Genomic DNA, 56,428 nt, shown 5'->3' on the forward strand with positions numbered 1-56,428 from the left:
CCCCCCCCCCCCCCCCCCCCCCCCCCCCCCCCCCCCCCCCCGACTCTACCACCCCTCGTTTCGCATCATGGCGACGCCCGAGAGGTCATCGCACCCCGTTTCCCATCGTCGCAACGGCCGAAAGGTCACGGCCCTCGTTTCGCATCATCGCGACGCCCGAAAGGTCATCGCACCCCAATTTCCAATCATCGCGACACCCAAACGGTCACCGCGCTGCATCCTCCACCACCACCAGCTCCGCATCCCCCACCTCATACGATGCGCTGGCAATATCCGCATCGAACCGCTGCACCCGCAGCGTGCCGGTCAACCGATACGCATCCCACAAGGCGCCCGGCGCCATCGGCTGCGCCAGGCGCACATGAATCACCTGGTTCGGCGGTGGCGGCGGAACATGGATGCACGCGCCGTAGAACGGTACCAACAATCCCTCGCTCACCCGCCCGGCATCGTCGCCGCCCAGCGGCACCAGATAGCCCTGTAGGCGCACCGGCCGACCGTCCACCGCTTCCACCACCGCCGACGAACCAAACTGCTTGGCGCGCACCGGGCTGGAATGGTCGATCACCGTTCCCGGCGCACTGCCGGCACCGCTGTCATCGATCAGCCCGCCAATACCCTGCATCCCGTTGCCGCGGGCAACACCGATCTGCGGCGGGGGTCGCTGGAAGACATCCTGGTCCGGCATCAAGCTGTCCCATTGCGCGATCACCGCAGCCTCGGGCGGACTGCTCGACACCGCGACGGCACTGGGCGTCACCGCCGGTTCACGCCCGCAGGCTCCAAGCAGACCCAGCACCACGATCAGCAAGCCGCTACGGTTCATACGGCCTCAGCGTCGGCTCGCGCATGCTGTACGCCGAGCCACCGAGGTCGTCGTCCGCCCGCTCGGCCTGCAGATGCCCGGCCAGGAAGTACGGCGCATACATGTCCGGCATCGCGATCGGTTCCGGCAGCCGCACATGAACGATCTGGTTCGGCGGCGGTGGTGGCACATGGATGCACGCGCCGTAGTACGGCACGAACAGGAATTCACTCAAGCGCCCGTCGGCCGCGGTGCCCAGCGGCACCACATAACCGGGCAACCGCACCGGTCGCTGCAGCACCGCGTCCACCGTGCGGAATGTACCGAACTGCGCCATGCGCCGGTTACCGCTGTGCTGCACCTCCGGCCCGTCGCCACGCTCCAGCGCTGCCAGCTCGTCGGGCGGCAGCATCTGCAGCCAATCCAGTTCCTGTTCGACCGCCGCCGCAGCGACAGGCGCATCCTGCGGTAGCGCCGTCACGCCGGCATCCACCGGACGCTGGCAGGCCGCCAGCAGCAGCAACGACAACGCAAACACGTGGCGCATGTTCATACCTCCGGCGCCAGGCCATCGGCCAGCGTGCGCCGGTAGGCCAGCAGCGCCGGTACCAGGCCGGCCACTGCACTCAGCGCCACCAGCGCCGCCACCCAGGCCAGTTCGCGCAGATCCGGCCACACATGCGTGATCGAAAGCCCGTAGTGGGCCAATGCCCACTCGCGTCCAGCCAGGCTGACGGCCGCCAAGACGCCCAGCGCCAGCACGACGGCCACCGTGCTGCTGGCCACCGCTTCCAGCACCAGCAGTCCGGCCACTGCAGCCGGGCGCGCACCGCAGGCGCGCAGCACCGCCATCTCTCGACGGCGCTCCTGCAGCGTGCTGACCAGCATCGCCACCAGCGACACCAGCCCCAGCAGCACCACCATCGCGCTGATCAGCCGCAGCGCCTGTTCGGCACCGCCCAGGCTCTGCCACAGCTGCTGCAGCGTCACACCCGGAAGAATCGCCATCAATGCCTCATCGGGGTAATCGTTGATGCGCCGCTGCACCGCAAATGTTGCCACCCGCGAGTGCAGGCCCAGCATGAACGCGGTGATGCTGGTCGGGGTCAGATCACTGTGGCGCGCTGCATCGGCACTGATCTGCTGGCTGCGCATCGGCACGCCCGAGCGCCAATCCAGATGGATCGCTTCGATCGCCGGCAGTGACACCAGCACCGACGAATCAACCGGCGTACCGGTACGCTGCAGCACGCCACTGATCCGGAACGGCTTGTCGGCGTGCGAGGCCAGAGTCACTGCACCGGTACCGTGGGCCAGTACCAGCGTATCGCCTACCCCCACCCGCTGTGCGCGCGCCACATCGGCGCCCAGCACGGCGTCGTACAGATCATCGAAGACCCGGCCGTCGGCAAGCTGCAGGGCATGCCCGGCGCCGTAGCGGTAGTGGTCGAAGTAGCCGGCCGTGGTGCCGATCACCCGGTAACCACGCCACGAATCGCCCAGCGACAGCGGCACCGCCCACTTCACCTGCGGCAGCGCGGCCAGTTCCTGGTAGGACTGCCAGGACACGTTGTTGGTCGCATCCCCCATGTGGAATACCGAATACAGCAGCAGGTTCACCGGCCCCGAGCGTGCGCCCACGATCAGGTCGGTGCCCGACACCGTGCTGGCGAAACCTTCATGCGCCTGCGTGCGTACCCGCTCCACGCCCAGCAGCAGGGTCACGCTCAGGGCAATGACCAGCATCGTCAGGCCCGCGCCCAGCGCACGACTGCGCAGGCTGGCCCAGGCCAGTTCAAGCATGGGCCACCTCCACGTCGTTGATCGCCTGCAGATCCAGCACCTGGTCGAACAGCGCCAGCAGACTGTCATCGTGGCTGACCACTACCGCCGTGGTCCCGGCCGCCTGGCATTGCGCGGTCATCAGCTGCAGGAAGGCATTCGCGGCCTCGCGGTCCAGCGCCGAGGTCGGCTCATCGGCCAGCAGCACGGCGGGCCGACCGATCAGCGCACGTGCCGCCGCCACGCGTTGCTGCTGGCCCACGCTGAGTGTTCCGGCGCGCCGCTGCATCACTGCCGGGTCCAGCTGCAGCGCCTGCAACAGCCGCGCGATCTCAGCGGTCGCGCCGCCCTGCACGCGGGCGCTGCGTGCCCTCGAAAAGCGCACGCCCAGCGCCACGTTGTCGTGCACGCTCAGGAACGGCAACAGGTTGAACTGCTGGAACACCACGCCCAGCTGGTCGGCACGGAAACGATCACGCGCCGCACCGCCCAGCGCGTGCAGCGCATGCCCGGCCACCTGCACGCTGCCCTGCTGCACTTTCAGCACCCCGGCCAACAGACCCAGCAGCGTGCTCTTGCCCGAGCCGCTGGCCCCGCGCAGCAACACGCTGCTGCCGGCGGCAATGTGCAGCTGGGGTATATCCAGCACAGCGTGCGCGCCGTAACCGAAGCGCACCGCGTACAGAGCGATGATGGGCGCGCCGGTCATGGCACCAGCACCACACGCAGATTGTCCGGCGTCACGATACTGCGCCCCTGGCCGGCGGCTGTGGCGGTGTTGACGATGACCTCGGCCAGGCCCGGAAACACGGCGGGCAGGGTGACCAGCACCACCCGCAGCGCCGCCGGGTTGGCGCAGCGGTAGGCCAGCGATGCCGTGAACCCCGCATGGGCATGCGTGTTGCTGCCGGTGCTGGCGGAGCGCGGCTGGAAGCCCTCAGCCCGGGCATCGGCGCGGATGCGCGTGCACTGCGCGGCGCTGGGCAGGGTCAGCCAACGGCCCTCTCGCAGCACCGTCAGGGCACGCTGCAGGGCCGCGCGCTCGGCTTCGTTCGCGGGCGGACGTTCGTAATCCAGCACGCCCATGCCCGGCGCGGCCAAGGTCAGCTCCAGGGCGCCGTTGTCCACGGCCAGATCAACGTCGGCCTGGCCGTGTACGTGCGCGCCGAGCTGCCGGTGATCATGTGCGTGCGCCGCTGGCAAGGCGCTCAGCAGCAGGAATGCAAAGGTGTACTTCATGGCGGATCCTATTTGTTACTATGTAACATTATGGACCACATCACCACGCTTACCGCAAGCCACGTCACCCAACCGCCAGCATCGGCACGCTGGCATGCCCGCTTCGATTTCGGTGCTGCGTGGCTGGCCATGGCCTGCGCCGCACACTGCATCACCTTGCCGCTGCTGCTGGCCTTCGTGCCGGCGGCGCTGATGGCGTTGCGTTCGTTCCAGCACCCGGCGCACGGCCTGATGACCGCCCTGCTGGTCATGTCTCGCTGGGAATGGGTGTTCGCGCTGCTGGCCACGGTGTTGGCGGTGGCCAGCACTACGTTGGGGCGGCGCCGGCATCATCGATCCCTGCCGCTGGGCCTGGCGTTGGCGGGCGCGTTGGCTCTGTTGCCATCGGCACTATATGCGCCGCTGAAGGAATCGCTGCTGTGGCATGGCCTGCTGACCGCATGCGGCGGCGTGCTGCTGGCCGCCGCGCATATTGCAAACCGCCGCGCGTCGCGTCGCGTTCGCCCGACCGCCCACGCCCGCGCCCGCGCACGGCCGTAGAGTCGAGCTTGCCCGACTGTCGTTCGCGCAATGCCGCACAGAGCAGTCGAGCAAGCTCGACTCTACCGTTCATGCGCACTGCCCTTATGGCTGCCATGAAAAATACGCGAAACGGCCCGCGCGGCCCGCGTGATAGCGTCGCCACTGCCATCACACAGCCCATCGCCATGCGCACACTCGCCCTGACTCTGCTCACCGCCCTGCCCTTCGCCGCCGCCAGCGCCGAGCCCGTGCCGCTGCCGCAACTGAAGGCCTACACCGTCGACAGCGACTGGCTGCAGCCGATCGCACCGCTGCAGATTGCCGACCACACCTGGCAGATCGGCACTGCCGAACTCACCGCGCTGCTGGTGCAGACGCCGGAAGGGGCGGTGTTGCTCGATGGCGGCATGCCGCAGATGGCCGATCATCTGCTGGCCAACATGAAACTGCGCGGCGTGGCACCGCACGATCTGCGCCTGATCCTGCTCAGCCATGCCCATGCCGACCACGCCGGCCCGGTGGCCGAACTGAAGCGCCGCTCTGGTGCGCAGGTGCTGGCCAACGCCGAAACCGCCGTGCTGCTGGCACGCGGTGGCAGCAACGACCTGCACTTCGGCGATGCCATCACCTTCCCGCCGGTGCAGGCCGACCGCATCGTCATGGACGGCGAAGTCGTCGAATTCGGCGGCATCCGCTTCACCGCGCATTTCGTTCCCGGGCATACCCCCGGCAGCACCGCCTGGACCTGGACCGACACCCGCAACGGCGCACCACTGCGCATCGCCTATGTGGACAGCCTGAGCGCACCGGGCTACACGGTGAAGGACAACCCGCGCTACCCGCATCTGCCGCAGGATTTCCAGCGCAGCTTCACCACGGTGCGCAGCCTGCCCTGCGATCTGCTGCTGACCCCGCACCCCGCCGCCAGCGGCTGGAACTACCGCGCCGGCAACGAAGCAGCCGCCAAGGCGTTGACCTGCAGCGCGTATGCCGATGCCGCCGAGCGCAATCTGCGCCAGCGCTGATCCGGCTCCGACAGCAGGGGCTGGCTACGGAACCGCGCGCAGCACGTCCGGCGCCAGCCCCGCGGCATCGCGTTCGCGCTGCAGATCGGTAAACGCCTTCAGTGCCGGCGGTACGTGCCGGTGCCCGGGGAAGTACAGGTACAGGCCCGGGAACGGCGGGCACCACGCGTCCAGCACCGGCACCAGCGCGCCACTGTCCAGGTCGTCACGGATGTGCCATTCGGACAGGAATGCCAGGCCTACGCCGGCCAGCGCCGCCGCACGCGCGGCCTGCAGTTCGGCCACCACCAGCCGCGCCGGCGGATCCACCTGCAGCACCTGGCCACGGTGCTCCAGTTCCCAGCGGTACAGCCCGCCATGCGACAGGCGCGTGCGGATCGCCGCGTGCGTGGCCAGTGCGTCCGGGGTGTCCGGCGTGCCGTGCGCGGCCAGGTAGCCCGGCGCCGCCACCACCCGCATGCGCTGCTGGCGGTACAGCGGCACCGCCAGCATGTCCTGCGGCACCTGCTCGTGCAGGCGCACGCCGGCATCGAAACCATCGGCCACGATATCCACCAGCCGGGCTTCGGCTGCCATTTCCAACCGCACGCGCGGGTAGCGCTGCACGAACTCGGCCACCAGCCCAGACAGCATGCGCGTGCTTTCCGGCGGCACGTTGATGCGCAAGGTGCCGCCGGGGTCACGCTCATTCTCGTGCAGCGCTTCGCCTGCGCCGCGGATCGCCTCCACCGCCGGCCCCACCTGCGCCACGTAACGCGCGCCGGCCTCGGTCAGCGCCACGCTGCGCGTGGTGCGATGGAACAGACGCGCCTGCAGCCGCGCTTCCAGGCCGGCCACCGCATGGCTGAGCGCCGAGGTGGACATGCCCAGCTCGCGCGCCGCCGCGCGGAAGCTGCCTCGCCGGGCCACGGCCAGTACGGCCTCCAGCTCCACCAGTCCGGATCGATGCACGGCCGCACTCACATAGTCCCGGAAATCGGGACTCCCCATCCACCATAAACCGGATTCCCAGCACGGTCGAGCAGGGACAGACTGGCCGCACCTTCCCAACGGATCCCACGCCATGCAGCGCATCGAGCAGCACTACATCAACGGCGCCTTCGTCGCCTCGCACGGCCAGCAGCTGGCCGACCTGCACAACCCAGCCACCGAAGCGGTGATCGGCCAGGTGCGGCTGGGAGATGCGGTGGACGCCGAACGCGCCATCGCCGCCGCCCACGCCGCGCTGCCGGCCCAGGCCGCGCGCAGCGTGGAAGAACGGCTGGCCCTGCTGGGTCGTTTCCGCGATGCCATGGCCGCCCGCCGCGATGACCTGCATGCCGCCGTGCTGGCCGAGTACGGCGCACCTTCGGCGCGCTCGCGCTGGATGGTGGAACACCCGGTGCAGGTGATCGAAGACGCCATGAAGGTCCTGGCCGACTTCCCGTTCCAGCGCAGCGTCGGCCAGGCCCAGGTGCATTACTTGCCGGTGGGCGTGGCCGGCATCATCACGCCTTGGAACAGCAACGCCGCCTTCATCTGCGCCAAGCTGGCCACCGCGCTGGCCGCCGGCTGCACGGCCGTGGTCAAGCCCAGCGAACTGTCGGCCCTGCAGACCCAGGTGGTGATGCAGGCGCTGCACGCCGCGCAGTTGCCGCCGGGCGTGGCCAACATCGTCAACGGCGCCGGGCACGACGTCGGTGCCGCGCTCAGTGCCTCGCCGCAGGTGGCCAAGATCTCCTTCACCGGCTCCACCGGCACCGGCCGCGCGATCCTGCGTGCGGCCGCGGACAGCTTCAAGCGCGTCACCCTGGAACTGGGCGGCAAATCGCCCACGATCATCCTCGACGATGCCGACGCGGACAGCGCCGCCGCCTTGGCGGTGCAGGCGGGCTTAATCAACAGCGGCCAGGCCTGCGTGGCCGGCACCCGCATCCTGGCGCCGGAAGCGCGCCGCGCCGAACTAGAAGACGCGCTGGCGCGTGCGGTGCAGGCCGTACGCAGCGGTGACCCACAGGATCCCGCCACCCAGGTCGGGCCGATGGTCAGCCAACGCCAATGGGAGCGCGTGCAGGGCTATATCCGCACCGGTCTGAGCGAAGGCGCGCGGCTCCTGGCCGGTGGCGAAGGCCGCCCCGACGGTCTGCAGCGTGGCTGGTTCGTGCGCCCCACGCTGTTCACCGATGTGCGGAATGACATGACCGTGGCCCGCGAGGAGATCTTCGGGCCGGTGCTGTGCATCATCGGCTACCGCGACGAGGCCGATGCCGTAGCGATTGCCAACGACAGCCCCTATGGCCTGAGTGCCCTGGTGATCGGCGCCGACACCCCGCGCGCCACCGCCGTGGGCCGGCAGATCCAGTCCGGCCGCGTACTGGTGAACACCCTGCAGCACGAATCGCTGGCCCCGTTTGGCGGCATGAAGCAATCGGGCATTGGCCGCGAAAGCGGCCAGTGGGGCCTGGAAGCGTTCCTGGAGCCGCAGACCGTAATGGCCGCGCAGTAACCCGACCGGCGAATGGTAGGTGCCCACCTTGGTGGGCACGCGTTTGCCTGGTAGGTGCCGACCTTAGTGGGCACGCCTCTGCCTGGTAGGTGCCGACCTTGGTCGGCACGCTCGTGCCCACCAAGGTGGGCACCTACCAAAGCCGATTGCTTGTGCCCACCAAGGTGGGCACCTACCAGAGCGGATTGCTGGTGCTACCGAAGCAGTATCCGCCCTTTCGCCGCGGTTACCGGCTCATCGAATACGGCGCCTGCGCCGCCTGCCCCGGCCAGTCCTTGTTCGGCTCGGCCTGCATGGTGAAGCGCAGTTCGCCACCGGCCAGGATCTCGTCATGGCGCAGGAACGTGCGCTGCAGCGGCTTGCCGTTCAACATCACACCGCCCACATAGGTGTGCTTGTCATCCAGCCCGTCGGCCACGATGGTGAACGTCTTGCCATTGGGCAGGCGCATCGCGGTCTTCGGCAGGAACGGACGGCCCAGAATGTACTCGCCCGAACCCGGTGCCACCGGATAGAAGCCCAGCGCGGTGAACACGTACCACGCCGACATCTGGCCGACGTCGTCGTTGCCAGCCAGGCCATCGGGGCGGTCGGCGTACTGCGTGTCCATGATCTGCTTCAGGCGGGCTTGGCTGCGCCACGGCTGGCCGGCATAAGAGTACAGGTAGGCCACGTGGTGGCTGGGTTCGTTACCGTGCGCGTACCAGCCGATCAGGCCGGTGATGTCTTCCATGTGTTCAAAGATGGACGGATCGACCTTGGCGTTGAAGACCTCGTCCAGCCGCGCCAGCAGCTTGTCGCTGCCGCCGTGCGCTGCGGCCAGTCCGGCCACGTCCTGCGGCACATACCAGGAATACTGCCAGGCATTGCCTTCGGTGTAGTCGGTGCCGTAACCGCTGGCACTCGGGTCGAACGGCGTGCGGAAGCTGCCATCACGCTTGCGCGCGCGCATGAAGCCGGAGTCCTTGTCGAACGCATTGCGCCAGTTGCCGGCACGCTTGTCGAAGGTGGTGGCCACGTCGGTCTTGCCCATCGCCTGCGCCATGCGCGCGATGGTCCAGTCATCGAAGGCATATTCCAGCGTCTTGCTGGCGGCCTCACCTTCCTCATCGATCGGCACATAGCCCAGCTCGCGATATTGCGCGATACCGTCGTAGGGACCGTAGTTGGCCGTCTCGACCATGGCCTTCAGCGCCTTGTCGGCGTCGAAACCACGGATGCCCTTGACGTAGGCATCGGCGATCACCGGCACCGCGTGGTAGCCGATCATGCACCAGTCTTCCAGGCCATGGAACGACCATACCGGCAGCATGCCGTAGGGGCTGTGGTCGTGGTGGGCCAGCATCGAATTGATGAAGTCGCTGTTGCGCTTTTCCGGCTGCACCAGGGTCAGCAGGGGATGCAGGGCGCGGTAGGTATCCCACAGCGAGAACGTCGAGTAGTTGGTGTAGCCCTCGGCCTTGTGCACCGCATTGTCGGCGCCGCGGTACTGGCCGTCGGCATCCATGAACAGCGTCGGCCCCAGCAGGGTGTGGTACAGCGCGGTGTAGGCGCTGCGCCGTGCATGCTCGGGCGCATCGATATCCAGCACCGACAGTGCCTTCGTCCACTCCTGCTTCGCCTGCGCACGCACACGGTCGAAATCGAAATCGGCAACTTCCGCGTCGAGATTGGCGATGGCACCGGCCTCGCTGACCGGCGAGATCGCGACCTTCACGATCAACGGCGCGTCCAGCTTGCCGAAATCGAAGGTACCGACCAGCTGCCGGCCCTCGATCTGTGCACGCTGCTTCGGGTCCTTCTCACCCGGGGGCGCAAAGCCCTTGTAGACGATGTCCTTCTCGGTGCTGTGCAGCTCGTGGCTGGTCAGCGGCCGCGAGAAGCGCATCGCGAAATACAGCTGGCGGCCCGCCGCCCAGCCGCGCGTTTCACGGAAGCCGGTGACCGTGCCGTCGTCGCGGACGCGCACCCGCGACCACAGGATCTTGCCCGGGTAGTCGTACATGCTGGTGCGCATGTCCAGCAGCATCTTCGCGTCGGCACCCTTGGGGAAGGTGTAGCGATGCACGCCGACGCGGGCGCTGGTGGTCAGCTCGGCGCGCACCTTGTAGTCGTCGAGGGTGACCGCGTAGTAACCCGGCTCGGCCTTCTCGTCGTCATGGCGGAAGCGCGAGGCATAGCCGCTGCGCGGCTTTTCCGGATCACCACGTTCCAGGCCGGGCTCGCCGGTGAACGGCATCACCAGGATGTCGCCCAGATCCGAATGGCCAGTGCCGGAGAAATGCGTGTGCGAGAAGCCGACGATGCTGCTGTCGTCGTAGCGGTAGCCGGCTGCCCAGCCATAGGCCTTTTCGCGCGGCTGGATGCGCGTGTCCGGGCTGAGCTGGACCATGCCGAACGGCACGGTGGCACCCGGGTAGGTATGCCCTTCCCCACCGGTGCCGATGAAGGGATCGACCGAGGCATAGGCCTTCTCTGCGGCGGACCGCGCGGGGGCAGCACCGGCCAGACCGGAAACGAACATCGCCGAGGCAGCGACAGCGAGCAGGAAACGACGTTGCGACAGGGGCATCGGCATTTGGATCGATTCAGGTGATGGTCAGGAGCCTAGCATCACGTGCTCCGCTCTGCATGTTGCGACGCAGCTGAACCGTTCCATACACGACAACATGAGTCCATTTTCATCTGCAACTTTTTGTATTTCCGCCAGCGTGACCGGTCATGACACTGTGCCGGCATCTCAACGGCCCGGCGGAGCGGCCCGCGATCGGGACAGTTGCTTGCCAACACAGGATGCGAGCTCCGCCGCGCCACATCGTCAGGAAAACCCCCGGGTCACACCCGCTTCACGACGTCTTAGCGTCTGATACAAATTAGCTCAGTCCGTACGGGTGTCTTCCGAAAGTTCTCTCACAACAGGAGTCTCCTTATGAAGGACGCTGTCCGTCGTTCCCTCGCATTGGCTGTGGCCAGCTCTCTTGCCTTCGCTGCCGCACCGGTACATGCGCGGACGCTTACCCCGGGCCAGTCGGCTACCGTGCAACCTGGAGACACCGCCGAGACGTGGAGCCTGTCTGGAGCGACGCTTACCGTCAATCCTGGTGGACAAACGCTGCGCATAGCCGCAGGATCTTCTTCGAACCTGCTTCTATTGGGGGCGGGGGTGTCGGCAGATGTAGCGAGTGGCGCCGTCGCTCTCAATAACAGCACGAGTGAGATCAACGACACCAATATCCGCAACACCGGCGGGCGAGCACTTACCTTGGCTGATGTAGGTGGTGGTGGGCTGCCAGGCTCAGTAGCCACGGTCAGGCGAAGTGATCTTCTCGGCCTCGGTGTGGGCGCCAGCGTGGCTACCGCCGTTTCCAGCCAGCGCGCGATTCTGATCGTTGACGCTACCCGCATTGAGGCGCTTGCGAACAATGGCGCCTCGGCAACGTTAGCCGGGAACGGTCTGCTGGTGATCGGAACTGCTGATGTATCGGTTCAGAATGGCAGCAGCGTAATTGGCGCTCAGAACGGGATCTATGCAATCGATACAGACGTTGGTGGCGCCTCCAATATCAGCATTGACGGCTCCCTCATCGAAGGACAAACGGGTGCCGCTGTACGGGTTGCTCCCTCGCGTTCCCTGACGTCCCCGCGATCAAACGTGGTCTTCAATGTCCGCAACAACGGCCAGCTCGTCGGCGGTGACGGCAATCTGCTCTTTGTCGAGGCACCGGACGCGACTGTTGGCTTCAACGTCGACGACTCGCGCCTCACCGGCAACATCATCAACACGGTCGGCAGCACCGTCGACGTCAGCCTTACCAACAACGCCACCCTGCTCGGCGTCATCCAGGGCATCACATCGATGTCGCTGGACAACGCCCGCTGGCAGATGAGCGGTGACAGCAGCACCGGCAGCCTGTCACTGGGCAGCGGCGGTGAAATCGCGCTGGGCGATGGCGCCGCCTTCCACACCCTCAACGTGTCCGGCAACTTCACCGGGGCCGATGGCACTCTCATCTTCAACACCGTGCTGGCCGGCGACGATGCGGCCAGCGACAAGCTGGTCATCGGCGGTGACACCAGCGGTACGGCCAACGTGCGGGTCGACAACGTCGGCGGCGCAGGCGCGCAGACGGTCAACGGTATCGAGCTGATCAGCGTGGCTGGCGCGTCCAACGGCCAGTTCAACCTGGCTGGCCGCGCGGTCGGCGGCCAATACGAGTACTTCCTGCACAAGGGCACGGGCACCGATGGCAACTGGTACCTGCGTTCGGTGCTGCCGACCGCACCGGACCCGTGCGAGGTCGATCCGAGCCTGCCCGAGTGCAACCCGTCACTGCCGGGTCCGGATCCCGACCCGGTGCTACGCCCCGAGCCCGGCGCCTACCTGGCCAACCTGCAGGCCGCGCAGACCATGTTCCGCCTTGGCTACCACGATCGCCATGCCGGCCAGAATGCCGGCCGCGCGTGGGCCCGCGTGGATGGTTCGCGCAACGGCTTCGATGCGGTCAGCCAGCAGCTGGACATCCGCGGCAACAGCCAGGCCCTGACCGTCGGCGCCGATCTGTGGCGCGCCGACACTGGCAGCAGCGTGGGCGTGATGCTGTCCACCGGCAACGCCAGCAGCACCTCCACCAACGAGCTGACCGGCTACTACGCCCGCAGCAAGGTGAAGGGCGAGGCGCTGGGCCTGTATGGCACGTGGCGCGGTGGCAATGGCGCCGACCCGTATGCGGGCTTCTATCTGGATGGCTCGGTGCGGCGTGCGCAGTTCCGCAACCGTGTGGAAGGCATCGGCCTGGCCGGCGAGCGTTACGACAGCCGGGCCTGGCAGGGCGCGGTGGAAGGCGGTTATGCCTTCCGCGTGGGCGGCGCCAGCAACGGCGGCATTTACCTGGAACCGCAGCTGCAGGTGGGTTACAGCCGTTGGGATGATTATCGCCATACCGAAACCAACGGCACGGTGGTCGTTACCGAGAACGCCGATGGCCTGTTCGGCCGCGCCGGCCTGCGCCTGTCCGGCGTGACCCGCTGGGGCAATGGTGCGGCCGAAGTGCAGCCCTACCTGGCCGCCAATTGGCTGCATACCCGCGCCGAGTCGCAGATCAGCATGGACGACGAGGTGGTGGATGCACGCATCCCGCGCAGCCGTGGCGAGTTCAGTGCCGGTGCCTCGGTGAAGTTTGGTAGCGGTGTGGGCATCTGGGGCGGGCTGTCGCTGCAGCGCGCCAGTGGCTACCACCAGAATGCCGCGCAGGGGGGCGTGAGTTACAGCTGGTAATCGAGCCGGCAAACCCTGCTTTCGGGGTGTCATGCGCGTTAGAGGCGCATGACACCCTGCAACCCCATTGGAAGGGCGCCGTCCTTACGGGCATTCACCTCGCAGAGGCGATACAACAGCGCAGCGACGTAAACGCGGCCCTTTCCTGAAGTTGGATTTCAAAAGGAGCTTTCTCATGAAGATCGCCGTTCGTCGTTACCTCGCACTCGCTGTAGCTAGTTCTCTTGCCCTGGCTTTCGCACCGGTACATGCGCGTTCGCTAACCCCGGGGCAAAGTGCCACGGTGCAGCCGGGAGACGTGTCGGAGACGTGGACGCTTGACGGTGCCCAGCTTTTCGTCAATCCCGGCGCCCGCACGTTGGACATCGACACGCGGCCAGGGTCACAAATCACCATCGTCGGCGGCGAGGTTGCCACTACTAGAAACATAGCCGGAATCACCTTACAGGCCAGCGACCTGACGCTCTCCAACTCGACAGTGTCAAGCACGTCCTGGCGTGCTATTGCGCTTGCAAGTGGGGCCACACCCAACGGTTCCACCGCCAGCATCACCAACAGCCAGATCACCGGACTGGGCGTGGGCATCAGTGTCTTCTCCCAGTCGGCGCTGCGCTCCACGTTGATTGTCGACAGCACACAGGTGACCGGGAAGATGAACACCTCGTCCAACCCGGCCTTGAATGGCAGCGGCATCCTGGCGCTTGAGAACGCAGATATCCTAATCGGCAACGGCAGCGTCGTCACTGGCGAGCAGATCGGCATTTACGCCACTGGCAGCCAGTCAACGTCCGGCGCTACCAATGTTGTAATCGACGCGTCCCGTGTCGAAGGCAAGGCAGGCTCCGCACTTTTGGTTGGCCCGGGAGCGGTAGGCGCCGCAGATAGTGACGTTCAGTTCACCGTTCAAAATCACGCCGAACTCGTCGGCAGCAACGGGAATCTGCTTGAAGTCACCTCTGCGGCAGCAACCGTCGGCTTCACCGTCGACGACTCCAACCTCACCGGCAACATCATCAACACCGGCGGCAGCACAGTGGACGTTGCGTTGACCAACAACGCCACCCTCCTCGGCACCACCCAGAACATCACCTCGATGGCACTGGACAACGCCCGCTGGCAGCTGACCAGCAACAGCAGCACCGGCAGCCTGTCTCTGGGCAGTGGCAGTGAAATCGCACTGGGCGACGGCTCGGCCTTCCATACCCTCAACGTCTCTGGCAACTTCACCGGGGCCGACGGCACCCTCCTGTTCAACACCGTGCTTGCCGGCGACGATGCGGCCAGCGACAAGCTGGTCATCGGCGGTAACACCAGCGGTACGGCCAACGTGCGCGTCAACAACGTCGGCGGCGCAGGCGCGCAGACGGTCAACGGTATCGAGCTGATCAGCGTGGCTGGCGCGTCCAACGGTCAGTTCAACCTGGCTGGCCGCGCGGTCGGCGGCCAATACGAGTACTTCTTGCACAAGGGCACGGGCACCGATGGCAACTGGTACCTGCGTTCGGTGCTGCCGACCGCACCGGACCCGTGCGAGGTCGATCCGAGTCTGCCCGAGTGCAACCCGGAACTTCCGGGTCCGGGTCCGGATCCCGACCCGGTGCTGCGCCCCGAGCCCGGCGCCTACCTGGCCAACCTGCAGGCCGCGCAGACGATGTTCCGCCTGGGCTACCACGATCGCCATGCCGGCCCGAATGCCGGCCGCGCGTGGGCTCGCGTGGATGGTTCTCGCAACGGCTTCGATGCGGTCAGCCAGCAGCTGGACATCCGCGGCAACAGCCAGGCGCTGAGCGTAGGTGCCGATCTCTGGCGCCACGATTCCGGCAGTAGCGTGGGCGTGATGCTGTCCACCGGCAATGCCAGCAGTACCTCCACCAACGAGCTGACCGGCTACTACGCCCGCGGCAAGGTGAAGGGCGAGGCGGTGGGCCTGTATGGCACGTGGCGCGGTGGCAATGGCGCCGACCCGTATGCGGGCTTCTATCTGGATGGCTCGGTGCAGCGTGCGCAGTTCCGCAACCGTGTGGAAGGCATCGGCCTGGCCAGCGAGCGCTACGACAGCCGGGCCTGGCAGGGCGCAGTGGAAACCGGTTATGCCTTCCGCCTGGGGGGCGCCAGCAACGGCGGCATCTTCCTGGAACCGCAGCTGCAGGTCGGCTACAGCCGCTGGGATGATGATCGCCACACCGAAACCAACGGCACCGTGGTCGGTACCGAGAACGCCGATGGCCTGTTCGGTCGTGCCGGCGTGCGTCTGTCCGGCGTCACCCGCTGGGGCAATGGTGCGGCCGAAGTGCAGCCCTACCTGGCCGCCAATTGGCTGCATACCCGCGCCGAATCGCAGATCAGCATGGACGACGAGGTGGTGGATGCACGCATCCCGCGCAGCCGTGGCGAGTTCAGTGCCGGTGCCTCGGTGAAGTTCGGCAGCGGTGTGGGCGTCTGGGGCGGGCTGTCGCTGCAGCGCGCCAGTGGTTATCACCAGAACGCCGCGCAGGGGGGCGTGAGCTACAGCTGGTAATCGAGCCGGCAAATGGAGCCGGGCGAATCCCAGCTCCACATGGTCTCACCCCACGTGCGGCCTCGTTCGACAACATTGGGCCCGCCGCGTGGGCCCCGCTTCGGCAACCGTTGGCCCGTAGAGTCGAGCTTGCTCGACTGGCTTTTCGCGGGGAAACTGGCTCTTCTGTAGAGCCGAGCCATGCTCGGCTGGTTTTGAAGCAGTCGAGCATGGCTCGACTCTACAAAAGAGCAGTCGAGCAAGCTCGACTCTACAAAAGCGCGGTCGGCGGCGTCGCTTCTGGCGTGGGAATGACCGTTTGGGGGGATGGGGCCTGCTTCATCTTGCACGCAATACTCAGCAAAGGCCGGCCCCGATGCGACTACCTATGCCGCTTTCACCCTGCTGCGTCTCAAGCCCGCTTAACCGCCTGCGCTTCATCCAAGCGCCACCACGCAAACCCATGGCAATGCCCCACAGAACCTGCGCACGATGCCTCCGCAGCGGATACACCGCTGCCGGGTGTGGAACCCCGAAATGAGTAACGGGAACTGCCTGCCGTAACTACGGCGGGCGGTGCGCGGCGGCCGCATGGCCCTCGGCTTTTTCCCGCTACTCAGCCGAAGTTCCAACCCCGCATCGCCCGCCACCTTACCGGTGGCCTGTCCTGCCAGGAGCCATCACATGTCACCGCAACCGCCTGTCCTGACCCCGGAAGTGGAATCCCTGCTGTCCCGTATCGACCATGCCCTCAGTTCGGCCGAGGGCATGGCCTTGATGATCAGCGACAACGAACCGGCCGACCCCACCGCGCACGCGCGGCCGGGCTACAACGTGCAGAAGATCAGCGTGGCGATGATGGCGCTCAGCCAGCATGGCCGCCGGCTGCTGAACGAGCTGCGCCAGCAGTACCTGAAGGTCACCCTGCATTGAACCGCCGGGCGACCGGGCCCGCCTTCAGCCGCCCACCGCCGCGATCCAGTGCGGCAGGTTGTAGTAGTTGGTGATGCGCGCCACCTTGCCATCACGAATCTCGAAGAAGGCGCCGGCCGGCAGCACGTAGGCCTGGCCGGTGGCTTCGGGCAGGCCTTCGTCGGTCGCCAGGTACTGGCCATTCACGGTGAACTCGGCCGCACCGCGCGTGCCGTCGGCATTGCCGAACACCACGATATCGGTCAGCTGCTCGCGGTAGGAACGGGCCATCTTCTGGCAGAACGCACGAAACGCGTCCTTGCCCACTTCACGGCCACCCTGGTTGATGTCGTGCACCACATCGTCGGTCACCTGGGCCACGAAGGCCTCGATGTCCCCGCTGTTGAAGGCGGCGTAGTAAGCGTGGATGACGTCGGTGGCGCTCATGGGAATGTCCTGAGGGTGGGCGGGCTGCGGAGCATAGCCTATACTCACCCCCAGTATCCATGGGCTTGAGCGATCGTGCGCATCACCACGCTGCAGGGGGCCGCCGCCGCCCCGTATCTGGACGACCTGGCGCGCCTGCGCATCGGCGTCTTCCGCGACTTCCCCTACCTGTACGAAGGCGACCTGGGCTACGAGCGCGACTACGTGGCCACCTACGCCGCCGCCCCCGGCAGCATCATCGTGCTGGCACAGGACGGCGACACCGTGGTGGGCGCGTCGACCGCCCTGCCCCTGTGCGAAGAAACCGACGAGTTCCAGGCGCCGTTCCTTAACGGCCCATGGAACCCGCAGCGCATCTTCTACTTCGGCGAATCGGTGCTGCTGCCGGCCTACCGCGGCCAGGGGCTGGGCGTGCGCTTCTTCGAGGCACGCGAAGCGCATGCGCGCCGGGCCGGTGGTTTCGACATCTGCTGCTTCAGCGCCGTGCAGCGCACACTGGACCACCCAGCCCGCCCGCACGACTACGTTCCATTGGACACGTTCTGGCACAAGCGCGGCTATGTGCACCACCCCGAACTGCAAGCCACCTTCCGTTGGCGCGACGTGGGCGAAGACCACGCGAGCGCCAAGCCGATGTCGTTCTGGCTGAAGGACCTGCGCGCATGATCCGCTTCGCCGCCAGCCAGTACGCCATTGAACTGATTGAACAGTGGGACGACTATGCCGCCCATCTGGATGCGCACGTAGCCGAAGCTGCCGCCGCCGGCGCGCAGCTGGTGCTGCTGCCCGAGTACGCGGCCATGACCCTGACCGGCCAGTTGCCTGCCGCGCAGCGCAGCGATCTGGCCGCATCGATCGTCGGCATGCAGGCACTGCTGCCGCGCTGGCAGGCAATGTGCGAACAGATCGCGCGGCGCCACCAGATCTGGTTCTGCCCGGGGTCGGCACCGGTGCTGGACGACGATGGGTGCTACCGAAACCGCGCCTTCCTGTTCGGCCCGCACGGCCTGCTGGGCCACCAGGACAAGCAGATCATGACCCGTTTCGAGCGCGAGGAATGGAATATTGCCGGTGGCCGCGACGGCCTGCGTGTGTTCGATACACCGCTGGGCACCTTGGCCATCCTGATCTGCTACGACACCGAATTCCCGATGCTGGCACGGCGGTTGGTCGAGGCCGGTGTGGACCTGCTGCTGGCGCCCAGTTGCACCGATACCGAGGCGGGCTATCACCGCGTGCGTATCGGTTCGCAGGCGCGGGCGCTGGAAAACCAGATGCCGGTACTGGTGTCGGCCACTGCCGGTCTGGCGCCGTGGAGCCCCTCGGTAGACGTGAACTTCGGTCGCGCGGCGCTATACGTGCCGGCGGATCGCGGCATGCCGGCCAACGGCGTTCTGTGCGAAAGCGAAGCGGTGTTCACCGAACAGAGCCGCTGGCTGATCGGGGAGATTGATGCGAAAGCCGTGGCCGCCGTGCGCCGCCAAGGCCAGGTGGCCCTGTACCGCGACTGGCCGGAGCAGCTCAACATACACGTGCACCCCGCCCGGTAGAGTCGAGCTTGCTCGACTGCTCTTGTAGAGTCGAGCTTGCTCGACTGCTCTTCCAGCCGAGCATGGCTCGGCTCTACAAAAGCAAAAGCAGTCGAGCAAGCTCGACTCTACGCAAAGGCAAGAACAGTCGAGCAAGCTCGACTCTACAGAACCCCGTCGCCTACGCGCTCCAGTGCCTGTCGGTAGCGTCGGCTGCCAAACAGGCCGCGCTGCAGGGTAGCCCGTAGCGCCAGCACGTCATCCTCTTCCGGCTGCTGCGCGCACGCGCGCTCGACCCACAACACTGCGCGATCAAATTCGCTATCGCTACGTGAGGCGTAGTACTGCGCCAGCATCCAGGCCGCCCGTGTCCAATCGTGGGCTGCCCAGAAACCCAGCGTCTCCAGCAGACGCGGCAGGCGGCCTTCGGCAGGCACCTGCGTGCGCAGGTAATAGCCCACCCCGGCCACGCAGCTGCGCACGCGGCGCTGCATGCGCTCACCCCACTCCGCCTCCGTCGCCGCCAGTTCCAGGCAGCGCAGCTCGCAGGCGTTGGACAGGTGCACCAGCGCGCCAACGTCGATGCCGGCAATGCCGCCCTCCTCCGGACCCCGGTCGTAGATCAGGCTGAGGTTGTAAAGTGCGCGCCCACTGTCCTGCGCGGCAGCACGGCTGTACCACTGAATGGCCAGCGCCGGGTCGTACGCCGGCGCATGTTCAAAGTAGTGGTAGCCCAGCGCCGCCTGCATCTCCGGGAAGCCCAGCTCCGCACCCACGTGGGCCATATGCAGCAGCGCGCCGTGCTGCTCGGCATCGTCGAAGGTGTAATACACGTCGTTGAACGGGCAGTCCGCGCCCGGCTCAGGCACAGCCATCAGCACGCCCGCCTGCCGGTACGCCGCCTCGGCCTGCGCCGTATCACGCAGAGCTCCGCACCAGCCGGTGTCCAGCAGCACGCCGTGCATCACCGCCGCCCACGCGGACGTGCGCCACTGACGGGCCACCACCGGCGCCAGCCAGTCACCCATGCCGGTCGCGGCGGCAGCGTGCAGCATGCGCATCAACTGATGGTCGTCGAACCCGCGCGGAACACTGGGGTCGGCTGCCGCAGCGTAGTGCGCTGCCGCCACCTCGGTGTTGTCCACCCGCGCGGCCAGTTCGGCCAACTGCAGATGGATGCCGGTACGCTCCAGCGCCGACTGCGGCTGCGCCAACAGCGCCATGCCGCGGGCAAAGGCCTGCTGCACGGCGCCGCGATCGTCGGTGTCGATGCTGTCCACGTCAATCGCATCCAGCCAGGCGATCATCCGCAGCTGGTTGCGTTGCGATGCATCCAGACTCTCAGCCAATGGACCGTCGGCCAAGGCAAGGATCTCCTCATGGCTGCCGCCCCATCGAGGTGTGCGCAGACGCGCATAGGTATCCAGCAGCGGCAGGCCATGCCCTGCGGCCTGAAGTCCCATCTGCAACCAGGCCAGTGCCACCTCGCCCGATGCGTCCTCTCCATCGTCGATAACCTCGCCGTTCGCATCAAACTCCGGCGGCTGAGGAATGGCGGCGGCCCAAGCAGCAGGTATCTGCTGCGGCAAGTCCGGCAGGCGGGGGGCGTCGGCCATCCACGCATCCAGCAGCGCCTGCATGTCGCGCCATGGGCCAGCGCCGTCGGCCGGGTGAAAACCATCGTGCATCCAGTCGCTCATCCACACCGGGACACCCAGCGCTGCCACGCTGCGCATCAGCTGGTGCAGCAGCGGCCAGCACAGCGGCCCGCGATCGGCCAGGGCAATGGCATGCACGAACAACGCGGTCTGCGCGGCCTGCACAGTGGACCATGCGCCCTCGCCCACCGCAGACGACCAGCCCGAGCCGCGCGCATCCACCGCGATGCGGTCCCAGACCAGCGCAGCCAGCAGCAACGGTTCATCGGCCTGCGGCGATTGCCGTTGCCACACCGTCAGCGCCTGCCAGAGAGCGTTGATCGGCTGCAACGCCGGCGGTACAAGCACAGCCAGCGCGTGCGCGCCACCTTCAGCGTCCTGCCTGGCAAGCAGATCTGACAAGGCAGCTTGGACGTTTGCGAAGCGGTGGGCGAGCAGGTCATCCCAGAGTGCGGACGCGGCAAGGCGCGGCGGCGGTTCAGCGGAAAGCGGAGGGTTCATTGAAATTCAAGCAGAGCGACAGCACGGGCGGATTATAGCGCCGCCAGTGAGCGCCCCACGCGGCGGTAGAGTCGAGCTTGCTCGACTGCTCTTCCAGCCGAGCATGGCTCGGCTCTACAAAAGCAAAAGCAGTCGAGCAAGCTCGACTCTACGCGACGGCAAGAGCAACGGCAGTCGAGCAAGCTCGAATCTACGTCGGCAGCGCTGCCTGCAGCGTGGACAGATCCGCACTCTCCACCGGCCTTACCACCCGCGCCACCTCCTGGCCATCGCGCAGCAGCACCACCGTCGGCCACAGCTTCACCGCAAAAGCGCGCCCCAACGGCCGCCCCTTGCCATCCTCGATCTTCCAGTGCGCCAGGTCGTGCGCATCCACGAACGCCTGCAACGTCGGTTGCGCGGCCTGGCAATGGCCGCACCACGGCGCGCCGAACTCCAACAACAGCCAGCCGGCCTGCGCCTGCACATCGGCCGGCGCAGGCTCGGCAGCAAGATGGCTGCGCATGAACGGCATGGCTCAGGCCGCGATGGCGCGCTGGATGTCCTCCAGCGGCGCGTTGGTGAAGTTCTTGGCGATATCATCCAGCAATCGCGCCTGCGTTTCCTTATGCAGCAGCGGGCGGATGCGCCCCAGCGTGATCGGGTCGGCCACCAAGATCAGATGCGAAAACCGGTTGTTCAGCGCATCATCGTTCAACTGTTCGGCCACCTGCTTGGCGAAGGTCGCTTCGTTCAACTGCGAGATCGACATGTCCTTCGGCACGGCACCAGACGGCCCTTGCCCGGACACGCCCTGTTCGCTGATATCGGCCAGGCGCAGCTCACCTTCCTGCTTCAGGGTGATCTGGTGCTCGGTGCCCACGTTGGTGAACACACGTGCGGAACCACCATCGGTCACCACCACCAGGGTGCCTTCGGGAATGCGTCGGGTCATGCGATATTCCTTCTGGTTACGTTGCAGCCCCACCGTAGAAAATCGCGTGTGAGCAGCACGACCACAGAGCGTTCAATCGTTGTCAGCATGAACAGGCGCGATGGAACACAGCGTCTGGTTCGGCCGTATTGTCGGCACGCTCACACTGTAACCGTTATCATGAACGGATGATCGACACGACCCACTGCGTCGCGGGTAAGCCCGTTACGTGGAAAGCACTGCCGACCGGCGCCTCGCTTGCCGCAACCGCATCCGCCCCGAAATTCCACCGCCTGGCGCTGGATCCCGGCGGATGATGGTGCAGGCCTGAGACACCGCTTCTTCGCGTCCCGCGCTTAGTTGAGTAGTCGAGCAAGCTCGACTCTACCTCGTTGCACCCATGTTTCGCGCTTAGTCGAGCAAGCTCGACTCTACCCTTGCGCGCTTTCTTGGCCGTCTGGCCTCCCGCCCCGATGCCCCTGCGCCAGTTGCGCCCGCATCGCCGTTTCCGTTTTTCGGGACACACCACACCGTCTATTCCGCACTGCATTCACCAAACAAGGAGTCCCCATGCAGGACAACTCCGATGCCCATGCCCATTTCGGCTGGTTCAAACGCCGCCGCCATCTGAACGTTGACGAGATCACGGTTGTCGACAAGCCCATGCTCAAGCGCGCCGTTGGCGCCGCTGCACTGGGCAACGCGATGGAATGGTTCGATTTCGGTGTCTACGGCTATCTGGCCGTCACCATCGGCCAGGTCTTCTTCCCCTCCAGCAACCCCACTGCGCAGGTCATTGCGGCCTTTGCCACGTTCACCGTGGCGTTCCTGGTGCGCCCGCTGGGCGGCCTGGTGTTCGGCCCGCTGGGTGACCGCTACGGGCGGCAGAAGGTACTGGCCTTCACCATGATCCTGATGGCGCTGGGCACCTTCGCCATCGGCCTGATTCCGTCCTACGAGCGCATTGGCATCTGGGCACCGGTGCTGTTGCTGCTGGCGCGCATCGTGCAGGGCTTCTCCACCGGTGGTGAGTACGGCGGCGCGGCCACCTTCATTGCCGAGTATTCCACCGACCGCAACCGCGGCCTGATGGGCAGCTGGCTGGAGTTCGGCACGCTGGGCGGTTACATCGCTGGTGCCGGTACGGTCACCGCGCTACACATGCTGCTCAGCAGCGAAGACATGCTGGACTGGGGCTGGCGCATTCCGTTCCTGATTGCCGGCCCGCTGGGCCTGCTGGGCCTATACATGCGCATGAAGCTGGAGGAAACCCCGGCCTTCCGCGCCTTCGCCGAGGAAGCCGACAAGCGCGAACACGAGCGCCCGGGCCTGGGCGCGCTGTTCCAGGTACACGGCCGCCAGTTGCTGGTGTGCATGGGCCTGGTGCTGGTCTTCAACGTGACCGACTACATGCTGCTGACCTACATGCCCAGCTACCTGAGCGTTACCATGGGCTACGCCGAGAGCAAGGGGCTGCTGCTGATCATCATCGTGATGCTGGTGATGATGCCGTTGAACGTGGTGGGCGGATTGTTCAGTGACAAACTGGGCCGCCGGCCGATGATCATGGGCGCCTGCATCGCGCTGTTGGTGCTGGCGGTGCCGTGCCTGCTGCTGGTCGGCAGCGGCAATGACTGGCTGATCTTCCTGGGGCTGATGCTGCTGGGCCTGGCGTTGGTGTGCTTCACCAGTTCGATGCCGTCCACCCTGCCGGCGCTGTTCTATACCCCGGTGCGCTACAGCGCGCTGTCGATTGCATTCAACGTGTCGGTGTCGCTGTTCGGTGGCACCACGCCGCTGGTCACCGCCTGGCTGGTGGAGCGCACCGGCGACCCGCTGGTGCCGGCGTATTACCTGATGGGCGCAGCGGTGATCGGCCTGATCACCATGCTGTTCGTGAAGGAGACCGCCGGCCTGCCGCTGCGCGGTTCGCCGCCGGCGGTAGGCAGCGACCGCGAAGCTGCTGCGTTGCTGAAGAGCGACATCCCGGTGACGGTCGACCCGACCCTGCCGCCGCTGCCGGAACCGGCCGAGCCGGAACAAGCGCGCCCGGCCTGACCACCCCGCTCTGTCAGGTGCCAACCTTGGTTGGCACCTGCGTCCGGCGCCTATCCCCATCAGAACGCGTGGACCACCCCACGACAACCAAGGTTGGCGACTACCGGGGGAATCGAGGTAGCGTCGAGCTTGCTCGACTGCACGTGCGCGGCCAGTCGAGCAAGCTCGACTCTACAAAAGCGGGTTGGCCCCGCGCATTCCGTCAATCGGCGCGGGCCAGCTTCCCTGCGGTCCAGTGCACGCACAGTCGAGGTAGAGTCGAGCTTGCTCGACTGCACGTGCACCGCCAGTCGAGCAAGCTCGACTCTACAAAAGCGGGTTGACCCCGCCCATTCCGTCAATCGGCGCGGGCCAGCTTCCCTGCGTTCCACACGTAGGTCCACGTGTGCCGCCCATCGGGCGGGCACGCCGTGCGGCCCTTGCCGGCGCCACACAGTCGGGTGGGCCGTGCGCTGCTGAACGCCACCACGATCCGCCCGGCGTCGAACGTCACGCTTTCCACTTCGCCGGGCACATGCACGCTGGCCGCATCGGCATACCCCGATGCACGGATCAGCGCATAGGTCTCATCGTCGTACACGCTCTTGCCGGGCGCCGGCGCCTGCGCGCGGGGGTCGTTGTCGGCCAGCGCGGTCATCACCACCAGCTCGTTCAACTGCTGTGCCGTGCCGGTCTGCGCGGCCGTGTACACATAGACGATCTCCGGGCGGCCATCGCCATCCAGATCGGCATTGCCGGCCCACAGCGGGCGGTAGTCGTAGGTGCTGTCGGTGGCCGGGTGCAGCCGCAGCGAGGCCTCGGCGGTGCGCCGCGCCTTGTCATAGCTGATGCCCTCGGCCGGCGCGGCCGTCCCTTCTGCCGGTGTGGTCTGTGAGGCCGCAGTGGCCGCCAGCATCATCAACATCACGGCGCACGCGGCCTGCAACGGCCCCTGCCTGCGTTCTTTCATTGCAGCTCCCTTGGCAATGCGATCTATGCGCCGATGATCGCACACGATCCACCCCGCATTTGACCCAGATCACGGCCCGCAGGCGCCGTTGCTGCCACCCTGAAGTCCCCACACGGCACCACGGTCTTATGTCCTCCCCCATTCCCGCCGTCCCCGTGGCGGTTGCAACCCCTGGTTCCAGCTTCGCCCTGCAGGTGATCAGCCTGGATGGCCTGCACTGGGACGGCGATGTGCGCGAAGCCAGCGTACCCGGCGCTGCCGGCCGCCTCGGCTTCCTGCCCGGCCACACCCCATTGATGGCACCGCTGTCCGCCGGTCTGGTGCGGCTGTTTCCTGCCGACAACACCGCCATGGTGGAAATCCACGTGAGCGGCGGCTACGTGGAAGTGCAGCCAGACCGGGTGATCGTACTGGCCGACCTGGCCGCGCGCAGCGATTCACTGGACGAGGCCCTGGCCGAAGAGGCCCGTGCCGCCGCGCACTCGCCCATGGCTGCAGCCTTCACCGATGTGGACTACGCGCAGCTGCATGCCGAGCTGGCCGCGCAGCTGGCCCAGGCCGCGCGCCTGTCACGCCCGCGCTGATCGCCCGTGCCATCATGGCGCGGCAGGTGCCGTGCCCTCCCCTCATCCGGTAAGGAAGCAACGATGCTCGAGCGCATCAAGGCCGCACTGCAGTACTTCAACCAGGCCGTTCCGTTCCGCCTGGTGCCTGCCCTCATCACCACGGCGGTGCTGGTCACCCTGTTGCTGCTGCCCTGCCCGCAGGGCCTGACCGCCGATGGCTGGCGGCTGGTAGCCATCTTCCTGACCACCATCGTGGCGATCATCCTGAAGGTGATGCCGATCGGGGTGATGGCGATGATGGCCATCGTCATCGTTTCGCTTTCGCAGGTCACGTCCAACAGCTCCAAGGGCGCCATCACCGATGCACTGAGCAGCTTTGCCAGCCCGCTGATCTGGTTGATCGTGGTGGCCATCCTCATTTCCCGCGGGCTGAAGAAGACCGGGCTGGGCAACCGCATCGGCCTGATGTTCATTGCGCTGCTGGGCAGGCGCACAGTGGGCATCGGCTATGGGCTCGCGGTCTGCGAGCTTTTGTTGGCGCCGTTCACCCCCAGCAATACCGCGCGTGGCGGCGGCATCGTGCATCCGGTCATGCGCTCGATCGCCACCGCCTTCGATTCCGATCCGGCCAAGGGCACCCAGGGCAAGGTCGGCACCTACCTGGCGCTGGTGAACTACCACGCCAACCCGATCACCTCGGCCATGTTCCTGACCGCCACCGCGCCCAATCCGCTGGTGGTGGATTTCGTGGCCAAGGCCAGCGGCCAGCAGCTGCAGCTGAGCTGGACCACCTGGGCGCTCTGCATGCTGCTGCCCGGCCTGATGTGCCTGCTGCTGATGCCGCTGGTGGTGTATCTGCTCAGCCCGCCGCAGTTGAAGCACACGCCCGACGCGGTCATGTTTGCGCGCAGCGAGCTGGCCGCGATGGGTCCGCTGGCGGCCAAAGAAAAGGTCATGCTGGGCACCTTCGGCCTGCTGTTGCTGCTGTGGGCGAACGTGCCGGCCATGATCTTCGGCCCCGCCTGGACCCTGGACCCGACCGTGGTCGCCTTTGTCGGCCTGTTCGTGCTCATCATCACCGGCACCATCAACTGGGACGATGTGCTTTCCGAAAAGAGCGCCTGGGACACGCTGATCTGGTTCGGCGCGCTGGTGATGCTGGCCGAGCAATTGAACAAGTTGGGCGTGATCGACTGGTTCTCGCAGGGCATGAAGGGCGCCATCGCCAGCAGCGGCATGGGCTGGCAGGCCATCGCCGCGGTGCTGGTGCTGGCCTTCGTGTTCTCGCACTACCTGTTCGCCAGCACCACCGCGCATATCAGCGCCATGCTGCTGGCCTTCCTGGGCGTGGGCGTGCAGCTGATTCCGGCCGAGTACATGGTGCCGTTCCTGCTGATGATGACGGCCGGCTCGGCCATCATGATGACCCTGACCCACTACGCCACCGGCACCTCGCCGATCATCTTCGGCAGCGGCTACGTCACCCTGGGCACGTGGTGGCGGGTGGGCTTTGTGATGTGCGTGCTGGAACTGCTGGTGTTCGCCTTGGTCGGCAGCGCGTGGTGGAAGCTGCTGGGCATGTGGTGATGCCGCGCTAGAGCGGTGGTCTGCTTCACCCGCTGCATGGGGATTTCGGTCTTGGTGTTCTGCACCCCGGCAATGCGGTTCAAGTGCTGGATCTGGAACTGCCGGTAGGCATCCAGATCGGCCACGGCCACCCGCAGCAGGAAATCGCAGTCGCCGGCCATCAGGTGGCACTCCAGCACTTCCGGGAAGGATTTGACGCTGTTGATGAAGTGGTTGGTGGTGTCCTCATCCTGGCCGCGCAGCCACACCCGCACGAACACCGTGAACCCGCGCCCGACCTTGGCCGGGTTCAACAGGGCCACGTAACGGTCGATGTAGCCGCCCTCTTCCAGCAGGCGCACGCGGCGAAGGCAGGCCGAGGGTGAGAGGCCCACCTGCCGCGCCAGTTCCAGGTTCTGCAGGCGCCCATCGTGCTGCAGGGCCTGCAGGATGCGCTTATCCAGGTTGTCCAGGGCGTCAAGCATCGGATTCCATCATTTCGCGGTCTTGACGCATCATATGCGGAATTCCGGCGCATCTGCCGCATCAACGCAACCCGATTCTCCGCCGCGCCCGCTAGCATGGGCCATCCCCACGCACGTACGTTCCATGGACACCCGCACTACCCTGCCCCTGCCCGACCCCGCCTGCCAGACCAGCACCCGCAGCGAATTTCTGCGTGGGCTGCGCGCCGCCGTTCCGGTGATGGTTGGCTTCCTGCCCTTTGCCTTGGTGCTGGGCGCACAGGCCGCACAGAAGGGCCTGAGCGCGCTGGAAGTGCCCTTGATGACCGGCCTGAACTTCGCCGGCGGCTCGGAATTTGCTGCCGTCGAGTTGTGGACCTCGCCGCCGCATATCGCGCTGATCGTGGCCATCACCGCGCTGGTCAACAGCCGCCACCTGCTGATGGGCGCCAGCCTGGCACCCCTGCTGCAGCACCTGCCGCGCCGCCGCGTGCTGCCGGCACTGTTCTTCATGTGCGATGAAAGCTGGGCACTGGGCGTGGCCGACGCGCGCCGGCGCGCCCTCGGGTTCAGCCTGGCCTACTACCTGGGTGTTTCGACCGGGCTGTATACAGTGTGGGTGGTGTGCACCTGCATCGGCGCACTGGTGGGCCCGCTGCTGGGCGACATCCACGCCTACGGTTTCGACATGGCCTTCCCGGCGGTGTTCCTGGTGCTGCTGCGCGGCATGTGGCAGGGCATGCGCGCGGCGCGCCCGTGGCTGGTCAGCCTGGTAGTGGCGGCGGCCACCTATCTGCTGGTGCCGGGTGCCTGGTACGTGGCCACCGGCGCGCTGGCTGGCCTGGCCGCCGCGTGGTGGCTGGCAGGAGACGAGGCATGATCTTCGACGGCCTGCTGCACTGGACCTCGCTGCTGACCATCGTGCTGATGGCTGCGGTGACCTACCTGACCCGCATCGTCGGCTTCCTGGCACTGCGCAACCGCACCCTGAGCAAGCGCGCGGTTACGGTGATGGAAGCGGCGCCGGGCTGCGTGCTGATCTCGGTGATCGCACCGGACTTCGTGGCCAATAATCCGGCCGACCTGGCCGCGCTGGCCATCACCCTGCTGGCGGCAACGCGCTGGTCGATGCTGCCCACGGTGCTGATCGGCGTGGTTTCGGCGGGCGTGCTGCGCTACGTGCTCGGCTGAACCGACCGCCGGGCATGGCCCGGCGCTACCTGCCCACAACGGTAGCGCCGGGCCATGCCCGGCGTCACACGCCCCCCGGCACGACCGACGACGCACTCTTGATCGGACCCGCTGTGGAGGCGTTTGAAACCATTCTGATTGCCCGATCGCGATCCGCAGGTTGAACCTGTCGGTCAACCGAAGCGCAGCATGGCGCGTATCGATGGGCGATCACTATGGCGGAGCCAACAAGACGGCCTCAGTTCAAGACGTTCAAGTCCGGGAGCCACGCGGGGCTGGCGGCCGTCCTTCTGGCCACAAGTGCATGCCATTCCATCGAGCTTCCTTCCCGTGACCTGGTAGGCGCCGAGGGTGGTTATGCCACCGTGCTGCGAGGCCCTGCCTACCGTCTGAAAGTCAGCACAGTGTCTGTACTTCCCGGCCCGGAAAGCCGGGAGCGCCCCAATCGATCCGCCGAGTGCGGGTGGTCCGCCATTGCAACCCAGATTCTCTGGGCAGATGACACGCTTTCAGCCGAGCAGGCCTCACAGCTCTGCGAGGCGGCCGCACGCTCTGCCGGGCTACCGCTGCAGGCCCTTGGGCTTGAATGGACCCCGGTGCGCTATCGCCTCACGATAGTGAGCGACGGAGGTGGCATCTGGCGGCAGTTGCCACACGCGAAGCCGCCGGGACAGACCGTCAGTTTCTGGTTCCCGCACGGCCCGGACACCGATGCGCTGCGCCGGCGCGTGATCGCCACCACCGCGCACGAGTTCCAGCATATCGCCACCGCCCTGGCAGGCCAGGCACGACGCGGCAGGCAACGCGAACCCGATGCCTATCTGGCCGGCGCCTGTGCCCAGCTCTTGATCGAAGGCGCTCTTGCACTTGCCGATCTGCCAGGCGGACACGATCCGCGCGCGGATGCGTTCGTGCCAGAGGCAGCCCGACGCTCCGGGCATGCCGGCAACGAAGCCGGAGCGGCGCTATCGCAGTTATTCGGCGACGCTGGGATTCTGTACATCAAGGGTGCAGGCCGCGACCTTGCGCAGCATTGCCACCAGACGATCGGTTTCCCCTTGCAGCGGTGAACCGTCCGCCGGGCATGGCCCGGCGCTACCGGCCCACAACGGTCGCGCCATCACGCGGCGCTGCTCGATGCCAACAGGCACAGACTGCGCGCCGGCAGCGTCCACTGCCCCTCTTCGTCCATGTCCAGCGGCGCCTCATCGGTCTGCAGCACCACCCGGCGGAACGAAAGCACCTGGTCGGACGGGCGGAACCGCTGCGGCTGGTCACTCGGGTTCAGCAGAAGGGCGAGGCTGACGTGGCGGCCCGGTTCCCGCAGGCCACTGTCAGGGCTGCGGCCATCAAGCACGATCAGCAGGGCGCGCTGTTCCGCATCGTGCCAATCACTTTCGCCCATCGGCTCGCCATCCGGCCGCCGCCACTCGATGTCACGCATGCCCAGGGATGCGTCGTAGTCACCGGTCAGGAAGCGATTGCGCCGCAGCAGGCCGTAGCGTCGCCGCAACGCGAGGACGCGCCGCACGAACGCTGCCTGCGCCTGGGGGCCGGGTTGCGCCGCGCGTTCCCAGTCGATCCAGCTCAGTGGATTGTCCTGGCAGTAGGCATTGTTGTTGCCGCGCTGCGAATGGCCGAACTCATCGCCGGCCAGCAGCATCGGCGTGCCTTGCGCCAGCAGCAGCGTGGCCAGCAGGTTACGCATCTGCCGCGCGCGCAGAGTCAGGATGCCTTCGTCGTCTGTATCGCCTTCCACGCCGTGGTTCCACGACAGGTTGTGCGAATGGCCGTCGCGGTTGTCCTCGCCGTTGGCCTCGTTGTGGCGGTCGTTGTAGCTCACCAGATCATGCAGCGTGTAGCCGTCGTGGGCGGTGACCAGGTTGATGCTGGCCGACGGTCGGCGGCCGTGATGGTCAAACAGATCGGCCGATCCGGTGAAGCGCGCCGCAAACTCCGGCAGCTGCCCGGCATCACCGCGCCACAGCGCACGGGTGGTGTCACGGAAACGGTCGTTCCATTCGGCCCAGCCCGGCGGGAACTGGCCAAGCTGGTAGCCGCCCGGGCCGATATCCCACGGTTCGGCAATCAGTTTTACCTGACTCAGCACCGGGTCCTGGCGCACGGCATCGAGGAAGCTGCCCGAGGGATCAAACCCATGGCGTTCGCGGCCGAGGATGGTGGCCAGGTCGAAACGGAAGCCATCCACGCGCATCTCGGTCACCCAATAGCGCAGCGAATCCATGACCATGCGCAATGCACCGGCATTGGTCAGGTCGAAGGTGTTGCCGGTGCCGGTATCGTTGATGTAGTAGCGACGGTCTTCGGCAAGGCGGTAATAGCTGGCATTGTCTATGCCCTTGAACGACAGCGTGGGCCCCAGCTCGTTGCCTTCGGCGGTGTGGTTGTAGACCACATCCAGAATCACCTCGATGCCCGCGCTGTGCAGGCGCGCCACCATCTGCTTGAATTCGGCAACGGTTTCCAGCGACAGGTAGCGCGGTTGCGGCGCGAAGAAGCCGATGGTGTTGTAGCCCCAGTAATTGCGTAGCCCGCGCTCCAGCAGCTGCTGGTCGTCCACGTAGGCGTGCACGGGCAGCAGCTCGATTGCGGTCACGCCCAGGTACGCCAGGTGGTCCACCACCGCGTCGTGCCGCAACGCCGAGAACGTGCCGCGCTCGGCCGGCGGTACGCCGGGGTGCTGCATGGTCAGGCCACGCACGTGTGCCTCGTAGATCACCGATCGGTCCCAGGCGGTGGCCGGCGCGCGCTCGCCGCCCCAGCTGAAGGCCGGATCAATCACCGCACAGCGCGGCATGTACGGCGCGCTGTCGCGACGGTCGAAACTCATGTCTGCATCGCGGTGGCCCAGCGTATAGCCGAACAGGTGCGGCGCCCACTTGATTTCACCCACGATCTGCTTTGCATACGGGTCCAGCAGCAGCTTGTTGGGGTTGAAGCGATGCCCGTCCGACGGCGCGTACGGTCCATGCACGCGGTAGCCATAGCGCTGGCCCGGCCGCACATCCGGCAGATAGCCATGCCACACCTCGTTGGTATATTCGGGCAGCACGATCCGTTCGACTTCCCGGTTGCGCGCATCGAACAGGCACAGTTCCACCTTGGTGGCATGCCGCGAGTACAGCGAGAAATTCACTCCCAGGCCGTCCCAGGTCGCGCCCAGCGGGAAGGGGCGGCCTTCGCGCACGCGCGAGGTCTGGGTCCATTTACGCGTTGCCATCGTGCTCGTCCTCAGCCGCATGCAGGGCCGCTATTTCTGCTTCAACAAGGCGTTCGGCCATGTGCCAATGCCGCTGCTGCTGGTCATCCGGGCGGCCTTCGGCCTCCCAGATCTGGTGCGCCAACAATTCGATGCGGCGTCGCCGCTCACTGCTGTCCATCTGCCCCACTCTCCTGGCTGATCCACACCGCCACCGGGCTGCCCGCAAACAGCAGCGCGTCGGTGGCGGAACCGTTGAACATCTGCGTGCGACCATCCAGCACGTTGCGCATGCGTCGCTGCGGAACCCCTGGCACCAACTGCTGCGCCGCATCCTGCCAGGCAAGGCCTGGGCCGGCAGGCTGTTCCATTCCTGCCCGCCTGACTGCCACCAGCAACTGCTGCGCCCTGTACTCACGTACGAACACCAGGCGCGCGCACCCCGGTTCGGACAGCCTGCGCAGCGTGCCCTGCAGGAACAGCGGGGCATTGTCGCTGCGCAATCGCAGCAGCGCGGCCAGCAGTCGAAGCTTGGGCGATCCGCTGTACCAGTCCTGCAGCAACGCTGCCCACGATCGATCATCGGCCAGTGCATGTGCGCGCTGCGCGAAATCGACCGCGCGCCGATTGTCCGGGTCGACCAGGCTCAGATCCCAGAACTCGGTGCCCTGGTAGATATCGGGAACACCTGGCAGACACAGCTGCAGGCACAGTTGTGCCAGCCCGTTGCTGGCACCGGCAGGCGCGATGCGTTGAACAAATGCGGCCAGCGCGGCGCGGACATCCTGCAGGCGGCTGTCGGCAAGCAATGACTGCAGCCACGCACAGGCCGCATCTTCCAACGTCAGATCGGGGTCGAGCCAACTGCTGATCCGCTTGCCCTCGCGCAGGGCCTTGCGCAGCCACTGCTGCATGCGCCCTGCGAAATCCGCCTCTGGCCTGCCCTGCATCGGCCACGCCGCGACCAGCGCCTGCCAGAGCGCATAGGCTTCGGCAGCGGGCAGTGGCATGGCCATGCGTGCCGCATCACAGCGCCGTTCCCAGTCCGCCAGCGCTTCCTGCCACGCGGCCACATCGCTGCTCAGCAGCGCCAGGCGCGCCCGGGCATCCGGTCCACGCTTGTGGTCATGCGTGGCCAACGCCAGCATCGCCAGCGGGTGCTGCTGCGCACGTGCCTGTGCCAGCGCAAGCAGCTCGCTGCCATCAACACCGATCCGTTGCGCGTCGCTGCCCACTTCATTGCGCGACAGCAGGCGGAAGTAGCGATAGAAGGCGGTATCCTCCACCGCCTTGGCGTTCAGCGGTGCCGAGAGCTGGCCGAAGCGCACGCGCAGCGCGTCCTCTTCCGGAGCCTGCAAGGCATCCACCAGCAGGCGCAACGCTGTGCGTGCGGCTTCATCCAGCCCTTGGGCAGCCGCTTCACTGGCGCGCTGCAAGGCATCGCGCTCGACTTCGGTCTGCAGATGATACGGCCGATACACCGGGTAGCAGCGCAGCAGCGCGCACACCGCCCTGCGCAGCGTTGCGTCGGTCACATCGGCCTGCCGTGCCGCTGCGCCCAGCACCTGCCGCACGCAGACCCGCAGTCGCTGCAGATCCGCATGCAGGGAGCCGTCCAGCAGCGCGTCGCGGGCCGCCCGTTGCACCTCATCAACCGTACACCGGTCCCCGGCACGGGTCTGCCACTGTGCCGTCAGCGCGTCGGCCCCTGCATCGTCATGCAGCCATGCGCCCACCTGGTCCATGAAGTCGTAGCCGGTGGTGCCATCGCAGCACCACCGGTCTGGCAAGGATTCGCCCTCGGCCAGGATCTTCTCCACGTGCAGGGTGATCTCATGGCCCGCGCGGCCGCCCTCTGCCGCCGCCGCGTCAAGGCAGGCGCGCAACCGCGCCAAGTAGCCGCCCGGGTCGGACAGCCCATCAACGTGGTCGATGCGCAGTCCATCCACCCGGCCCTCGCGAACCAGCCGCAGCGGCAGCGCGTGCACCGTCTCGAACACGTCCTCGCGCTCCACCAGCAGCGCAACCAGCGTCGTGATGTCGAAGAACCGGCGGTAGTTGACCTGGTCACCGGCGGTGCGCCACCACGCCAGATGGTAGTGCTGCCGCTCCAGCAGCGCATGCATGCGCTCGGCAGAACGATTGCAGCGTGCCACCCAGCCATCCCGCGCGCCGCGGTCCAGCGGATAGCTGCGCGGTGACAACGGCAGGCACAGGTCGTGGTGGCGCAGCGCGGGCAGATCGCCGTCGTCGTCCACGCGCAGCATGCCGGAGCCGATGGCCGCGTCAAGCGGCCGATCCAGTACCGGCAGCCACAGCCGCTGCCCGCAGGCTGCGGCATCCCAGTCAATATCGAACCAATGCGCGTAAGGGCTGCGCCGGCCATGCATCAGCACATCCGACCACCAGCCATTCTGGGGCGCGGCCGCCAGGTGGTTGGGCACCCAGTCCAGGATCAGGCCCAGTCCATGCGCGCGGGCGCGGCCAGCAAGGTGCAGGAAGCCTGCTTCACCGCCGAGTTCCGGGCTGATGCGGGTGGGGTCGATGCCATCGTAGCCGTGGCTGGAACCGGGCATGGCCGCCGCAATCGGCGACAGATACAGGTGACTGACGCCCAGCGAAGAGAAATAGCCCACCTTGTCCGCGGCGGCAGCGAAGTCGAAGCCAGCGTGCAACTGCAGGCGGGCGGTGGCGCGCAGCGCGGTCATCGGCCGGCTCCGCCGCGACCGGCACTGATGCGCCCCAGGCGCGATTGCAGTGCAGGCTCATCCCAGCGCAGCGGCAGTCGCCGCCGCCAGTTAGGGTGGACGCCGACGGTGCCGGGCAGGTTGACCTGGGTGCGCAGCCCCAGCGCATCCTCCAGCGGCAGCAGCGCCAACCGTGACGGCGTGGCGGCCAGCCGCTCCAGTGCAGCGTCTTCCACCTCTTCACCGTGCGCGGCCTGCGCAAGCGCCAGCGCATCGGCGCTACGCTGTGCCATCGCAGCGCGTAGATCGTCGATTTCACCCAGCCGCGCCCGCCAGCGCAGATCGCGCCCGCGCAGCCATCCCGCCAGCGGCGGCAGGTCATGGGTTGAAGGCATCGCGACGGCGTCGCGCCGCCAGGCGGCAGGCGCCAGGAAGCCGCTCGCATCGCGCGTAAACGGCAGCACGTCCACGCCCAGCACGCCACGGCTGGCCAGCTGCTGGCGGATGCCGGCAGGCACCACCCCCAGGTCTTCACCGATGACCACGCACTGATGCCGCCACGACTCCAGCACCAGCAGGTTCAACAGATCATCCAACGGAAACTGCAGGTAAACGCCGTCACTGGCCGAGCCGCCGCTGGGCAGCACCCACAGCCGGTGCAGGCCCAAGATATGGTCGATACGCACGCCGCCGCGGCCGGCCATCACCGATCGCAGCAGGTGGATGAAAGGGGCATAGCCCTGCCTGCGCAGGGCCAGCGGCGAGAACCCCGTAATCCCCCAGGCCTGCCCCTGCGTGTTGAAGGGATCCGGCGGCGCACCCAGCTCCAGACCCGAGAGCATGCACTGGGGCTGCGAACGTGCCTCGGCACCCTCGGGCGCGCAGCCGACGGCAAGATCGGCGATCAGCCCGATGCCGGCACCGCCGCTGCGCGCGCGCTGCTGCAACTGCGACCAGCAACGCTGTGCCAGCCATTGCGCGAACGCGTGATCGTCCGCATCGCCACTGCGCGGCTCGGCAGCCAAGGCGCAGTACGCCTGCAACGCAGGCCCGGCCTCGCACCGCCACTGGCCCATCGCGCCCCATAGCTCCGGCTGCAGGCGCTGCAGTTGGGCCCTGGCCGAACGCAGCCAGCGCCACTTCAGGTCGGCTGCGGCGGGCCAATCAATACGCCGCGCCGCGGTAGCGGCCTGCACGGCCTCGGTCAGGGCGGAATCGCTTGCCAGTGCGGCGCGGGCCGCATCGGGAACGCCCTGCAGCAGCGAGGCCTGCAACGGGTCCAGCCAGCGGCGGTCGCTGGGTGAGTAAGGGCTGTAGCCGGCCGTCGGCGGCAGGCCGGCATGCAAAGGGCTCAGTGCCAGTGCGTGCCCGCCGTGCGCGACCAGGCGCTGCAGCCACGGCCCGCACCCGGCACTGTCTCCGATCCCCGCGTCGGCGTGGCTGCGCAGGCTGTATACCTGCGCAGCCAGGCCCCAGGCCCTATCGAGCTGCGCGGGCCACCACGCTTTCTGCGGCGCCACCGCGATGGCGATGGACCTGCGCCCCTGTTCCCAGCGCCAGTAACCCGGCTGTTCCGGCGCGGGCCACGCACCGCGCCGATCCTGCCGCGCGTCGTGCGCCCTTCCCGCTTCATCCACCCAGCCCGCCGTACCGGATACTGACGGCAGCGCCACGGGCTGGCCGCAGATGGCCGTACGCAGCGGTGCGTGCTGGGCGTCTGAATCCGGCTGCAACTGCGCCAGCACCACACGCAGCACTGCGGGCGACACTGTGCAGTGGCGCCCGGATACGTCTTCCCACTCGGGCATCAGTCCGGCCGCACGGGCCGCGCCCTGCAGCGCTGCGTCGCTGCTCATGCCGGCAACCAGCGCAGCTGCAACCCGCCCTTGGGCGCCAGCCATGGGCCGGCAGGAAGCTGCAGCGGCGGCTCGCCCTCGGGAAGGGAATGGGCCACCGCCTCTGCGCCAGCATTGATGGCGATCCACCATTGCCCGGCAGGCAACTGCCAGCCGGCCTGCACGGCGCCCGCACCCAGTACCGTCGCGCCCAGCGAACGCGCCTGTTCCAGGCCCGGCTGCAGGTAGCGCCGGCGCGCCGTGAGCAGCTCGCGCAGCCATGTCAATGCAGCCTGTGCCGCGGGGTCAGCACCGGGCGAGGCAACACAGGACGCCTGCAGCGTTGCCGGATCGTTCGGGTCCGGAATGCGCGCGCGTGACGCGGCATCGGCAAAGGCACTGAACCCGGCAAACTCGCGCCGGCGTCCTTCGCGTACGGCCTCGTCCAGCGGCGCTTCAAAATCGGTGAAGAACAGGAAGGGCGATGTTGCCTGCCACGGCTCGCCCATGAACAGCAACGGCACCATCGGCGTCAGCACAGTCAGCGCCATGGCCATACGCAGCTGCGGCGGCGAAACCAGCGTACTCAGCCGATCACCGAACGCGCGGTTGCCTACTTGGTCATGGTTCTGCGCGAACACCACGAACCGCGACGGTGGCAGGTCTGCGCTGGCTTCGCCACGTGGTACGCCGTGCAGGTCGGGCTCGCCCTGCCAGGCAAAGCCTTCGGCCAGACAGCGCGCCAGCAGCGCCTCCGCACGACCGGCATAGGCTGCGTAGTAGCCTTCGTTCTCGCCGGTCAGCAGCACGTGCAGCGCATTGTGGAAATCGTCATTCCACTGTGCCTGGTAGGCGCCGCGCAGCCAGTGGGCCTGGTTTCGCTCGTTCTCAAGCACCAGGCAGGCATGCGGTACCTGGGCGCGCACCGCATCACTGAGCTGCTGCAGGAAGCTGTCATCGGCGATGGCATGCACGGCATCCAGGCGCAAGCCGTCGAAACGGTACTCCTGCAGCCACATCAGCGCGTTTTCGATGAAGAAGCGCTGGACCTGCGGCTGTGAAAAATCGATGGCCTCACCCCAGGGCGTGCTGTGCCCACTGCGGAAGAATGCCCTGGCGTACTGGGCCAGATGGTTCCCCTGCGGGCCGAAATGGTTGTAGACCACATCCAGCAGCACGGCCATGCCGGTCGCATGTGCGGCATCAACAAAGCCTTTCAACGCGTCGGGTCCACCGTAGGACTGCGCCGGGGCATACGGAAACACACCGTCATAGCCCCAGTTGCGGTTGCCAGGAAACTGGGCCACCGGCATCAACTCGATCGCGGTGATACCGGTCTCGGCCAGCACCGGCAGTTGTGCGATAAGCGCTTCGAAGCCACCTGCAGCGCCCACATGCACTTCGTAGATCACCATGTCCGACCACGCAACCGGGTTGCGTTGCCCGGTCAGCCACACGTGGTGGCCAGGCATGACCACGGCGCTGGGGCCATCGATGCCGTCCGGTTGCCAGCGCGAGGCGGGATCTGGCACTTCACTGCCGTCGGGCAGACGGAACCGGTAGCGGTCGCCATGCCCAGCAGAGGCATGAACCCAATGGGTACCGTCACGTTCCCGGCGCATCGGTATCGCCGCACCCGCCAGCACCAGTTCCACCTGCGCGGCATCCGGCGCCCACAGCCGGAACGTCACCGCACCGTCGTCCACGGGCCACGCGCCCAGGCGCGCGTCTGCGGTCATTGCGCTACCTGCAGGTACAGGGTCGACAGCGGCGGTAGCGTCAGTCGCAATGACTGGGCATGGCCGTGCATGGGCCGGGCATCGGTGCCGACCGCACCCAGGTTGCCTGCGTTGCCGCCCGCGTAATAGTGGCTGTCGGTGTTCAGGCACTCTGACCAGCGGCCCGGCGTGGGCACGCCAACGCGATAACCGTCGCGCTGCACCGGGGTGAAATTGCTGACCACCAGCACCGCAGGCGCCCTGCCTGTGGGGTCCTGCCGCACGAAGGCGAAGACGCTGTTGCCGTTATCGTCGCCCACGCTCCAGGCAAACCCGCGCTCGTCATGCTCGTGCTGATGCAGGACAGACTGCTGCCGCAACTGCGCGTTCAGATCGGCCACCAGGCGCATCAGTCCGCCCCCTTCAGGCGTGCCGGCCTGCTGCCATTCCAGCCCGCGCTGGTGGGCCCACTCCTCCGCCTGGCCGAATTCGCCGCCCATGAAGAGCAGCTTGCTGCCAGGGTGCGCCCACATGAAGGCGTAATACGCGCGCAGCTGGGCAAACTGCTGGCCGCGATCGCCCGGCATCTTGCGCAGCAGCGAGCCCTTGCCGTGCACCACTTCGTCGTGCGACAGCGGCAACACGAAACGTTCGGAAAACGCGTAGACCAGGCCGAAGCTGATCTCGCTGTGGTGATGCGGTCGATGCACCGGATCGCGCCGCAGGTACTGCAGCGTGTCGTGCATCCAGCCCATGTTCCATTTATGGGTGAAGCCCAGGCCGCCGTCGGCTACCGCACGGGTCACGCCCGGCCAGGCCGTGCTTTCCTCGGCAATGACCAGCACGTCCGGGAAGCGCTCACGCAGGGTCTGGTTCATGCGCTGCAGGAACGCAACCGCCTCCAGATTCTCACGCCCCCCCTGCACATTGGGCACCCACTGCCCGTCGGCGCGGCTGTAGTCGCGGTACAGCATAGAAGCCACGGCATCCACGCGCAGCCCATCGATGTGGAAGCGCTCGATCCATTCCACCGCGCTGCCCAGCAGGTAGCCTGCCACTTCGTTGCGCCCGTAGTTGTAGATCAGCGTGTCCCAGTCGGCGTGTTTGCCCTCGCGCGGATCGGCATGCTCGTACAGGGCGGTGCCGTCGAAGCGTGCCAGGCCGTGGTCATCCTCGGGAAAGTGCGCGCCCACCCAGTCCACGATCACACCCAGCCCAGCCTGGTGGCAGCGGTCCACGAAGCGGGCGAAGTCCTCCGGGGTACCGTAGCGCGCCGTTGGCGCATAGATACCCAAGGGCTGGTAGCCCCACGATCCGCCGAACGGATGCTCGCTTACCGGCAGCAGTTCGATATGTGTGAATCCCAGGCCGGTCACGTGGGGGATCAGCCGCTCTGCCAGTCCATCCCAGTCCAGCGCGCTGCCGTCGTCCAGCCGTTGCCACGAGCCGGCGTGCACCTCGTAGATGGACAGCGGCGCTGCAGCGCCCAGCCTACGGCGGCGGTCCAGCCAGGGCTGATCGTTCCAGTGCAGCGGTGCGGCGGCAGGTACGCGCGATGCGGTCGCCGGTGCGCGCTCGGCCCACCGCGCCATCGGATCCAGTTTGTCCGGCAGCAGCTGGCCCTGCGCACCCATGATGCGGAACTTGTAGCAGTCCCCCGGCTTCACCCAGGGCACGAACAGTTCCCACACGCCGGCGCGATGGCGCAGGCGCATGGGGTGGCGGCGTCCATCCCATCCGTTGAAATCACCGATGACCGCCACGCGCCGCGCATTCGGTGCCCACACCGCAAAGCGCACACCGGCAATACCGTGCAGTGTCATCGCCGTCGCGCCGAGCGCGCGCATGGCATCGGCATCGCCTTGGTGGATGCGTTGCAGCAGCTCCTCGTCCAACAACGGACCAAACGCGTACGCGTCATGCACCTGCTCGATACCGTGGGCGAAATGCAGCGCCAGCAGCGGAATCTCCTCGTCGCCGGCCGGCCCCGCGAACAGTCCGGGCAGTCCCACACTGCGGAGGTCCCAGCGTCGGCCGCCCGCTGACACCACCTCAACCCGACGCGCGTCCGGCACCAGTACGCGGATCAGCCGATTGCCATCGGCATCGACATGCGGCCCCAGCCATGCGAACGCGTCTGCAGGCCGGGCCTGGGCCAGATCCTGCAGTTCCGCCGCCACTGCCGCAGCAACATCCACCTGCGGGCCCAGCCCGCATTCCACACCGACCGTGCCGCGCCCGCCGTCGGTCATACCGCTACCCCGCAGGTCTGCTGGTACAGCGCCAGGTACGCGCGGCCGGCGGTTTCCCACCCGCCCGGCCGCAGCATCGCGGCACGCCGCATGGCCTGCATCAGCACTGGCAGCCGGAAGGTACGCATGGCCCGTTCCACGCAGCGGCGAAGCCCATCGGCGCTGGCGCCATGGAACAGAAAGCCGGTCACGCCGTCCTCCACCGTGTCGACCAGACCACCGGTGGCGTGCGCCACCGGCAGGCAGCCAAAGCGCTGGGCATACATCTGGCTGAGCCCGCACGGTTCGAAACGCGATGGCATCAGCAGGAAATCCGCGCCGGCGAACATCTGCCGCGCCAGGCCTTCTTCAAAACCAATGAAGGCGCCCACCCGGCCCGGGTAGCGCTGCGCCAGCGCCTGCACCTGCGCCTCGACCTGCGGCTCGCCACCGCCGATCACCACCAGCTGGCCACCGGCAGCAACGATCTGCGGGGCCACATCACAGGTGATGTCCAGGCCCTTCTGGTGGACCAGGCGCGATACCACGGCAAACAACGGGCCCTGCGATGGCTGCAGACCGAAGGCCTGGCGCACGGCCTGCGCGTTGGCATCGCGCCCCGCACACTGGTCCACGCTGAAGCGCGCTTTCAGATGGATGTCGCGACGCGGGTCCCAACTGGCATCGATGCCATTGACGATGCCGCTGAGGTGACCGCCGGCCGCGCGTCGGGCCAGCAATTCATGCAGGCCGCAACCATCCTCGACCGCCGTGATCTGCTGCGCGTAACGAAGGCTGACCGTGTTCAGCCGTGTTGCATTGGCAATGCCGCCCTGCAGGAAGGACATCTGGCCGTGGAAGTGCAGTTCATCCAGGCGTTCGGCGGGCACCCCCAGAGCGGGCGCCAGCGCGAAGGGAAACAGCCCCTGGTAGGCCAGGTTGTGGATGGTCAGCAGGGTCGGTACGGCGGTGCGATCCCAGCGCACGTAGGCAGCGGCCAGCGCCACCGGCCAGTCATTCAGGTGAAGCAACTGCGGGGTCCAGTCCAGCCCCGCCCTGCCCGCGGCGAGCTCGGCGGCGGCATGCGAAAGCGTGGCAAAGCGCACCGCGTTGTCCGGCCACTCCCTGCCCTGCGCATCCACGTAGGGCGAGCCGTCGCGCTCATACAGGGCGGGCGACAGCAGTACGTAGATAGGCAACCCATCGGCCTGCAGCGCCATGCCGAGGGTGCAGGCGGGAAGCCCGGCGCGGCCGCCAATGCGGCCCACCTCGCGCAGTTGCGGCAGGCGCTGCAGCACTTCGGGATAGCCCGGCAACAGCACCCGCGCATCACAGCCGGCGCGCACTGCGCGTGGCAGGGCCGCAGCTACATCACCCAGGCCACCGGCCTTGATGAAGTCGGCCATCTCGGTGGCCACGAACAGCACCCGCTGCACGAGCGCGGGCAGTTCAATGGGCTGTGAGGGACCGCGGCGCGTGCCGATCGGCACAGCGGCGGGTGCGGGCAGCGCAGTGTCTGCCACGGAGTCGAACGGGGATCCGGCGACGAGATCGAGGGCCATGATGCTTCTCTGAATCAGTCAGGCAGACGCCAGCGGCGCCCTGCTGGGCGCGTGTGCTGGAAAGGAAGTCGTCGCGGAACGTGGGGGACGTGCGCGTAGGCTTTACGCGAATGTGCCCTGTTGCATATCAAACAGCTGTGAAGTGATGGCGATTTATTTGTGACAGGGCTTCATGAGCTCAGTACGCATCGTTCGATGCAGCCCGCCCCGTGCCTGCAGCAGCCATCCGGCCGGCATGCGGGCCGGCCTTGCGGGGCGCAACGCTACCCCCCATTGCGAGGTCACGCGCCAGGCTGCGCCGGCGCGACCAGAACCTGCACCTGCAGCGTGCTGCCATCGTCCAGGTACAGCACCTGCTGCACGGGCACCGAATCCGCGTCTGCCAGCGGCTGCACGGTCGCACGCGGCAGCACCAGCCGGCAGAACGTACCGCCATCCAGCAGCACCGGCTGGTCACCCGCGTGCAGCGACACCGCCAGGCCCCAGCCTTCCACGCCGCCGAAGCGGGTCATGTTCTCCACCGTCTCCCCGCCCAGCAGCACCTGCAGTTCGGCAGGTTCCAGGCACAGGCGCAGCGATTGCTGCTGCAGTTCTACTTTCATGCGGGCACCTGGGCGGGGCTGTACGCAGACATCATGATTCAAGGCCGGAACGATCGTGGGCGTGCATGGTAAACGAGCGATCGTGCTGGAGCGCCACGCACGCGCAGCCGTTCGCCCATGGCAATGCTTGTCGCACTGAATGTGATGTTATAACATTCCGCCTCTTTTTCAGGGGGATGTATGCGTCGTCACGTTCTTGCCGTTGCTGTACTGCTTGCTGTCCATGGCGCCTGCGCCGCCGAAAGCACCACACTGCCCACGCTGGATGTCCGCGCCGATCGCCTTTCCAAGGTTGATTCGGTGGTGGTCGTCGAAAACACCGATGCGCCCAACCGCACCCTGGGCGAGATGCTGGAACACGTGTCGGGCGTGCAAAGCAGCGCGTTCGGGCCCAATGCTGGCGCGCCGGTCATCCGCAGCCTGAGCGGCAGCCGCGTGCAGCTGCTCGAAGACGGCCATTCGATCCTCGGCATGAATGCGATCAGCGGCAACATCAACGTGCCGTTCGACCCGCTGTTCGTCAAGCAGGTAACGGTGAACAAGTCCGCGGACAGCGTGCGCTACGGCGGCAATGCCATCGGCGGCAGCGTGAACGTCGATACCGGGCTCATCTCGCGGCAGATGGAAACCAAGGACCAGGAAATGGAACTGCTGCTTCGCCAGGGCTTCAACGCCGCCGACGCGCAGGGTTTCCGCATGAACTTCAACAACCAGCGTAACGTGTCCACCAACCTGCAGATGTCGGTGCAGCGCATCTCCCACTACGACATTCCCGGCAACAGCAAGGCCAGCGTGTGCGACAGCCAGCTGTTCCCTGCCGCTGGCGGTGTGAACAGCGCACTGGCCGATGCCTGCCAGAAGGAAGCGCGCGTGCAGCGGGTCTACAACAAGGCCTCGCAGCCCTTCATCGACCAGTTCATGACCGAGAACCCGGACTGGGCAGACGGCGATTTCTCCTTCTTCACCAACCAGCCTACCTCCGTTTGGATGGGCAAGACCTACGTCAACCCGGCCAACCCGCAGTACGTGCAGGGCACGCCGTCGTACGTGCAGCAGCAGATCAACCGCGATGTGACACCGAACTACACCGGCACGCTGGGCAACAGCTACTTCCGCAATACCCATCTTGCCGCGGGCTCGACCTACTTCTTCGATCGCGGCTACGTGGCTGCCAGCATCGACAGCAAGGACAGCGAGTACGGCGTACCGGGCTTCTCGATGGAGAACCTGTCCTTCGGTTCGGACTACAGCCAGGGCCGCCCGGTGGGCGTGAAGCTGCAGCAGGACACCTACACGGTGCTGGCCAACGTGCGCGAGCCGCTGCCGCTGCTGGACAGCGCCGAAGTGAATCTATCCAAGCTCAGCAGCACCGCAGGCGAATACCTGGGCGCCAGCAAGGCCAACCAGTACGCCTTTGACACCTACCAGGGCGAGCTTGTGCTGAACCATCGCCGCGCAGGTGCGTTGACCGGCCAGCTGGGGACCGGCTACCAGTCCCGCTCCATCACCGGCAGTGGCCCGCAACGCTACCTGCCCGACGTGGAGACGCAGGCAAAAGCGCTGTTCGTGAAGGAGACCCTGACCCTGCCGTGGGCCACCTTCGATGCTGGATACCGGCACGAGAAGATCGATCACGAAATCCAGGCCAGCCGCTTCCAGAGCGGCCGCAACTCCCCCAACGGCAGCTTGAAAGACCGCGATTTCAATCTGGAAAGCTACAGCGCCGGTGGCTACTTCAAGCTCGGCAAGTGGTTCGCGGCAACCCTGCGCTACGCCGATTCACAGCGCGCCCCGGACGTGAACGAGCTCTACGCCAGCAATGCGCACTACTCCACCATGACCCAGGAGGAAGGGAGCCAGGCGCTGAAACCCGAGCGCGCCAAGACCCAGGAGTTCACGCTGGCCTTCAGCAACGCGGGCTTCGAGGCCACGGCCACCGCGTATGAGATGAAGTACGAGAACTATCTCTACCTGGGTTATTCCGGCCTGCAGACTGCCAACCGCTTGCCGCTGAAATACTGGAAGCAGACTGACACCACGGTGAAGGGCTTTGAGGTGGATGTGTCGCAGGCACTGGAACTGGGGCCTTACGGCAGCCTGCAGCTGTCGGCGTTCTCCGATCTGGTGAAGAACAAGGCCGACCACCCCGATTCACTGCGCGCCCACAACGATGGCCAGTACCTGCCCAACATGCCCACCAACCGCTACGGTGCGAACGTAGCCTGGCAGCGCGGCGGCTGGAAGGCGCACGTGTCCGGCACCTACTACGACACCCAGCAGTACCTGGGCCGTTACGTGAGCGAGGAAATCCCACTGCCTGCCTTCACCCTGGTCGATATGCAGGTCAGCTATGCCTTCCCGATCCGCAATGCGTATGTGTCGGCGCTGGAGGTCTTCGTCAACGGCAGCAACCTGCTGGACGAAGAGGCGCGACCGCACAACTCGCCGCTGAAGTACATCGCCCCCTTGCCGGGGCGCGGCTTCCAGATCGGGCTGAACGTGAAGCTGTAAGGGCGGCAGCAAGGTGTACATACGACCCAGGCCGCACGTGTGGCTGCACGCGGCGGCCGCAGGCTACTTCGTGGCCGTGCTCTGCGCGGCCTGGCTGCCGCAGCTGATGCCGGGCCCCCTGCCCCACACCCCCTGGGCCGCAGGCGGCACCGGGCTGCGTGGCCTGTGCACACCGCTGGTGTGTGCAGGCGTGGTCGCCCAGCTCTGCCGCGGGCTGTCGCTTGGGCAGGCGCCAGTGGCGCCGGTGTTGGCCAGCGCTGGCGCCGCGTTGCTGCTGTGGGCGCAGTTGCCTTCCGATGCCAGCAGCCTGCCACTGGCACGGCTGCTGGCTGCGTCGGCGGGCGTCAGCCTGCTGCTGGTGGCGCAGCACATGCGCTGCGACACCCCGGCAGGGTCTACCGCGCTCAGTTTTCCTGGTAGTCGCGCTCGTCGTACTCACCCGGCACGGTGCAGGTCAGCGTAACCGGGCTGCCTTCGCTCACCATCAGCGAGCCCAGCTTGGTTTCGCGGCCACCGCCGGCATTCAGCTTGGCGGCCTTGCGCACGGCGGCAACGCTGGCGCCCAGTTCGGCGCTATAGCTCTGGCCCATGCCATCGCTATCGTCGATGTAGGCGGTGATTTCCTTCACCGGAACACCGAACAGGGTGAACCCGGCGGCCGGGCTGATCGGCTTCAGGCTGCCGTCTTCTTCGCGCGGCAGCGCCTTCCAGGCGGCACTGTTGGTATCGGGAGCGGCGCGGCATTCCAGCGCGGCCTGCATCGACGGCGCAATGGCCTGCCACTGGGTAGCGTTCAAGGCGTGGGCGGCCGGTGCGGTGGCGGCAACAGCCAGCAGCGGGGCCAGCAGCTTCAGCCGCGTGCGGCGTGCACGCGACAGAGAGGGAGTTACGTTCATTACCTACATTCCATTTGCAGTGGGGTTCCTTGCCGCTGGTGCTGCGGATGCAGGCGCCAACGGCGAAGGAATTCTACGCTTCCACGTGCACTCAGACGTAGGCAAATGCGGCGAGATCGGCGTTCAGGCGATCCCGATGGGTGACCGGGAAACCATGCGAAGCACCCTCGTACACCACCAGGGTGGCATTGGGCAGGATCTCGACGGCGCGACGTGCGGTGGTGTCCAGCGGCACGATGTCATCGCCGCTGCCGTGTACAACCAGCGTCGGCAGCGTGATCGATGCCATTTCTGCGCGGAAGTCAGTGCCCCAGAACTGGTCGACGCAGGCAAGCTGCGCGTGCAGCGCGCCACTCATGCCTTGCTGCCAGAATGCCATCTGCCAGCCCGCGTTATGCGGCACGTCACCCTGTCCCATGGCAAAGAATGCCGTGGGGAAATCCAGGTACAGCTGTGAACGATTATCCAGCACGGCCTGCTTCACCCCATCGGCCACCGCCCTCGGTACGCCCTCGGGGTGGCCGTCGATCGCGCCCATCAGCGGGGTGATGGCACCCAGCAACACCAGCTTGGACACGCGATCGGTCCCGTGCCGGGTGACATAGCGCACCACTTCACCGCCGCCCATCGAGTGCCCCACCAGTACCGCATCGCGCAGGTCCAGCGCCTGCATCACCGCCGCCAGATCATCGGCGAAGGTGTCCATGTCATAGCCGCCCGCCGGCTGGTCCGAGCGCCCATGGCCACGTCGGTCATAGGCCACCACACGGAAACCGGCGTCGGCCAGGAACTGCATCTGCGGGTCCCACGCATCGCTGTTCAACGGCCAGCCGTGCGAGAGCACGATCGGGCGGCCACTGCCGATATCGCGGTAGAAGATCTGGGTACCATCCTGGGCAGCAACGAAATTGGTCATGTCTGATCCTGTATGCGGTTGGGGGAAGAGGTTCAACGATTGAGCGTGTAGTTGGCCGGCACCCAGCGGTACTGGTACGGCGCGCCTTCGGCGACACGGCCGATGCCGGGGAAGGAGATGTGCGCCGCTGCAATCCACCAGCCATTGGCTACCGCCTGCTGGTACAGCGCATCGCGCGAAGCAATGGCCTGGGTGCTCTGCCAGTCGTAGCGGATGGCCACCTGCGGGTCGTCGAACTGCACCGCCGCCACATGCACGGTGTCACCCCAGAACAGCATGGCCTGATCGGCATCGTGCAGCAGGTAGACACTGTGGCCGGGGGTGTGGCCGGGGGCTGGCAAGGCACGCAGCCCCGGCACCAGGTCCTGGCCTGCCGGTTCGAAGGTCTGCACACGGCCGGCCGCTCGATACGGCGCCAGCACTCTCTGCGCGGCGGCGAAGAACGGGCGCTGCAACGGGCCCACCTGGTCCTGGTTGCGGCTGTTGGTCCAGAAATCGAACTCGCGCTTGGCCACATGCACCGTGGCATTGGGGAACACTGCCTTGCCATCGCGCAGCAGGCCGCCGGCATGGTCCTTGTGCAGATGGGTGATGAAGATGTCATCCACATCGGCAGGCTGATGTCCCGATGCCTGCAGTGCCGCGACCAGACCGCCGCCCTCGGCGCCATACAGATCGCCGGCGCCGGTATCGACCAGCATCACCCGGTCGCCCTGCTCGATCAGGAAGGCGTTGATCATGCCTTCCACCGGTGCCTTCAGGTACTGCTGGGCCAGCAGCCGATCCACTTCACCGGGACGCGCGCCCAGCAGCAACTGGTCCACGGGGAACAGATGCGTGCCATCCAGCAGCGCGGTCACCTGGAACGTGCCCAGCTGCATGCGGTAGAAGCCCGGTGCCTGCTGCGGCTGCTGCACGGCCGCCGCAGCGGGTTCGGCCGCCATTCCAGCCATCGGCAGCGCCGAGGCAGCGGCCAGCAACAGTGCGGCCGCGAGTGTGTGTGTCTTGTGCATCATTGCATTCCTGCGTGTGTTGAACGAAAAGGCCGATGCGCTCGGGGATATATGGCGGTGTACTGCACCGTGTGCAGCCGTGTTTTCAGTAGCGCTGTCCATCAGCCCCTCCAGTCCTGCAGGAACTCCATCAGCAGGCCGTTCACCACCTCCGGGCGCTCTTCATGCGGCAGATGGCCGCAGCGTTCGATGGCAACCGCACGCAGGTTCTCGGCCATTTCCGCCCAGACCTGCGGCATGTCGAACATGCGCCCCACCGCCTCGAACTCCGCACCCCACAGGGCCAGCGTCGGGCAGGCAATGCGCACGTGCGCGTCTTCCAGGTCCTGCTGTACATCCACTGCGTTGGCGCGGTAGTCCGACATCGCCCCACGCACCGCGCCCGGCGCACTATAGGCACGCACATAGGTGTCGAAGGCTTCGCCGCTGATCGCGGCCGGATCGTAAGCCCAGTCAGAGAAGAACCAGCGCAGCCACGTCGCTTCGTTGCCGGCAATCAGCGCTTCGGGCAGGTCCGGCACCAGGTGGAACAGGAAGAACCAGTACGCCTTGGCGATGGTGGCGTTCAGTTCACGTGCCACGATGCGGGTGGGCACGTTGTCCATCACCACCAGGCGGTCCACGCGCTGCGGGTGATCCTTGGCCAGGCGCGTGGCCACGCGCGCGCCACGGTCGTGCCCGACCAGCGCCACCTTGTCGATGCCCAGCGTGTCCAGCAGAGCCACGATGTCCTGCGCCATGGTGCGCTTGTCGTAGCCGGTAGCCGGCTTCTCGGTTTCACCGTAGCCGCGCAGATCGGGCGCAATCACCCGGTGGTTGGCCGCAAGCACCGGAATCTGGTGACGCCAGGCGTAGTTGGTTTCCGGAAAACCGTGCAGCAGTACCACCGGGGCGCCATTGCCGGCGTCGATGAAGTTCTGGCGGATGCCATTGGCACGCACGGTGTGGCTGACGAACGGGTTCATCAGAGTGTCCTTTCAACGTGGGGGAAGATGAGAGAGGTGTTCAGCGCGCTGCGGCGCGGGTGCCGAGCTGCAGTGCGGTGGCCAGCGCTGCCAGGCCAATCGACAACACCACCACGCCACGCCAGCCATCCAGCGACCAGGCCCAGCTGGCGGCCGCGGCACCGGCGGCACCGCCCAGGAACATCGAGCCCATGAACAGTGTGTTGAGGCGCGAACGGGCTTCCGGCCGCAGTGCGTAGACCACGTGCTGCTGCGAAACCAGCACGCCCTGCACCGCCAGATCCAGCAGTACGCAGCCCACGACCAGGCCGATGATGGACGGCCACAGGCCCAGCAGCAGCCACGACAGCAGGGTGAGCGCGCTGCCGGCGATGATGGCCAGGTGCGGGCCACGGCGGTCGGCGATGCGGCCGGCCAGCGGTGCGGCCAGGATGCCCACTGCACCGACGATGCCGAACAGCCCGGCCACCTGTGCGCCGTAGAGGGCGTTCATCTGCGGCAGGCGCAGCGACAAGATGGTCCAGAACGCGGCGAACGCAGCGAACAGCAAGGCCTGGGTGATGGCGGCGCGGCGCAGCACCGGCAGTTCACGCCACAGGCCCACCAGCGAACGCATCAGCGCCGGATAGCTTGCGCCCTGCGTGGGCTGGCTGACCGGCAGCAGCGTGCGTGCAAGCACCGCCGCACCCAGCGCCAGCGGCACGCCCAGCCAGAACATGGCGCGCCAGCCGGCGTGGTCGCCCACGGCGCCGGACAGGGTGCGACTGAGCAGGATGCCGCACAGCACGCCGGACATGACGATGCCGATGGTGGCACCGCGGCGCTCGGGCGCAGCCAGTGCGGCGGCTAGCGGCACGATCTGCTGGGCCACGGTGGCGGTCACCCCCACCAGCAGCGAGGCGGCCAGCAGCAGGGCGCCGCTGGGCGCCAGCGCGGTGAACGCCAGGGCCACGGCCAGCAGGCTGAACTGCACCACGATCAGGCGGCGGCGCTCCACGCGATCGCCCAGCGGCACCAGCGCGAACAGGCCCAGCGCGTAGCCAAGCTGGGTGGCGGTGGGCACCAGGCCGGTCAGCGTGCCCGGCAGCTCGCGCTGCATCAGGCCCAGCATGGGCTGGTTGTAATAGATGTTGGCCACGGCCAGGCCCGCACACAGGGCCATCACCAGGGTGAGGGCCGGGGTGAGGGCCGGTAGCGCGGCGGGTTGTGCCGGTGACGTTGCAGTGCTCATGGTTCGGGCTCGGTTCGCACCCGGAGTGGGCGTGGCGAAACTATGAGCGCGTATCGATTCATGCAGTAGACTGCCAATCGGTTAGGCCAGCCAAACGGCAATCGTTACAATGAACCTGAGCGATGTGCAGGTGTTCGTGGAAGCCGTGCGCGTGGGCAGCCTGGCCGGCGCGGCGCGCAAGCTGGGCCTGACCGCCATGTCGGCCTCGCGCAGCCTTGGGGCGCTGGAAGCCGAGCTGGGTGCGCGCCTGCTGCACCGGACCACCCGCTCCCTGTCGCCTACCAGCGATGGCGAGGTGTTCCTGCCCTACGCGCAGGCGCTGCTGGAAGGCCAGGCCAATGCCTTGGCCGACCTGCACCCCGACGGCGGCGGCCTGAGCGGCCAGTTGCGCATCACCGCATCCACCGCATTCGGGCGCCGGGTGGTGGCGCCGCTGCTGCCGGCGTTCATGGCCGAGCACCCCCGCCTGCACGTGGATCTGCACACCACCGACGAACAGGTGGATATCGTCGCGCAGGGCATCGATGTGGCCATCCGCATTGCGCCGCTGCGCGACAACCGGCTGGTGGCGCGGCGCTTGGCCGACAACCCACGCGTGCTGATCGCCTCGTCTGCGTACCTGCAACAGCGTGGGCAGCCGCGGGTGCTGTCCGACCTGGCCGCGCACGAGTGCCTGGCCGCCAGCGGTACCCGCCACTGGGCGTTCCTGCGCGCGGGCAAGCCGCTGCGGCAGCGGGTGGCGGGCCGGCTGACGGCCAGTTCGGTGGAAGCGGTGTATGAAGCCTGCGCGGGCGGGCTGGGCATCGCCAATCTGTCGCAGTGGTATGTGCGCGATGCGCTGGCGCGTGGCGATGTGCAGGCGATCACGCTGGATGATGCCGCGCCCGAACCGCTGGATATCTGGGCGGTCTACCCCAGCGCCAGCCGGGTGCCGCCGAAAGTGCGCGCGTTCGTGGCGGCGGTGCAGGACGCGCTGGGCTAGTTCGTTGTCGCAAATGCCATGTTGCGGACGGCGTGTGCAGGTGTTTTAGGCGGCACTGTGTCGCAGATTGCCGGTTGGGTGCAGCGCCTCGCGCCACTTTGGATAGCGGTTACTTAACAGCCTGCGACAATGCCGAAAGCGTCGCTATCAGAGTGCGTTCTTCAACTTTTCTGATTGGCATTCGGCATCACCGCGGTTACAGATGGCGGGCCATCGAAAACGGATGGCCGGGCTTCGAATCCCGTCGTGATCTTGAGTGATTGCGCTTGCCAGTCGGCGCCGCCCTGTGCGGCGTCGGCTGGCAATCCGCCTGCCGGCCATGGCGGGCGGTGCGCGGGGGCGTTCACGCCCGCCGGCTTGAGGTCATCCGGATTCGAACCGCGTACCGCCCGCCACCTTTGTGTGGCGGTTGTTGCTTGCCCCTTTCGGAGCCACGCCATGACCACGCCTGATGTATCGCCGCTGCGCCCTGCCCGCCCGGCGGCCGCCGACCCTACCACCTTCGCCGCCACGCTGCGCCGCATCGGGCGCGGCGCCGCCGCCAATGGCCAACCCTGGCCCGAACAGCACCCGGTGCCGACCCGGTGCGTGCAACTGGCCGATGCCGACTGCGCCGTGGCCGGCCTGCGCGTGGTGCAGGAACTGCTGCTGGCCGCCGAACGCGTGCGGCAGAGCGGCAACGACGAGGAGTGCCTGGGCGACCGCGTGATGGAAGGGCTGATGATGGCGTGCGTGGCGCTGAGCGCACAGGTGGGTGATCGCCTGCACGGCGATGGCGCAGGCGCACAGCCATGACCCGCGGCCGTCTCCGTTACCTGCAGACCGCCTTCCGTGCCGTGGAAAGGCAGTTCCTGATCAAGCACCTCTGGCTGTTCGGCATTGTCGCAACGGTGCCGACGCTGCTGCTTTCGATAACACCCCTGCACCTGAAGCCATTGCCCACGCTTCTGCATCTGGGCGTATTGCTGGGCCTGTTCGCCCACATCCTGCTGCACAACCCGCGCCGCCGCCCCCTGCCCGACGGACTGGTCTGCCCGGCCTGTTCGCGCCACCTGCTGGGCAGGTTTGGCAAACGCGCGCTGGCCAGCGGTGAATGCCCGCGTTGCGGGCAGGAACTGTTCAACGGTTAGCCTCTGGCGCCCTGATCAACGTCGTTCCCGCGCGCGATGGCGTGAACGGACAGATTCAGGGCGCCGCTTCCACTGGCTATTGAGGGGCGTGTCGTGTGCGAGCCGCGGCGGCTGAACCACCGAACGTCCGCGCCGCGGCTTCGTTCCCGCTGCCGTCGACACGGCGCCACCAGTCACGTGCGACACGAGGTGCAAGGTTTCTGATTGACCGCCCTCGTGGCCCGGCAATGGAATGTGGGCACCGCGGAAGGAGCCGTGATCGCACGGCGCTGGAACCGCAGGTACCCCGCCCGGTTTGCAAGGATTGCCATGACCCGCACCTCACCCGTTCGTTCCCGCGCGATGCGCCTGCTGGCGTGTGTCGCCGTTGCCATGCTGCTGGCCGGGCCCACGCATGCCACCTGGACCGTCAACGACCCGCAGTCGATGGCCAAGGCCATCGAGCAGTACAAGCGGCAGGCAGAGCATTACAAGCAGCAGGTTGAACATTACAAGCAGCAGCTGATCCAACTGAATCCACTGCCGCGTACCGATTCGGTGATGTCCGACAGCTTTTCCGAACGCAGCGAGGACTACCAGCTGCAGGAGCGCTGCCCCGGCGCAGCAGGGCGCGGCATTGGCGGTCTACCGCGCGCACTCGGCGATCTGCTGCCGGGCATCGGCGGCGATGCAGCCAGCGAGCAGACACGCATCTGCGCGCGCATCGTGCGCGCCAGGAACACTCAGTACAACGCCACCGTGCGCATGCTCGATCGGCTGGTCCAGCGCAACCGGCAGTTCGAGGCCATCCAGACCCAGCGCAGCCAAACCGGCAACAGCCAGGGCAACCTGGCCGCCAATGACAACGAAGTCCACCGCTTCGCTGCACAGAACGAAATGGACCTGCAGCACTGGCAGGCCCAGATGAAGGCCTACGACGGCTACATCGAAGGCCTGACCGCACAACGGGCGCAGCTGGCGCGCCAGGCGCTGGACGGCAAGCCCCCCAGCCTGCTGGGCCAGTTGGTACGGGGCGCCGTGCTGGCAAGGGCGCTGTCGAACTGAGGCGTCGCCGTTCCCTCTCCCCCCACCGATGGACAGATGGCATGAATGGATTCGTTGACAGCGCCGCGTTCGGCCTACCGCTTCTGGCAGACATCACGCCGGGGAACTTCCTGTTCTTCCGGCTGGTAAGTGACTACTTCGACAGAGAGATCGCCGAATTCGGGCTGGACCTTACCCGCCGCGCCGCGCGATGGGTCACCTTCACCGCAATGACGCTCACCACGTTCTGGATGCTGGTCCAGGGCTACGCGCTCGCCGCCGGGCGCTCGCAACAGTCGGCCATGGCGATCATGGGGCGGGCGGCAAAAGTGGCATTGGTGGTCATGGCCGCCACCGCCGCGGGGACCAATGGCACGGCACTGCATAAGGCGGTTACCGACAACCTGGACAAGGAGATCCACCAGCTGTTTACCGGGAAGCGCAGCGGCGGTGCAGCCGATTCAATTGACGAGAACCTGCTGTACACGCAGCTGGCGTTGTCAGCGCTGGACGCCATCCACGTGGATGAAAGCGATCCCGAACTGATCGAAAAGAAAGGCCGCGCCATGCAGCTGGCCAGCTTCGGTACCGCCAGCCCGCCCATGGCCGCCGGTGCCATGCTGCTGCTGTTCAAGTTCACCATGGCGTTCCTGATGGGCATCGGGCCGATCTTCATCCTCGCCCTGATGTTCGAGCAGACCAAGGACCTGTTCAAGAAGTGGCTGTTCTATGTGCTGGGCACGCTGTTCTCGATGTCCATCCTGTCGGTGGTGTCGGCCATGGTGCTGAAGTTCACCGCCAAAGTGGCCGCCGCCTACTGGGTAATGGAGCTGCTCCCGATCGACACTGGCGAAGGCTTGTCATCGCAGGCGCTGCAACAAGGCGGCATCGGGCTGCTGATGACCGCGCTCATCATCACGGCGCCTACCATCGGCGCGGCCATGTGGCAGGGCAACATGGGCGCCTTCATGGCCTATTCGCCGTTTGCCAGCCCGACGCCGCCGCCGGGCATATCGGGCTCACCTGGGTTGTCTCCGGCGTCGGCACCGGCAGCAACGCCGGCCATGGCAACGCAGGACGCGCTACCGATGGGTACCTTCGCCGCATCGCCGTCACCGTTGCCGGAAGCGACCGGCCTTCGCGGCAATGCCCACCATGACAGCAGCCGCATGCTGTGAAGAAGGGAGAACATGCAATGAAGAGAACACGCGGCGTCTGCGCGCTGGTGCTGCTGCAGCTGCTCGCCCTGCCGGCAGGGGCGCAGTCGGACAACTACTACGAGCCCATCCCCTACTACAACGACAACCCTTTCCTGTTCTGCACCCTCGGCGTGCCCGGCGACTGCTGGGCGCCCGTCGACCCGGCCACCGGCACGTTCACCATCACCAACATCTATTGCTACAACCCGATCTCGGCCCTGCAGTTCGCACGGGTCTGCCCGAAAGCATTCCCGAACGGGCTGCAGGGCGCAGGCGTGGCCACCGAGTGACCGCAGGCCAGTGCGGTGCTAGTGTGCGCAGCAGATCGCCCCTGCTCCGGCCCGGACCGCCGCATGAAAGCACACGCCCTGCTGTTCGTGGTCGCCACATTCGCCCTGGGTGCAGCCAATGCCCAGGCCCAGGAGGCGCGATTCATCTCCTCCGAACCGTCGCCCTTCAAGCGTTCGGTCTTTGTTGAGCCGAACGAAACCCGCTTCAGCGGCAGCGCCACCGTATCGGGCACCCTGCAGGTGGCCTGGGAGCCGGAAAGCGAGGGGTTCGGCGGCGGCTACCGCGTGGTGCTGAAACCGGACGCGGCCAGCCAGCGACGCTTGCCGCACGATGCGGGCCGTGGCCCGGTCAGTGAGATCTGGATCCGCAACACCGACACGATCATCAGCGCGCTGCTGTCGCCGGCCCAGCGCAAGACCGGCTTGAAGCAGCAGCACTACTTCAGCGGCCCGGTACGGCTGGTGTTGAATTCCTACCGCACCGGCGTGGACTGCGACATGCGCGGCTACAACGCGTTGTTCATTGCCGTGGCCGACGAACCCCCGGCCCTGGCCCTGGCACCGCGCCCGGACGAAGTGCCCAGCTGCTAGGCCGGGTGCACCGGTCCTGCTTGCCGGGCATGGCCCGGCGCTACCGGGTTACCCAGCGCGAAATCCAGACCGGCGCACAACGGCCAGAGGCAACGGAATTCGGTTGCTTAATCAAAAGCAACGCTATTTCGTTGCGCCCCTCAGTTCGCCAGCGCGAAATCCAGCCCTGCGCACACCGCCGCCACTTGGGCGTCGTTGCATTCCTGCGGGTTGGTGCGCGGACTGTCCGGGTAGACCTCGGTGGTGGTGGCATACAGCGCATCGGTAAAGCCGGCGCAGGCGCCGATCGAGCGCGATTCGCCCCAGACCACGCCCAGCGACTGCAGCGGCAGACCGACCAGGTTGCCCTCGACGTCGGCCGGCGCGATATGGGTGATCGGCGCCACGGCGGCAATCAGCGCCTTCTGGAATTCCGGCTGCGGGTCTTCACTGTTGCCGATCACATAGAAACCATCGGGAATGGTGTCGCGCTCGAACGGCTTGCCGTCGCGGGCGCAGCGTGCCGGGTCGAACTCGTGCAGGTCGCTGTCGGTGGTTTCGTGCAGGTCCAGGTGCACCCGGATGTTCGGCTTGCGCTCGGCCAGCCAGCGCATCAGGGCCGCCGCTTCCTCGATCTGGCCGCCGTCACGGAAACTGCGGTTCGGGTCGATGGCGTCCGGGTTCCAGCGCTGGATGCGCTCGTAGCCCCACGGGCTGACACAAGGCGCCACGATCAGGTTGTAGCGGCCCAGGTAGCGCTCGGCCTGGTCCTGCAGGAACTGCAGGGCGCCATGTACGCCACTGGTCTCGTAGCCGTGCACGCCGCCGGTTACCAGCGCGGTGGGCAGCGCCGGGTTCCAGTCGTGGTTCACCACCGCAAACAGCGGGTAATGGTCGGGCGCGTAATCCAGCTGGCCGTACTGCAGCACGTCGAAGCGTTCGTCCAGGCGTTCCAACTCGGCCACCACATCGTCGTGGTAACTGCGCTGCTTCTGCTGGCGGGCCCGCCACTGTGCGCGTTCAGCATCGCCCCAGGGCTGGCCGGGGGTGCCGATGGGGTAGAACTGCGCCAGGGTCATGCGGAACTCCAGTGGATTCAGGTGCGGTAGTGCAGCCGGCCATTGTACGCCTGCTGCCGGGCACGGGCGGCATGCCGCCGGCCCTTTCATACGGCCAGGGTCATCTGGCTGTAAAATCAACGGTTTTGGCCCCCAACCCCTTGATGGCGAACGCAGTGCAGCCGGTCCTGGGCGGACCGGACTTCCTCCGTCTGCTCGCCCGTCTCAGTGACGGCGCGATGCCGGCCACCAGTCCTGCCCTGACCGATCGCCTCGGCCAGTGGGTGGACTGGAGCCGTGCCGTGGCCCTGTCCGGGGCCCTGGATGGCCGCCTGCCCGAGTCTGCCGAGTCTGCCGAGCCGGCCGAAGCGCTGGACGATCTGCTGGCCGACTGCGCCCAGGCCG

Annotated in this window: 50 protein-coding genes and 1 pseudogene (1 of these 51 cut by a window edge); 24 read left to right on the plus strand and 27 right to left on the minus strand. The window is 66.9% G+C overall.

The window, feature by feature from the left end; genetic code table 11:
• Positions 1-205: 205 nt before the first annotated feature.
• The 5 genes from IAE58_RS02935 to IAE58_RS02955 are packed head-to-tail and all read right to left on the minus strand — an operon-like array spanning position 206 to position 3,826.
• On the minus strand, positions 206-826 hold the full coding sequence (locus IAE58_RS02935) for a DUF3299 domain-containing protein (RefSeq protein WP_199932341.1): 621 nt from the start codon (positions 824-826) through the stop codon (positions 206-208).
• A complete protein-coding gene (locus tag IAE58_RS02940) occupies positions 816-1,352 on the minus strand; it encodes a DUF3299 domain-containing protein (RefSeq protein WP_199932342.1) in 537 nt (178 codons plus the stop codon). The genes IAE58_RS02935 and IAE58_RS02940 overlap by 11 nt, the downstream gene beginning before the upstream one ends.
• A gap of 2 nt (positions 1,353-1,354) precedes the next feature.
• Complete coding sequence (locus IAE58_RS02945; protein ID WP_199932343.1) at positions 1,355-2,608, minus strand: ABC transporter permease; 1,254 nt, start codon at positions 2,606-2,608, stop codon at positions 1,355-1,357.
• On the minus strand, positions 2,601-3,296 hold the full coding sequence (locus tag IAE58_RS02950) for an ATP-binding cassette domain-containing protein (protein ID WP_199932344.1): 696 nt from the start codon (positions 3,294-3,296) through the stop codon (positions 2,601-2,603). The genes IAE58_RS02945 and IAE58_RS02950 overlap by 8 nt, the downstream gene beginning before the upstream one ends.
• Positions 3,293-3,826, minus strand: coding sequence for a DUF2796 domain-containing protein (locus IAE58_RS02955; protein ID WP_199932345.1), 534 nt, complete (start codon positions 3,824-3,826; stop codon positions 3,293-3,295). Before IAE58_RS02955 ends, IAE58_RS02950 begins: the two co-directional genes overlap by 4 nt.
• A 30-nt stretch (positions 3,827-3,856) precedes the next feature.
• On the opposite strand from IAE58_RS02955, the gene IAE58_RS02960 reads away from it, so the two are divergent.
• Entirely contained in the window at positions 3,857-4,366 is a 510-nt protein-coding gene (locus IAE58_RS02960) for a MerC domain-containing protein (RefSeq protein WP_199932346.1), read from the plus strand.
• 167 nt (positions 4,367-4,533) lie between these two features.
• Positions 4,534-5,373, plus strand: a complete 840-nt coding sequence (gene bla / locus IAE58_RS02965; RefSeq protein ID WP_199932347.1) for a subclass B3 metallo-beta-lactamase — start codon at positions 4,534-4,536, stop codon at positions 5,371-5,373.
• A gap of 24 nt (positions 5,374-5,397) precedes the next feature.
• Here bla and IAE58_RS02970 read toward each other — a convergent pair whose 3' ends face one another.
• Positions 5,398-6,324 carry a LysR family transcriptional regulator gene (locus IAE58_RS02970; protein WP_325166823.1) on the minus strand — a complete coding sequence of 309 codons (927 nt, stop codon included), beginning with the start codon at positions 6,322-6,324 and terminating at the stop codon, positions 5,398-5,400.
• 112 nt (positions 6,325-6,436) lie between these two features.
• On the opposite strand from IAE58_RS02970, the gene IAE58_RS02975 reads away from it, so the two are divergent.
• Positions 6,437-7,858, plus strand: coding sequence for an aldehyde dehydrogenase family protein (locus IAE58_RS02975; RefSeq protein ID WP_199932349.1), 1,422 nt, complete (start codon positions 6,437-6,439; stop codon positions 7,856-7,858).
• Positions 7,859-8,084: 226 nt separating this feature from the next.
• Here the strand turns inward: IAE58_RS02975 and IAE58_RS02980 are convergent, their stop codons facing one another.
• Positions 8,085-10,436, minus strand: coding sequence for a GH92 family glycosyl hydrolase (locus IAE58_RS02980; RefSeq protein WP_199932350.1), 2,352 nt, complete (start codon positions 10,434-10,436; stop codon positions 8,085-8,087).
• Between the two features lie 1,074 nt (positions 10,437-11,510).
• Here IAE58_RS02980 and IAE58_RS19930 point away from each other — a divergent pair.
• The 3 genes from IAE58_RS19930 (at position 11,511) to IAE58_RS02995 (ending at position 16,563) form a co-directional block, all read left to right on the plus strand.
• Complete coding sequence (locus IAE58_RS19930; RefSeq protein ID WP_325166824.1) at positions 11,511-13,133, plus strand: autotransporter outer membrane beta-barrel domain-containing protein; 1,623 nt, start codon at positions 11,511-11,513, stop codon at positions 13,131-13,133.
• Between the two features lie 478 nt (positions 13,134-13,611).
• On the plus strand, positions 13,612-15,651 hold the full coding sequence (locus IAE58_RS02990) for an autotransporter outer membrane beta-barrel domain-containing protein (protein WP_325166825.1): 2,040 nt from the start codon (positions 13,612-13,614) through the stop codon (positions 15,649-15,651).
• Positions 15,652-16,314: 663 nt separating this feature from the next.
• Positions 16,315-16,563, plus strand: a complete 249-nt coding sequence (locus tag IAE58_RS02995) for a hypothetical protein (protein ID WP_199932352.1) — start codon at positions 16,315-16,317, stop codon at positions 16,561-16,563.
• Positions 16,564-16,587: 24 nt separating this feature from the next.
• Here IAE58_RS02995 and IAE58_RS03000 read toward each other — a convergent pair whose 3' ends face one another.
• Positions 16,588-16,989 carry a ketosteroid isomerase-related protein gene (locus tag IAE58_RS03000; protein WP_108749756.1) on the minus strand — a complete coding sequence of 134 codons (402 nt, stop codon included), beginning with the start codon at positions 16,987-16,989 and terminating at the stop codon, positions 16,588-16,590.
• A 75-nt stretch (positions 16,990-17,064) separates the two neighbouring features.
• Here IAE58_RS03000 and IAE58_RS03005 point away from each other — a divergent pair, with 75 nt between their 5' ends.
• Together IAE58_RS03005 and IAE58_RS03010 are read left to right on the plus strand one after the other, a co-directional pair.
• On the plus strand, positions 17,065-17,655 hold the full coding sequence (locus tag IAE58_RS03005; protein ID WP_199932353.1) for a GNAT family N-acetyltransferase: 591 nt from the start codon (positions 17,065-17,067) through the stop codon (positions 17,653-17,655).
• Positions 17,652-18,539 carry a carbon-nitrogen hydrolase family protein gene (locus tag IAE58_RS03010; protein ID WP_199932354.1) on the plus strand — a complete coding sequence of 296 codons (888 nt, stop codon included), beginning with the start codon at positions 17,652-17,654 and terminating at the stop codon, positions 18,537-18,539. The genes IAE58_RS03005 and IAE58_RS03010 overlap by 4 nt, the downstream gene beginning before the upstream one ends.
• Before the next feature lie 143 nt (positions 18,540-18,682).
• Here IAE58_RS03010 and IAE58_RS03015 read toward each other — a convergent pair whose 3' ends face one another.
• The 3 genes from IAE58_RS03015 to IAE58_RS03025 all read right to left on the minus strand — a co-directional run bounded on the left by IAE58_RS03015 (position 18,683) and on the right by IAE58_RS03025 (position 21,611).
• Positions 18,683-20,578: a DUF4034 domain-containing protein gene (locus IAE58_RS03015; protein WP_199932355.1), complete on the minus strand. Its 1,896-nt coding sequence runs from the start codon at positions 20,576-20,578 to the stop codon at positions 18,683-18,685.
• Between the two features lie 289 nt (positions 20,579-20,867).
• Entirely contained in the window at positions 20,868-21,191 is a 324-nt protein-coding gene (locus IAE58_RS03020) for a thioredoxin family protein (RefSeq protein ID WP_199932356.1), read from the minus strand.
• Between the two features lie 3 nt (positions 21,192-21,194).
• On the minus strand, positions 21,195-21,611 hold the full coding sequence (locus tag IAE58_RS03025) for a host attachment family protein (RefSeq protein WP_108753241.1): 417 nt from the start codon (positions 21,609-21,611) through the stop codon (positions 21,195-21,197).
• Positions 21,612-22,160: 549 nt separating this feature from the next.
• Here IAE58_RS03025 and proP point away from each other — a divergent pair.
• Positions 22,161-23,648 (plus strand): glycine betaine/L-proline transporter ProP, encoded by a 1,488-nt coding sequence (gene proP / locus IAE58_RS03030; RefSeq protein ID WP_199932357.1) that lies wholly within the window; start codon positions 22,161-22,163, stop codon positions 23,646-23,648.
• Between the two features lie 337 nt (positions 23,649-23,985).
• Here the strand turns inward: proP and IAE58_RS03035 are convergent, their stop codons facing one another.
• On the minus strand, positions 23,986-24,597 hold the full coding sequence (locus IAE58_RS03035; protein WP_199932358.1) for a hypothetical protein: 612 nt from the start codon (positions 24,595-24,597) through the stop codon (positions 23,986-23,988).
• Positions 24,598-24,752: 155 nt separating this feature from the next.
• On the opposite strand from IAE58_RS03035, the gene atpC reads away from it, so the two are divergent.
• Together atpC and IAE58_RS03045 are read left to right on the plus strand one after the other, a co-directional pair.
• Positions 24,753-25,181, plus strand: a complete 429-nt coding sequence (atpC, locus tag IAE58_RS03040; RefSeq protein WP_234412091.1) for an ATP synthase F1 subunit epsilon — start codon at positions 24,753-24,755, stop codon at positions 25,179-25,181.
• Between the two features lie 63 nt (positions 25,182-25,244).
• The gene (locus tag IAE58_RS03045) at positions 25,245-26,750 is read left to right on the plus strand and encodes a DASS family sodium-coupled anion symporter (protein ID WP_199932360.1); all 1,506 of its coding nucleotides are present in this window, start codon (positions 25,245-25,247) and stop codon (positions 26,748-26,750) included.
• Between the two features lie 14 nt (positions 26,751-26,764).
• Here IAE58_RS03045 and IAE58_RS03050 read toward each other — a convergent pair.
• Positions 26,765-27,214 (minus strand): annotated as a pseudogene (locus IAE58_RS03050) (Lrp/AsnC family transcriptional regulator); the annotation flags it as partial.
• Positions 27,215-27,338: 124 nt separating this feature from the next.
• On the opposite strand from IAE58_RS03050, the gene IAE58_RS03055 reads away from it, so the two are divergent.
• From IAE58_RS03055 to IAE58_RS03065, 3 genes are all read left to right on the plus strand, one after another.
• The gene (locus IAE58_RS03055; protein ID WP_199932361.1) at positions 27,339-28,073 is read left to right on the plus strand and encodes an AzlC family ABC transporter permease; all 735 of its coding nucleotides are present in this window, start codon (positions 27,339-27,341) and stop codon (positions 28,071-28,073) included.
• A complete protein-coding gene (locus IAE58_RS03060; protein ID WP_199932362.1) occupies positions 28,070-28,384 on the plus strand; it encodes an AzlD family protein in 315 nt (104 codons plus the stop codon). The genes IAE58_RS03055 and IAE58_RS03060 overlap by 4 nt, the downstream gene beginning before the upstream one ends.
• A 404-nt stretch (positions 28,385-28,788) precedes the next feature.
• Positions 28,789-29,454, plus strand: a complete 666-nt coding sequence (locus IAE58_RS03065) for a hypothetical protein (protein ID WP_199932363.1) — start codon at positions 28,789-28,791, stop codon at positions 29,452-29,454.
• Positions 29,455-29,504: 50 nt separating this feature from the next.
• Here the strand turns inward: IAE58_RS03065 and glgX are convergent, their stop codons facing one another.
• From glgX to IAE58_RS03105, 8 genes are all read right to left on the minus strand, one after another.
• Positions 29,505-31,625: a glycogen debranching protein GlgX gene (gene glgX, locus IAE58_RS03070; protein ID WP_199932364.1), complete on the minus strand. Its 2,121-nt coding sequence runs from the start codon at positions 31,623-31,625 to the stop codon at positions 29,505-29,507.
• On the minus strand, positions 31,612-31,785 hold the full coding sequence (locus IAE58_RS03075; RefSeq protein ID WP_108749770.1) for a DUF2934 domain-containing protein: 174 nt from the start codon (positions 31,783-31,785) through the stop codon (positions 31,612-31,614). The genes glgX and IAE58_RS03075 overlap by 14 nt, the downstream gene beginning before the upstream one ends.
• The gene (treY, locus tag IAE58_RS03080; protein WP_199932365.1) at positions 31,772-34,312 is read right to left on the minus strand and encodes a malto-oligosyltrehalose synthase; all 2,541 of its coding nucleotides are present in this window, start codon (positions 34,310-34,312) and stop codon (positions 31,772-31,774) included. The genes IAE58_RS03075 and treY overlap by 14 nt, the downstream gene beginning before the upstream one ends.
• Entirely contained in the window at positions 34,309-36,147 is a 1,839-nt protein-coding gene (locus tag IAE58_RS03085) for a 4-alpha-glucanotransferase (RefSeq protein ID WP_199932366.1), read from the minus strand. Before IAE58_RS03085 ends, treY begins: the two co-directional genes overlap by 4 nt.
• Positions 36,144-37,865: a malto-oligosyltrehalose trehalohydrolase gene (gene treZ, locus IAE58_RS03090; RefSeq protein WP_199932367.1), complete on the minus strand. Its 1,722-nt coding sequence runs from the start codon at positions 37,863-37,865 to the stop codon at positions 36,144-36,146. The genes IAE58_RS03085 and treZ overlap by 4 nt, the downstream gene beginning before the upstream one ends.
• A complete protein-coding gene (gene glgB, locus IAE58_RS03095; RefSeq protein ID WP_199932368.1) occupies positions 37,862-40,096 on the minus strand; it encodes a 1,4-alpha-glucan branching protein GlgB in 2,235 nt (744 codons plus the stop codon). Before glgB ends, treZ begins: the two co-directional genes overlap by 4 nt.
• A complete protein-coding gene (gene glgA / locus IAE58_RS03100) occupies positions 40,093-41,652 on the minus strand; it encodes a glycogen synthase GlgA (protein WP_325166826.1) in 1,560 nt (519 codons plus the stop codon). Before glgA ends, glgB begins: the two co-directional genes overlap by 4 nt.
• Before the next feature lie 266 nt (positions 41,653-41,918).
• Positions 41,919-42,239, minus strand: a complete 321-nt coding sequence (locus IAE58_RS03105; protein ID WP_233614515.1) for a hypothetical protein — start codon at positions 42,237-42,239, stop codon at positions 41,919-41,921.
• Positions 42,240-42,419: 180 nt separating this feature from the next.
• Between IAE58_RS03105 and IAE58_RS03110 the strand changes: the two genes are divergently transcribed.
• Both IAE58_RS03110 and IAE58_RS03115 read left to right on the plus strand, forming a co-directional pair.
• Positions 42,420-44,750, plus strand: coding sequence for a TonB-dependent receptor (locus IAE58_RS03110; RefSeq protein ID WP_199932370.1), 2,331 nt, complete (start codon positions 42,420-42,422; stop codon positions 44,748-44,750).
• Positions 44,751-44,787: 37 nt separating this feature from the next.
• Complete coding sequence (locus IAE58_RS03115; RefSeq protein WP_199932371.1) at positions 44,788-45,213, plus strand: hypothetical protein; 426 nt, start codon at positions 44,788-44,790, stop codon at positions 45,211-45,213.
• Here IAE58_RS03115 and IAE58_RS03120 read toward each other — a convergent pair.
• The 5 genes from IAE58_RS03120 to IAE58_RS03140 form a co-directional block, all read right to left on the minus strand.
• Entirely contained in the window at positions 45,155-45,646 is a 492-nt protein-coding gene (locus tag IAE58_RS03120; RefSeq protein WP_199932372.1) for a hypothetical protein, read from the minus strand. The two genes, IAE58_RS03115 and IAE58_RS03120, sit on opposite strands and share 59 nt — an antisense overlap.
• A 91-nt stretch (positions 45,647-45,737) precedes the next feature.
• Positions 45,738-46,562 (minus strand): alpha/beta hydrolase, encoded by an 825-nt coding sequence (locus IAE58_RS03125; protein ID WP_199932373.1) that lies wholly within the window; start codon positions 46,560-46,562, stop codon positions 45,738-45,740.
• Positions 46,563-46,594: 32 nt separating this feature from the next.
• Positions 46,595-47,575 carry an MBL fold metallo-hydrolase gene (locus tag IAE58_RS03130; RefSeq protein ID WP_199932374.1) on the minus strand — a complete coding sequence of 327 codons (981 nt, stop codon included), beginning with the start codon at positions 47,573-47,575 and terminating at the stop codon, positions 46,595-46,597.
• A gap of 101 nt (positions 47,576-47,676) precedes the next feature.
• Positions 47,677-48,540, minus strand: a complete 864-nt coding sequence (locus IAE58_RS03135; RefSeq protein ID WP_199932375.1) for an alpha/beta hydrolase — start codon at positions 48,538-48,540, stop codon at positions 47,677-47,679.
• A 40-nt stretch (positions 48,541-48,580) separates the two neighbouring features.
• Positions 48,581-49,771 carry an MFS transporter gene (locus IAE58_RS03140; protein WP_233614517.1) on the minus strand — a complete coding sequence of 397 codons (1,191 nt, stop codon included), beginning with the start codon at positions 49,769-49,771 and terminating at the stop codon, positions 48,581-48,583.
• A gap of 109 nt (positions 49,772-49,880) precedes the next feature.
• On the opposite strand from IAE58_RS03140, the gene IAE58_RS03145 reads away from it, so the two are divergent.
• The 7 genes from IAE58_RS03145 (at position 49,881) to IAE58_RS03175 (ending at position 54,986) form a co-directional block, all read left to right on the plus strand.
• Positions 49,881-50,753: a LysR family transcriptional regulator gene (locus IAE58_RS03145; RefSeq protein ID WP_199932376.1), complete on the plus strand. Its 873-nt coding sequence runs from the start codon at positions 49,881-49,883 to the stop codon at positions 50,751-50,753.
• 438 nt (positions 50,754-51,191) lie between these two features.
• Positions 51,192-51,548 (plus strand): hypothetical protein, encoded by a 357-nt coding sequence (locus tag IAE58_RS19935; protein ID WP_233614520.1) that lies wholly within the window; start codon positions 51,192-51,194, stop codon positions 51,546-51,548.
• Positions 51,545-51,883 (plus strand): hypothetical protein, encoded by a 339-nt coding sequence (locus tag IAE58_RS03155; protein ID WP_199932377.1) that lies wholly within the window; start codon positions 51,545-51,547, stop codon positions 51,881-51,883. The genes IAE58_RS19935 and IAE58_RS03155 overlap by 4 nt, the downstream gene beginning before the upstream one ends.
• Before the next feature lie 309 nt (positions 51,884-52,192).
• Entirely contained in the window at positions 52,193-52,927 is a 735-nt protein-coding gene (locus tag IAE58_RS03160) for a hypothetical protein (protein ID WP_233614522.1), read from the plus strand.
• 41 nt (positions 52,928-52,968) lie between these two features.
• The gene (locus IAE58_RS03165) at positions 52,969-54,084 is read left to right on the plus strand and encodes a type IV secretion system protein (protein ID WP_199932378.1); all 1,116 of its coding nucleotides are present in this window, start codon (positions 52,969-52,971) and stop codon (positions 54,082-54,084) included.
• Positions 54,085-54,101: 17 nt separating this feature from the next.
• Positions 54,102-54,395, plus strand: coding sequence for a hypothetical protein (locus IAE58_RS03170; RefSeq protein ID WP_199932379.1), 294 nt, complete (start codon positions 54,102-54,104; stop codon positions 54,393-54,395).
• A 63-nt stretch (positions 54,396-54,458) separates the two neighbouring features.
• Entirely contained in the window at positions 54,459-54,986 is a 528-nt protein-coding gene (locus tag IAE58_RS03175) for a hypothetical protein (RefSeq protein WP_199932380.1), read from the plus strand.
• Between the two features lie 140 nt (positions 54,987-55,126).
• Here IAE58_RS03175 and IAE58_RS03180 read toward each other — a convergent pair whose 3' ends face one another.
• Positions 55,127-56,044 carry a M14 family metallocarboxypeptidase gene (locus IAE58_RS03180; RefSeq protein WP_199932381.1) on the minus strand — a complete coding sequence of 306 codons (918 nt, stop codon included), beginning with the start codon at positions 56,042-56,044 and terminating at the stop codon, positions 55,127-55,129.
• Positions 56,045-56,187: 143 nt separating this feature from the next.
• Between IAE58_RS03180 and IAE58_RS03185 the strand changes: the two genes are divergently transcribed.
• A protein-coding gene (locus tag IAE58_RS03185) for a DUF3348 family protein (RefSeq protein WP_199932382.1) crosses the window boundary here: on the plus strand, positions 56,188-56,428 show its 5' end (the start). Its footprint extends 422 nt past the window's final position; 241 of the gene's 663 nt are visible here — the first part of the coding sequence; its start codon is at positions 56,188-56,190; its stop codon lies off the right edge, out of view.

The sequence above is a fragment of the Stenotrophomonas sp. S49 genome, from assembly GCF_016624905.1.
Classification (GTDB): Bacteria; Pseudomonadota; Gammaproteobacteria; order Xanthomonadales; family Xanthomonadaceae; genus Stenotrophomonas.

What these genes read in the sequence shown, in the direction of transcription:
- IAE58_RS03075 (WP_108749770.1), bottom strand. Translation starts at nt 31,785, where the DNA reads ATGGACAGCAGTGAGCGGCGACGCCGCATCGAATTGTTGGCGCACCAG.
- IAE58_RS03000 (WP_108749756.1), bottom strand. Translation starts at nt 16,989, where the DNA reads ATGAGCGCCACCGACGTCATCCACGCTTACTACGCCGCCTTCAACAGC.
- IAE58_RS03135 (WP_199932375.1), bottom strand. Translation starts at nt 48,540, where the DNA reads ATGAACCCGTTCGTCAGCCACACCGTGCGTGCCAATGGCATCCGCCAG.
- IAE58_RS02935 (WP_199932341.1), bottom strand. Translation starts at nt 826, where the DNA reads ATGAACCGTAGCGGCTTGCTGATCGTGGTGCTGGGTCTGCTTGGAGCC.
- IAE58_RS03105 (WP_233614515.1), bottom strand. Translation starts at nt 42,239, where the DNA reads ATGAAAGTAGAACTGCAGCAGCAATCGCTGCGCCTGTGCCTGGAACCT.
- proP (WP_199932357.1), top strand. Translation starts at nt 22,161, where the DNA reads ATGCAGGACAACTCCGATGCCCATGCCCATTTCGGCTGGTTCAAACGC.
- IAE58_RS03085 (WP_199932366.1), bottom strand. Translation starts at nt 36,147, where the DNA reads ATGAGCAGCGACGCAGCGCTGCAGGGCGCGGCCCGTGCGGCCGGACTG.
- IAE58_RS03045 (WP_199932360.1), top strand. Translation starts at nt 25,245, where the DNA reads ATGCTCGAGCGCATCAAGGCCGCACTGCAGTACTTCAACCAGGCCGTT.
- treZ (WP_199932367.1), bottom strand. Translation starts at nt 37,865, where the DNA reads ATGACCGCAGACGCGCGCCTGGGCGCGTGGCCCGTGGACGACGGTGCG.
- IAE58_RS03120 (WP_199932372.1), bottom strand. Translation starts at nt 45,646, where the DNA reads ATGAACGTAACTCCCTCTCTGTCGCGTGCACGCCGCACGCGGCTGAAG.
- IAE58_RS03170 (WP_199932379.1), top strand. Translation starts at nt 54,102, where the DNA reads ATGAAGAGAACACGCGGCGTCTGCGCGCTGGTGCTGCTGCAGCTGCTC.
- IAE58_RS03025 (WP_108753241.1), bottom strand. Translation starts at nt 21,611, where the DNA reads ATGACCCGACGCATTCCCGAAGGCACCCTGGTGGTGGTGACCGATGGT.
- IAE58_RS02995 (WP_199932352.1), top strand. Translation starts at nt 16,315, where the DNA reads ATGTCACCGCAACCGCCTGTCCTGACCCCGGAAGTGGAATCCCTGCTG.
- IAE58_RS03175 (WP_199932380.1), top strand. Translation starts at nt 54,459, where the DNA reads ATGAAAGCACACGCCCTGCTGTTCGTGGTCGCCACATTCGCCCTGGGT.
- IAE58_RS02980 (WP_199932350.1), bottom strand. Translation starts at nt 10,436, where the DNA reads ATGCCGATGCCCCTGTCGCAACGTCGTTTCCTGCTCGCTGTCGCTGCC.
- IAE58_RS03180 (WP_199932381.1), bottom strand. Translation starts at nt 56,044, where the DNA reads ATGACCCTGGCGCAGTTCTACCCCATCGGCACCCCCGGCCAGCCCTGG.
- IAE58_RS03160 (WP_233614522.1), top strand. Translation starts at nt 52,193, where the DNA reads ATGACCCGCACCTCACCCGTTCGTTCCCGCGCGATGCGCCTGCTGGCG.
- IAE58_RS19935 (WP_233614520.1), top strand. Translation starts at nt 51,192, where the DNA reads ATGACCACGCCTGATGTATCGCCGCTGCGCCCTGCCCGCCCGGCGGCC.
- IAE58_RS03020 (WP_199932356.1), bottom strand. Translation starts at nt 21,191, where the DNA reads ATGCCGTTCATGCGCAGCCATCTTGCTGCCGAGCCTGCGCCGGCCGAT.
- IAE58_RS02945 (WP_199932343.1), bottom strand. Translation starts at nt 2,608, where the DNA reads ATGCTTGAACTGGCCTGGGCCAGCCTGCGCAGTCGTGCGCTGGGCGCG.
- IAE58_RS02975 (WP_199932349.1), top strand. Translation starts at nt 6,437, where the DNA reads ATGCAGCGCATCGAGCAGCACTACATCAACGGCGCCTTCGTCGCCTCG.
- IAE58_RS03110 (WP_199932370.1), top strand. Translation starts at nt 42,420, where the DNA reads ATGCGTCGTCACGTTCTTGCCGTTGCTGTACTGCTTGCTGTCCATGGC.
- IAE58_RS03165 (WP_199932378.1), top strand. Translation starts at nt 52,969, where the DNA reads ATGAATGGATTCGTTGACAGCGCCGCGTTCGGCCTACCGCTTCTGGCA.
- IAE58_RS03125 (WP_199932373.1), bottom strand. Translation starts at nt 46,562, where the DNA reads ATGACCAATTTCGTTGCTGCCCAGGATGGTACCCAGATCTTCTACCGC.
- IAE58_RS02960 (WP_199932346.1), top strand. Translation starts at nt 3,857, where the DNA reads ATGGACCACATCACCACGCTTACCGCAAGCCACGTCACCCAACCGCCA.
- glgX (WP_199932364.1), bottom strand. Translation starts at nt 31,625, where the DNA reads ATGGCAACGCGTAAATGGACCCAGACCTCGCGCGTGCGCGAAGGCCGC.
- IAE58_RS03130 (WP_199932374.1), bottom strand. Translation starts at nt 47,575, where the DNA reads ATGCACAAGACACACACACTCGCGGCCGCACTGTTGCTGGCCGCTGCC.
- IAE58_RS03010 (WP_199932354.1), top strand. Translation starts at nt 17,652, where the DNA reads ATGATCCGCTTCGCCGCCAGCCAGTACGCCATTGAACTGATTGAACAG.
- IAE58_RS02950 (WP_199932344.1), bottom strand. Translation starts at nt 3,296, where the DNA reads ATGACCGGCGCGCCCATCATCGCTCTGTACGCGGTGCGCTTCGGTTAC.
- IAE58_RS03155 (WP_199932377.1), top strand. Translation starts at nt 51,545, where the DNA reads ATGACCCGCGGCCGTCTCCGTTACCTGCAGACCGCCTTCCGTGCCGTG.
- IAE58_RS03145 (WP_199932376.1), top strand. Translation starts at nt 49,881, where the DNA reads ATGAACCTGAGCGATGTGCAGGTGTTCGTGGAAGCCGTGCGCGTGGGC.
- IAE58_RS03055 (WP_199932361.1), top strand. Translation starts at nt 27,339, where the DNA reads ATGGACACCCGCACTACCCTGCCCCTGCCCGACCCCGCCTGCCAGACC.
- IAE58_RS03060 (WP_199932362.1), top strand. Translation starts at nt 28,070, where the DNA reads ATGATCTTCGACGGCCTGCTGCACTGGACCTCGCTGCTGACCATCGTG.
- IAE58_RS03140 (WP_233614517.1), bottom strand. Translation starts at nt 49,771, where the DNA reads ATGAGCACTGCAACGTCACCGGCACAACCCGCCGCGCTACCGGCCCTC.
- treY (WP_199932365.1), bottom strand. Translation starts at nt 34,312, where the DNA reads ATGACCGCGCTGCGCGCCACCGCCCGCCTGCAGTTGCACGCTGGCTTC.
- bla (WP_199932347.1), top strand. Translation starts at nt 4,534, where the DNA reads ATGCGCACACTCGCCCTGACTCTGCTCACCGCCCTGCCCTTCGCCGCC.
- IAE58_RS02940 (WP_199932342.1), bottom strand. Translation starts at nt 1,352, where the DNA reads ATGCGCCACGTGTTTGCGTTGTCGTTGCTGCTGCTGGCGGCCTGCCAG.
- IAE58_RS03035 (WP_199932358.1), bottom strand. Translation starts at nt 24,597, where the DNA reads ATGAAAGAACGCAGGCAGGGGCCGTTGCAGGCCGCGTGCGCCGTGATG.
- IAE58_RS02955 (WP_199932345.1), bottom strand. Translation starts at nt 3,826, where the DNA reads ATGAAGTACACCTTTGCATTCCTGCTGCTGAGCGCCTTGCCAGCGGCG.
- glgB (WP_199932368.1), bottom strand. Translation starts at nt 40,096, where the DNA reads ATGACCGACGGCGGGCGCGGCACGGTCGGTGTGGAATGCGGGCTGGGC.